General features: G+C 49.6%; 48 protein-coding genes and 1 tRNA gene (2 of these 49 running past the window's edge). 7 read left to right on the top strand and 42 right to left on the bottom strand.

The window, feature by feature from the left end; genetic code table 11:
- Together BLW68_RS10145 and BLW68_RS10140 are read right to left on the bottom strand one after the other, a co-directional pair.
- Window positions 1-333: the 5' portion of a 6-carboxytetrahydropterin synthase gene (locus BLW68_RS10145; RefSeq protein ID WP_092792936.1), read on the bottom strand. 525 nt of this gene lie to the left of the window's left edge; the window shows 333 of its 858 coding nt (coding positions 1-333); it begins with the start codon at window positions 331-333; the stop codon falls past the left edge of the window.
- 78 nt (window positions 334-411) lie between these two features.
- Window positions 412-669, bottom strand: a complete 258-nt coding sequence (locus tag BLW68_RS10140) for a hypothetical protein (protein WP_092792933.1) — start codon at window positions 667-669, stop codon at window positions 412-414.
- A 145-nt stretch (window positions 670-814) separates the two neighbouring features.
- Between BLW68_RS10140 and fabA the strand changes: the two genes are divergently transcribed.
- Complete coding sequence (gene fabA / locus BLW68_RS10135; RefSeq protein ID WP_092792931.1) at window positions 815-1,327, top strand: bifunctional 3-hydroxydecanoyl-ACP dehydratase/trans-2-decenoyl-ACP isomerase; 513 nt, start codon at window positions 815-817, stop codon at window positions 1,325-1,327.
- Window positions 1,328-1,406: 79 nt separating this feature from the next.
- Here fabA and rmf read toward each other — a convergent pair whose 3' ends face one another.
- The 5 genes from rmf to rlmKL all read right to left on the bottom strand — a co-directional run bounded on the left by rmf (window position 1,407) and on the right by rlmKL (window position 7,899).
- Window positions 1,407-1,589 (bottom strand): ribosome modulation factor, encoded by a 183-nt coding sequence (gene rmf, locus BLW68_RS10130; protein WP_068238104.1) that lies wholly within the window; start codon window positions 1,587-1,589, stop codon window positions 1,407-1,409.
- Between the two features lie 268 nt (window positions 1,590-1,857).
- The gene (locus BLW68_RS10125; RefSeq protein WP_092792929.1) at window positions 1,858-3,606 is read right to left on the bottom strand and encodes a DUF3466 family protein; all 1,749 of its coding nucleotides are present in this window, start codon (window positions 3,604-3,606) and stop codon (window positions 1,858-1,860) included.
- A 27-nt stretch (window positions 3,607-3,633) separates the two neighbouring features.
- Window positions 3,634-5,535: an ATP-binding cassette ATPase Uup gene (uup, locus tag BLW68_RS10120; protein ID WP_092792927.1), complete on the bottom strand. Its 1,902-nt coding sequence runs from the start codon at window positions 5,533-5,535 to the stop codon at window positions 3,634-3,636.
- Window positions 5,535-5,780 carry a glutaredoxin family protein gene (locus BLW68_RS10115; RefSeq protein WP_245728312.1) on the bottom strand — a complete coding sequence of 82 codons (246 nt, stop codon included), beginning with the start codon at window positions 5,778-5,780 and terminating at the stop codon, window positions 5,535-5,537. Before BLW68_RS10115 ends, uup begins: the two co-directional genes overlap by 1 nt.
- A gap of 4 nt (window positions 5,781-5,784) precedes the next feature.
- On the bottom strand, window positions 5,785-7,899 hold the full coding sequence (rlmKL, locus tag BLW68_RS10110) for a bifunctional 23S rRNA (guanine(2069)-N(7))-methyltransferase RlmK/23S rRNA (guanine(2445)-N(2))-methyltransferase RlmL (protein WP_092792925.1): 2,115 nt from the start codon (window positions 7,897-7,899) through the stop codon (window positions 5,785-5,787).
- Between the two features lie 205 nt (window positions 7,900-8,104).
- On the opposite strand from rlmKL, the gene BLW68_RS10105 reads away from it, so the two are divergent.
- Window positions 8,105-8,181, top strand: a tRNA-Met gene (locus BLW68_RS10105).
- Between the two features lie 170 nt (window positions 8,182-8,351).
- Here the strand turns inward: BLW68_RS10105 and BLW68_RS10100 are convergent.
- The 8 genes from BLW68_RS10100 to BLW68_RS10065 are packed head-to-tail and all read right to left on the bottom strand — an operon-like array spanning window position 8,352 to window position 15,158.
- A complete protein-coding gene (locus BLW68_RS10100; protein WP_092792924.1) occupies window positions 8,352-9,884 on the bottom strand; it encodes a complex I subunit 5 family protein in 1,533 nt (510 codons plus the stop codon).
- Window positions 9,877-11,385, bottom strand: coding sequence for a complex I subunit 5 family protein (locus tag BLW68_RS10095; protein ID WP_092792922.1), 1,509 nt, complete (start codon window positions 11,383-11,385; stop codon window positions 9,877-9,879). Before BLW68_RS10095 ends, BLW68_RS10100 begins: the two co-directional genes overlap by 8 nt.
- On the bottom strand, window positions 11,382-12,800 hold the full coding sequence (locus BLW68_RS10090) for a complex I subunit 5 family protein (protein ID WP_092792919.1): 1,419 nt from the start codon (window positions 12,798-12,800) through the stop codon (window positions 11,382-11,384). The genes BLW68_RS10095 and BLW68_RS10090 overlap by 4 nt, the downstream gene beginning before the upstream one ends.
- Window positions 12,797-13,123 carry an NADH-quinone oxidoreductase subunit K gene (locus tag BLW68_RS10085; protein ID WP_092792917.1) on the bottom strand — a complete coding sequence of 109 codons (327 nt, stop codon included), beginning with the start codon at window positions 13,121-13,123 and terminating at the stop codon, window positions 12,797-12,799. Before BLW68_RS10085 ends, BLW68_RS10090 begins: the two co-directional genes overlap by 4 nt.
- A complete protein-coding gene (locus BLW68_RS10080; protein ID WP_092792914.1) occupies window positions 13,116-14,066 on the bottom strand; it encodes an MnhB domain-containing protein in 951 nt (316 codons plus the stop codon). Before BLW68_RS10080 ends, BLW68_RS10085 begins: the two co-directional genes overlap by 8 nt.
- Complete coding sequence (locus BLW68_RS10075; protein ID WP_177172206.1) at window positions 14,063-14,374, bottom strand: cation:proton antiporter; 312 nt, start codon at window positions 14,372-14,374, stop codon at window positions 14,063-14,065. Before BLW68_RS10075 ends, BLW68_RS10080 begins: the two co-directional genes overlap by 4 nt.
- The gene (locus BLW68_RS10070) at window positions 14,371-14,649 is read right to left on the bottom strand and encodes an MrpF/PhaF family protein (protein WP_092792911.1); all 279 of its coding nucleotides are present in this window, start codon (window positions 14,647-14,649) and stop codon (window positions 14,371-14,373) included. Before BLW68_RS10070 ends, BLW68_RS10075 begins: the two co-directional genes overlap by 4 nt.
- Window positions 14,646-15,158: a Na+/H+ antiporter subunit E gene (locus tag BLW68_RS10065; RefSeq protein WP_092792909.1), complete on the bottom strand. Its 513-nt coding sequence runs from the start codon at window positions 15,156-15,158 to the stop codon at window positions 14,646-14,648. The genes BLW68_RS10070 and BLW68_RS10065 overlap by 4 nt, the downstream gene beginning before the upstream one ends.
- Window positions 15,159-15,301: 143 nt before the next feature.
- Between BLW68_RS10065 and BLW68_RS10060 the strand changes: the two genes are divergently transcribed.
- Together BLW68_RS10060 and BLW68_RS10055 are read left to right on the top strand one after the other, a co-directional pair.
- Window positions 15,302-16,771 (top strand): protein adenylyltransferase SelO, encoded by a 1,470-nt coding sequence (locus BLW68_RS10060; RefSeq protein WP_092792907.1) that lies wholly within the window; start codon window positions 15,302-15,304, stop codon window positions 16,769-16,771.
- Window positions 16,772-16,856: 85 nt separating this feature from the next.
- Window positions 16,857-17,381, top strand: coding sequence for a YgjV family protein (locus BLW68_RS10055; RefSeq protein WP_143039941.1), 525 nt, complete (start codon window positions 16,857-16,859; stop codon window positions 17,379-17,381).
- A 4-nt stretch (window positions 17,382-17,385) separates the two neighbouring features.
- Here BLW68_RS10055 and BLW68_RS10050 read toward each other — a convergent pair whose 3' ends face one another.
- Window positions 17,386-20,067 carry a M14 family metallopeptidase gene (locus BLW68_RS10050; protein ID WP_092792902.1) on the bottom strand — a complete coding sequence of 894 codons (2,682 nt, stop codon included), beginning with the start codon at window positions 20,065-20,067 and terminating at the stop codon, window positions 17,386-17,388.
- 164 nt (window positions 20,068-20,231) lie between these two features.
- Between BLW68_RS10050 and BLW68_RS10045 the strand changes: the two genes are divergently transcribed.
- A complete protein-coding gene (locus BLW68_RS10045; RefSeq protein WP_092792900.1) occupies window positions 20,232-21,053 on the top strand; it encodes a CLCA_X family protein in 822 nt (273 codons plus the stop codon).
- A gap of 87 nt (window positions 21,054-21,140) precedes the next feature.
- Here BLW68_RS10045 and BLW68_RS10040 read toward each other — a convergent pair whose 3' ends face one another.
- Entirely contained in the window at window positions 21,141-24,359 is a 3,219-nt protein-coding gene (locus BLW68_RS10040; protein ID WP_092792898.1) for a TonB-dependent receptor, read from the bottom strand.
- A gap of 270 nt (window positions 24,360-24,629) precedes the next feature.
- On the opposite strand from BLW68_RS10040, the gene BLW68_RS10035 reads away from it, so the two are divergent.
- Window positions 24,630-27,830, top strand: a complete 3,201-nt coding sequence (locus tag BLW68_RS10035) for a family 20 glycosylhydrolase (protein ID WP_177172205.1) — start codon at window positions 24,630-24,632, stop codon at window positions 27,828-27,830.
- 16 nt (window positions 27,831-27,846) lie between these two features.
- Here BLW68_RS10035 and BLW68_RS10030 read toward each other — a convergent pair whose 3' ends face one another.
- From BLW68_RS10030 to BLW68_RS10015, 4 genes are read right to left on the bottom strand one after another with little or no spacing between them, the layout of a single operon-like run.
- A complete protein-coding gene (locus tag BLW68_RS10030) occupies window positions 27,847-29,304 on the bottom strand; it encodes a M81 family metallopeptidase (protein WP_092792895.1) in 1,458 nt (485 codons plus the stop codon).
- Between the two features lie 14 nt (window positions 29,305-29,318).
- The gene (locus tag BLW68_RS10025) at window positions 29,319-30,806 is read right to left on the bottom strand and encodes a sodium:solute symporter family protein (protein ID WP_092792893.1); all 1,488 of its coding nucleotides are present in this window, start codon (window positions 30,804-30,806) and stop codon (window positions 29,319-29,321) included.
- A gap of 1 nt (window position 30,807) precedes the next feature.
- The gene (locus BLW68_RS10020; protein WP_092792891.1) at window positions 30,808-31,200 is read right to left on the bottom strand and encodes a RidA family protein; all 393 of its coding nucleotides are present in this window, start codon (window positions 31,198-31,200) and stop codon (window positions 30,808-30,810) included.
- Window positions 31,201-31,206: 6 nt separating this feature from the next.
- On the bottom strand, window positions 31,207-32,070 hold the full coding sequence (locus tag BLW68_RS10015; RefSeq protein WP_092792889.1) for a MurR/RpiR family transcriptional regulator: 864 nt from the start codon (window positions 32,068-32,070) through the stop codon (window positions 31,207-31,209).
- 177 nt (window positions 32,071-32,247) lie between these two features.
- Between BLW68_RS10015 and BLW68_RS10010 the strand changes: the two genes are divergently transcribed.
- Window positions 32,248-33,471, top strand: a complete 1,224-nt coding sequence (locus BLW68_RS10010; protein WP_092792887.1) for an amino acid deaminase — start codon at window positions 32,248-32,250, stop codon at window positions 33,469-33,471.
- A 3-nt stretch (window positions 33,472-33,474) separates the two neighbouring features.
- On the opposite strand, the gene BLW68_RS10005 is transcribed toward BLW68_RS10010, so the two are convergent.
- The 21 genes from BLW68_RS10005 to BLW68_RS09905 all read right to left on the bottom strand — a co-directional run.
- The gene (locus tag BLW68_RS10005; protein ID WP_092793039.1) at window positions 33,475-34,218 is read right to left on the bottom strand and encodes a tyrosine-protein phosphatase; all 744 of its coding nucleotides are present in this window, start codon (window positions 34,216-34,218) and stop codon (window positions 33,475-33,477) included.
- 26 nt (window positions 34,219-34,244) lie between these two features.
- On the bottom strand, window positions 34,245-36,407 hold the full coding sequence (locus BLW68_RS10000) for a GumC family protein (RefSeq protein WP_092792885.1): 2,163 nt from the start codon (window positions 36,405-36,407) through the stop codon (window positions 34,245-34,247).
- 2 nt (window positions 36,408-36,409) lie between these two features.
- Window positions 36,410-36,931, bottom strand: a complete 522-nt coding sequence (locus BLW68_RS09995; protein WP_092792884.1) for a polysaccharide biosynthesis/export family protein — start codon at window positions 36,929-36,931, stop codon at window positions 36,410-36,412.
- An 8-nt stretch (window positions 36,932-36,939) separates the two neighbouring features.
- Window positions 36,940-38,139 (bottom strand): outer membrane beta-barrel protein, encoded by a 1,200-nt coding sequence (locus BLW68_RS09990; RefSeq protein ID WP_092792882.1) that lies wholly within the window; start codon window positions 38,137-38,139, stop codon window positions 36,940-36,942.
- Window positions 38,140-38,150: 11 nt separating this feature from the next.
- Window positions 38,151-39,548: an undecaprenyl-phosphate glucose phosphotransferase gene (locus BLW68_RS09985; RefSeq protein WP_092792880.1), complete on the bottom strand. Its 1,398-nt coding sequence runs from the start codon at window positions 39,546-39,548 to the stop codon at window positions 38,151-38,153.
- Between the two features lie 211 nt (window positions 39,549-39,759).
- Window positions 39,760-41,025, bottom strand: coding sequence for a VpsF family polysaccharide biosynthesis protein (locus BLW68_RS09980; protein ID WP_092792879.1), 1,266 nt, complete (start codon window positions 41,023-41,025; stop codon window positions 39,760-39,762).
- A gap of 2 nt (window positions 41,026-41,027) precedes the next feature.
- Window positions 41,028-42,464 carry a lipopolysaccharide biosynthesis protein gene (locus BLW68_RS09975; RefSeq protein ID WP_092792877.1) on the bottom strand — a complete coding sequence of 479 codons (1,437 nt, stop codon included), beginning with the start codon at window positions 42,462-42,464 and terminating at the stop codon, window positions 41,028-41,030.
- Complete coding sequence (locus BLW68_RS09970) at window positions 42,464-43,513, bottom strand: acyltransferase family protein (protein WP_092792875.1); 1,050 nt, start codon at window positions 43,511-43,513, stop codon at window positions 42,464-42,466. The genes BLW68_RS09975 and BLW68_RS09970 overlap by 1 nt, the downstream gene beginning before the upstream one ends.
- Complete coding sequence (locus tag BLW68_RS09965; protein WP_092792873.1) at window positions 43,506-44,627, bottom strand: endo-1,4-beta-xylanase; 1,122 nt, start codon at window positions 44,625-44,627, stop codon at window positions 43,506-43,508. The genes BLW68_RS09970 and BLW68_RS09965 overlap by 8 nt, the downstream gene beginning before the upstream one ends.
- A gap of 39 nt (window positions 44,628-44,666) precedes the next feature.
- Complete coding sequence (locus BLW68_RS09960) at window positions 44,667-45,890, bottom strand: glycosyltransferase family 4 protein (protein ID WP_092792871.1); 1,224 nt, start codon at window positions 45,888-45,890, stop codon at window positions 44,667-44,669.
- A 14-nt stretch (window positions 45,891-45,904) separates the two neighbouring features.
- Window positions 45,905-47,029 (bottom strand): glycosyltransferase family 4 protein, encoded by a 1,125-nt coding sequence (locus BLW68_RS09955; RefSeq protein ID WP_092792868.1) that lies wholly within the window; start codon window positions 47,027-47,029, stop codon window positions 45,905-45,907.
- Window positions 47,026-48,393, bottom strand: coding sequence for a phosphohexomutase domain-containing protein (locus tag BLW68_RS09950; RefSeq protein WP_092792866.1), 1,368 nt, complete (start codon window positions 48,391-48,393; stop codon window positions 47,026-47,028). The genes BLW68_RS09955 and BLW68_RS09950 overlap by 4 nt, the downstream gene beginning before the upstream one ends.
- A gap of 4 nt (window positions 48,394-48,397) precedes the next feature.
- Window positions 48,398-49,804, bottom strand: a complete 1,407-nt coding sequence (locus tag BLW68_RS09945) for a mannose-1-phosphate guanylyltransferase/mannose-6-phosphate isomerase (protein ID WP_092792864.1) — start codon at window positions 49,802-49,804, stop codon at window positions 48,398-48,400.
- Between the two features lie 23 nt (window positions 49,805-49,827).
- Window positions 49,828-50,862 (bottom strand): acyltransferase family protein, encoded by a 1,035-nt coding sequence (locus tag BLW68_RS09940; protein WP_092792862.1) that lies wholly within the window; start codon window positions 50,860-50,862, stop codon window positions 49,828-49,830.
- Window positions 50,863-50,864: 2 nt separating this feature from the next.
- Window positions 50,865-51,920, bottom strand: a complete 1,056-nt coding sequence (locus tag BLW68_RS09935) for a glycosyltransferase (RefSeq protein ID WP_177172203.1) — start codon at window positions 51,918-51,920, stop codon at window positions 50,865-50,867.
- Window positions 51,920-52,708 carry a WecB/TagA/CpsF family glycosyltransferase gene (locus tag BLW68_RS09930; RefSeq protein WP_092792857.1) on the bottom strand — a complete coding sequence of 263 codons (789 nt, stop codon included), beginning with the start codon at window positions 52,706-52,708 and terminating at the stop codon, window positions 51,920-51,922. Before BLW68_RS09930 ends, BLW68_RS09935 begins: the two co-directional genes overlap by 1 nt.
- An 11-nt stretch (window positions 52,709-52,719) precedes the next feature.
- The gene (gene galU / locus BLW68_RS09925) at window positions 52,720-53,691 is read right to left on the bottom strand and encodes a UTP--glucose-1-phosphate uridylyltransferase GalU (RefSeq protein ID WP_092792856.1); all 972 of its coding nucleotides are present in this window, start codon (window positions 53,689-53,691) and stop codon (window positions 52,720-52,722) included.
- A 133-nt stretch (window positions 53,692-53,824) separates the two neighbouring features.
- Window positions 53,825-55,027: a class I SAM-dependent methyltransferase gene (locus tag BLW68_RS09920; RefSeq protein ID WP_092792854.1), complete on the bottom strand. Its 1,203-nt coding sequence runs from the start codon at window positions 55,025-55,027 to the stop codon at window positions 53,825-53,827.
- Window positions 55,028-55,102: 75 nt separating this feature from the next.
- Entirely contained in the window at window positions 55,103-55,618 is a 516-nt protein-coding gene (locus BLW68_RS09915) for a cell division protein ZapC domain-containing protein (protein ID WP_092792852.1), read from the bottom strand.
- A 117-nt stretch (window positions 55,619-55,735) separates the two neighbouring features.
- Window positions 55,736-56,746 carry a quinone-dependent dihydroorotate dehydrogenase gene (pyrD, locus tag BLW68_RS09910; RefSeq protein WP_092792849.1) on the bottom strand — a complete coding sequence of 337 codons (1,011 nt, stop codon included), beginning with the start codon at window positions 56,744-56,746 and terminating at the stop codon, window positions 55,736-55,738.
- A gap of 64 nt (window positions 56,747-56,810) precedes the next feature.
- Window positions 56,811-57,671, bottom strand: the end of a protein-coding gene (locus BLW68_RS09905) for an NAD-glutamate dehydrogenase (protein WP_092792847.1). The gene runs 3,978 nt beyond the window's last position; only the last 861 of its 4,839 coding nucleotides appear in the window; the start codon falls outside the window, past its right edge — the gene reads right to left on this strand; it ends in the stop codon at window positions 56,811-56,813.

Below are 57,671 nucleotides of genomic sequence, written 5' to 3'. Positions count from 1 at the left end.
TATGGCATCAGCCTTAATGGCAACAATAGCCTCGGCCGGCGCTGCCATCTGAATATGGCCACGGTTACTTTCAAAGCTCAGTTGCTGCAGCCCTTTGGCATTTCGCAGTTTTACGGCAGCCGATAATTCTGGCACAGCCAGCTTATGATCAATCAGCTGATCAATAGCATGCTTAATAACTTTTTTAACCTTGCCAAAATCCAGCACCATAGAGGTCTGGTCCAGGCCGCCATGCAGCTCTACATCAACAATATAACTCTCGCCCAACATGCCACGCTTTTGACACAGGTAAGAAAAATCAATAACGGTCAGATCCCTTACAAACAAAATCATCAGTGGCTCTCAATTACTAACTGGATTGCCGGCATTATACCGCTGAACGCAATGCAGCAACACCTCAGGCCGGGTATTTTAACGCTTATGCTCGGTGAGCCAGCTGTTTAAAATACCTACCTGGCCGCATTTATGCGCCGCATACATCAACCGTATAGCGTTGCTGAGTAAGACACTGTCGCTCCACTCGGTTTTTTGCTGAATTTCCTGATAGCAACTTAAGGCCTCCGGAGTGAGATACCCGCGTAGCTCTTTTTTACCGGATTGCTTTTGCCGTTCACGATACCGCAGTTGTTTTTCTGCATTGGTCAGCGCTTTTCCACTCGAATTTGTCATGATGTCACTCTTTGGCAATAACACTGTCATACACTCAGGCAGTTAACTGCTTGATGCGTAAAATTAAGACTTAATACAAATCGGACTTGTTTGGCGTACAAGTGTTCGCTAAAGTGGCCCGGTATTTTCAACGGATTAAACATACATGACTAAGAATAGCTTTACAAAAGAAGATTTGATCGCCTGTGGCAACGGCGAGCTGTTTGGTGAAGGCAATAGCCAGCTACCCTCTGACAATATGCTGATGATGGACCGTATTATCCACATTTCAGAAGAAGGTGGCCTGTATGGTAAAGGCCAGATCATTGCTGAGTTGGATATTACACCAGACCTGTGGTTTTTTGCCTGTCACTTTAAAGGCGATCCGGTAATGCCAGGTTGCCTGGGGCTTGATGCCATGTGGCAACTTGTCGGCTTCTTCTTAGGCTGGTGTGGCGGCCCGGGAAAAGGCCGTGCCCTGGGCGTAGGTGAAGTAAAATTTACCGGCCAGGTGCTGCCTACAGCCAAAAAAGTGACTTACACCATTAATATGAAGCGTGTAATCAAACGCAAACTCTATATGGGCATTGGCGACGGTGTGGTAAGTGTTGATGGCCGTGACATTTATGCAGCAACCGATCTTAAAGTCGGTTTGTTTCAGGATACATCCAGTTTTTAATATACATCATGCTTAATGCTAAAAGCCCCGCAAGTTATCCTGACGGGGCTTTTTTAATGCCTGGGCTTATCGGGAAAAATTACTGACCTTTATTAAACAGCCCAACATTGCGATCTTCGATGGCTTCGCGCCAGCCTCCTAACCATTGTGAGCGCGTATCTAAACCTTGATAAGGGCAAATTTCTTTTGACCGTCCGGTTACACCGGCACGATAACCTTGAGCATGAGCACGTTCCAGACGATCACGTTTTTGTCTTTTCATACGGCAGTCTTCCTCAACTTTTTATTTGATAAAAATAATCACAAATGAGTTTGCGATTACCCTTTAATTGATAGTCGACAGCGATAAAAGGTTCAATCTGAAATGGACAGATTAAAAGCTTGACAAGGACTAACAAGCTGAAGTTGTTTAAGATTTGATGACAGATTTATTTATATCGAATTACACTAAGCAGCTAGCTTTTATAACTATAAAGCTGCAACAACCCCACCGACATAAAAAAAGCTGCCGAAGCAGCTTTTTATTCACGTTAAACTTTACGCCGACGCCACCAAATGAACGCTGCACTTAATGTTAACCAGCCAAAACCAGCTGCACCGCCTTTACGCTCATATTTTGTTTGCTCTGATGCACAATCTTCCGGTTCGCCATTGGCTACTGGCTGCAGTTTAACTACCACCGCCAGCTCTTCCTTTAGAGGGTTGCCTTGCGCATCAACTACGACCTCACCCAGCAAATCTTTACGCTCTTTCATTGTCAGCGCTGTTGCCAGAATATCGCCATTGTTATTGATATCGGTTGCATCAACCACGGTGTAAGGCGAATTACAGCCAATTAATGTATTCAAATCAGTAAAGCTGTCAGCGGTAATATCGTAAATAAAACCATGCCGCCTGCGAGTGGTCGTACCACCTAAAATAACTTCAGCTTGCCCTACCACCTGATTACTGTCATTGATAGCTTTTGGCTGTGTTGTTGAACTGGAGAAAAAGCCATCAACAAAACGGGTTTGCCCTGCGTTGTAGTCGTGGTAAAACATTTTGTTGCGCGCAGCGCTGTTAATCACTTTTTGGCCATAACCAATAATAATGTTATTATTATTAACGGCCACAGCATCACTGATAGACCACTCAAGCGGGTCAACCAACGGTAATACCTGATCTTCAACATATAAACTGGCATGCTGTGCCCGGACAATCTGATCAACAACCTGGCCATTATTTAACCTTACCCGCTGCGTTCTATCTGAGTCACTATACAGAGAACGGCCTACCACAATGCCGTTATCATTTACATCGTTAGCAACGCTAAAATAAGTTATTGCATTGACGCCTTCACCATCGAAAGCAGTTCCCGTATTTTTATTACCTAAAAAACCTAATATCTCAGGCGCAGCCACACTGCCATCAGCTTGTAACTGCCATACCATGCCGCGTTGCAGATAACTTCCCGCAACAGCTCTGTTATATAAACAAGTAGCTACGGGCTGGCTTGCTCCGGTACAAGCCGTTTCAACTGCTTCTTTAGCCGCATCCGTCATGCCGCTGCTGCCAAAACCAGCGATTAAACCACTATCACTAATAGTCATAGCAACGGTATAACCGCCGCCTAATTCCTGATATGGTGCATCAATAGTTCTAACCTGACCATTTTGTACTACCACTCCCAATTGATAAGACGCTGCGGGAACCCAAAGATCTTGAACTTCCTCTTCCTCACCATCTTCTGAAGTCGGTGTAAAGCTTTCCAAGGTAAAAGTAGTCCCCGCAACACCCACTGCAATGCCGGCATTGTTAATATCGTACAAGTACTCACTGTTGCCCCGTGTCGGCTCTGTACTATCGCGCAGTAGTATATTTTCTGGCGCTAAGTTACCTGTTTTCAGGTAACTAATGGTATTACCTATTGGTTGGCCGGCAGGGTTGCGATTTAACAGGATATTCAGAATAGTATTGTTGATATTACCATTAGTAACATCGGCTAACTGCTCGTCAGTAAAAAACGCCTGAACATCTTCATCTTCAAAATCAATTGCATCTAAATTAATAGGGAAATTAAAATACTGATAATCATAGATTGGTAAACCCGAAGAGCTCGTACCGGTTTGCAGGCGAATAGCCCCATTAAATACTGCATGCCCGCTATCATTAATAGCCGCAGCATAGGTTGATTTGACTTCGCTTACTTCACCAATCTCAACGACGTTATAAACGGCCGCTTGTACAGAACACAGACTTAACAGCGGCAATATCGCCAGACTGATGCGTGATAACTTCATTCGGAGCCCCTAAATATACTTCAATTCTTATGCGTCTAATTCTTCCCAGCGTGCATACGCTTGCGCCAGCTTCGACTCGATCTGCTGCAGTTGGTTCAACGTGGTTTGCGTTTGCTCTGCACTTTGCTTAAAAAACTCAGCGTCATTTACTTTCTGCTGTAACGCTTCAAGCTCTGTTTCAAGCTGTTCCAGCAAGGCAGGCAGTTGTTCCAGTTCACGTTGCTCTTTGTATGATAACTTCTTAGCACTGCTAACAGAAGCCTGCGCTGGTATTTCTTCTGTTACGCTCTGTGATGGTTTTGTCACTTTTTGTGCTGTCGCAGCAGGCGTTTGCATACGTTGCTGGTAAGCAATAACGTCATCATAACCACCGGCAATTTCAATAATACGCCCCTCGCCGGCAAACAGCAGTGAGCTGGTAACGGTATTATTGACAAATTCCCGGTCATGGCTTACGAGTAAGACTGTACCTTGGTACTGCTGCAAAATATCTTCCAGCAGCTCTAATGTTTCTACATCCAGATCGTTGGTCGGTTCATCGAGGATCAGCAAGTTACTTGGCCTGGCAAACAATTTGGCCAGCAACAGGCGGTTTTTCTCACCGCCGGATAAGGCTTTCACCGGAGTTCGGGCCCGTGCCGGCGGGAATAAAAAGTCCTGCAGGTAGCTAAGCACATGGCGGCTTTTACCATTTTGAGTAATTTCCTGTTTACCCTCAGATACGTTGTCCTGCACTGTGGCTTCTAAATCCAGAGCAATGCGATGCTGATCAAAATAGGCTACCTCAATATTGGTACCGCGCTTAATCTCGCCACTGTCGTGTTTATAGTCACCCAATAACAGCTTAATCAGGGTTGATTTACCGACACCGTTTGGCCCAACCAACGCGATGCGATCACCGCGCATTACCAATAGATCAAGCTTGTCTATAACGGTTTTGCCATTAAAGCCACAGCTTATGGCTTTAGTTTCAAATACCAGCTTGCCGGAGCGATCGGCCTGCTCGATATTAAAATCGACCTTGCCTAAGGTTTCTACCCGCTCTGCCCGCTCACGTCGCAGCGCTTTAAGTGCTCTTACCCGGCCTTCGTTACGGGTACGTCGTGCTTTAATGCCCTGACGGATCCATACTTCTTCTTCTGCCAGCTTTTTATCAAACAATGCATTGTGCTGCTGCTCGTCTTCGAGCATTTTTTGTTTGCGATCCAGGTATTCCTGATAATTGCCCGGGTGTGAGGTTAACAAACCACGGTCCAGATCAATAATGCGGGTAGCCAGGGCACGGATAAAAGCCCTGTCGTGCGAGATAAAAATGATGGCACCGGAGAAATTTAGTAAAAACTGCTCCAGCCACTGGATAGCCGCGACATCCAAATGATTAGTTGGCTCATCCAGTAACAAAATATCCGGCCTGGCGGCCAAAGCCCGTGCCAGAGCCGCTTTACGCAACCAGCCACCGGATAACGTCGCTAAACTGGCATCCGGGTTCATGTCAAACTGCTGGCATAAATCAGCAACACGGGATTCCAGCCCCCAGCCGTCGCGGGTATCCATTTCGCTTTGTAATTTCTCAAACAGCCGATAGTCGGCATCTGAAGCGCCGTCTAAGTTTTCTGACAGAGTATAAAACTGCTGCGCTATTTGGGCTAAATCACCGGCACCTTCACGGATAAAATCGGCAATTTTCACATCCATTTTTGCCGGCGGATCTTGCTCTAACCGGCTTAATACTACTCCGGTATTCACCACTATCTGGCCATCATCCAGATTTTGCTGTCCGGTCAGCAATTTTAGCATTGACGATTTACCGGCGCCGTTGCGACCGACTAAACATACGCGCTCGCCGCTGAATAAGCTAAAGTCGACATGATCCAATATCGGGTTAGTGCCAAAGGCTAAACATGCCTGCTGAAAACGTAATAATTCCACTACTGTACATCCTTAAGCCATGTTGCCAGCTGGTCCGCATCAAAGGGCCAGCATAATTCGTTATCGCCCCGGCACAATACCGGGATCATCAAGCGGTAACGCGCAAAGGCCTGCTCGTCATCAACAATATCGGTAACCTTAAACCGGCCCGCAAGGCCTGCTTGCAGTAATAACTGCTCAGCTTCATCACATAGATGACAGCCCCAGGTACTGTATAAGGTTAATGCCGGGTGCATGCTATTCATACTATTAGCGCGTTAACTCAAAACAAACGTGAATATTCGGGTTACGCTTATAATCTTCCGGCAAAGTTGCCGCCGAGATATCTTTAACCTGCCAGCCGGCATCATTAAGTGCCTGGGTATCAATTTTAAAACGGCGCTTATTGTTAGAGAAAATCACTTTGCCGCCTGGTGTCAGCCGCGCCGTTAGCATATTAAGTAAATTAACGTGATCGCGCTGTACATCCCAGCTGTCCTGCATCCGCTTCGAGTTAGAAAAAGTTGGCGGGTCAACAAAAATTAAATCGAACTGAGCACGGCAGCGGCTTAGCCATTGTAAGCAATCGGCTTGCTCAAACTGGTACTGCTTACCGGTTAAACCGTTAATGGTAAAATTACGCTTAGCCCAGTCTAAATAAGTGTTCGACATATCTACCGTAGTTACACTGGCAGCGCCGCCAATAGCAGCATGCACCGAAGCACTGCCGGTATAGGCAAACAGGTTTAGTACGGTTTTGCCTTTGGCCTGCTGCTGGATCATCCGCCGTGTAATGCGATGATCTAAAAACAAACCGGTATCGAGATAATCTCGCAGATTCACTAAAAACTTAGCGCCGTATTCGCTCACCTCTTTATACTGTCCGGCTTTATTTAACGCCTGATACTGCGAGCTGCCCTTTTGTTTTTCACGTACCTTTAAAATCATTTTATCTGAGCTGATACCCAGTACTTGCGGTACCTGGTTTACCACATCGAATAAGCGTTTTTGCGATACCTGCTCATCAACCGTCGCCGGTGCGGCATATTCATGCACCACCACTTCGCCATCGTACCAATCTACCGCTACGTTATATTCCGGAATATCGGCATCATATAAACGGTAGCAGCTAAGGCCTTCTTTTTTCGCCCACTTTTGCAATTGCTTTAAGTTCTTCGCTAAGCGATTGCCAAAAGAGCTGCTTTCACTAAAAAACAGCGCCGGCGCATCAGAGCTTACTGCTACTTGCTTTTCGGTTAAATCAAACAGAGTGAAATCACAATCCAGCGGACCATTGGTAAATTTATAGCTTTTGCTTTTTGATAAGCGCAGCGCCCGCAGCAAATCGGTGTTGGAAGTAATAATGGCTAAGCGCCAGCCTTGATAATGCTGTTTTAACGCCAATGAAAATTTACTGTATAGCGGAATTAATGAGGGTAAATCACCCAACCGCTCGCCATAAGGCGGGTTGGTAACAATAACGCCCGGCACACTGGTTACCGGCGCTTTTAACGCTGTGGCATCGGCATAATCAAATTGCACGTATGCGGCAACACCGGCACGGGCTGCATTTTGCTTCGCTTTGGCTAAATTGCGTTCATCAAAGTCAGAACCCCAAAACTGCACGGTAGCCGGCATTGCCCGCTCTGCCGCTTTGGCGTCTTGCTTTAGCTGCTGCCAAACTGCATCGCGATGGCCCGGCCAGCCTTCAAAGGCAAATTTTTCGCGGCTTAAACCCGGCGCTTTATTCAGCGCAATTAATGCTGCTTCCAGCACTATAGTGCCGCTGCCGCAAAACGGGTCAAACAAAGGCTGTTCCACCTGCCAGCCGGAACGCTTTAACAGCGCCGCAGCTAAATGTTCTTTTAATGGCGCTTCGCCCTGACCGGCACGGTAACCGCGCTGGTGCAAAGATGGACCAGAGAAATCCTGTAAAAAGTGAAAATGCGCTTTATCTAACCGCACTTGAAAGCGTACATCGGGATCCATTCGGTCAACATCCGGGCGGTGGCCGGTTTCTTCACGGAACTGATCAACAATGGCGTCTTTTAAGCGGATAGCGCCAAACTGGGTATTGTCTATTTTCGGGTGTTTACCAACACAGTCAACTGCCAACGTATTACGCAGTGACATCTGCTGTGGCCAGTCAATTTTCTGCGCAATCTGGTAAATATCACTGTCAGCCGTAACCGGCTCAGACTGTATTAAACGCAAAATACGGGTAGCCAGGCGCGACCATAAACATAATTGATACCCGGTGCGCAGTTCTGCTTTAAAGCGTACCACGCCCATGCTAACTTTCAACACTTCGCCACCTTGCTGGCGAATTTCATCCGCCAACAACTCTTCTACCCCTTTAGACGTTAACGCCCAGAATTCCAGCATGCTACCCAAACCCCTATCAAAAATGGCCGTCAGTATAGCAGAATGTGCTATTTATCCGTTTGAGTTTTTGCAATAGCGCCAAATTGCCGCTTAAAACAGCGCTTTGTTTAACAAAGCAGCAGTTAAGCCACATCTTAAAAATAAAAGCAGATAAAGGCTTGCATGGCTTTGTTAAAAACACTAAGATGCGCCCCGCAATGACGGACGCGGGATGGAGCAGCCTGGTAGCTCGTCGGGCTCATAACCCGAAGGTCGTCGGTTCAAATCCGGCTCCCGCAACCAACACCTAAGCCTACTTAAACGTAGGTTTTTTTGTGCCTGTTATTCGCCCTTGGGCTCCTTTTTATAGCCGCGGGGTGAAGGTCTACAAATCCGGCGCCCGCAACTAACATCTACACCGACTGAATAGTACTTTTTATGCCTGAAATTGCTCGTCCCTTTCCCACTCTGTGTTACCAGGTTAAAAGCAGCACTCCAAATAATACGCAGCAAACCAATGCTGTAAATGGCACTACGGGTAATGCCAGAGCGCGGTTTATGCGCCGCTCCAGCGGGCGTAATGTAATAGTTGGCCAGTGCCGTTGCGGTTGGCTGACAGGTTGATATAACCGCTTTAACTTTAACGAGTAATACAGCGCCGGGGCGTTACGGTTGTACCAGTGTGCCGGCAGCTGCCTGCTGAATTTATACCATAACCACCGGAGTAGCAGTGCCAACAGTAAGGGCCATATCAACCCGGTGTGTTGGGCCAGTGTTGGCCAGGCCAGTTGCCACTGTTGCACAATAAACCATGGCAGTACCCAAAGTGCGCTGACTAATGCCATAAGCAATGCCCAGCGCCCGGCACTATTAGCAGCAGAAGCTTTAACAGTATGGTTGCTTTGCTTGTTATTAGCTGCGCGCAGCTGTGCCGCCAAATGCAATAACAGTAACGCCGTAAGCACAGCACCTGCTGTTAAAAGCAGGCTAAGCACGCCAATATCCAACCAGGCGGGTAAATTGGCCGCTGCCAATTGGGTTTTCAGGCCGGTTTTTACCAGAGCGCCGCTGCTGAGCGGCAGTGCCATCATAGATAGTGCAGCCAGCCAAAACAACGCCTGGCGCCAAATGCGCCCCGCGGCTTCGCCAGCCATACCGGCATATAAAAACAAACTACTTTTTGCCATGCCGTGGTGTACTACATAGGCCAGCAATACCGGCAATGCTGCTACGCCGGTTAAACTCAGCAGCGCAAACAGCAGCAATAAATAACCCATTTGGCTAACGGAAGAGTAAGCCAGAATGACTTTTGGCTGCGTGTACAGTAAGCCTGCCAATACGCCATAAAAAGCTGAGATCAGGCCGGTAACTAACAATACTGGCGCCCACTGCTGCATTAGGGCATCAGTGGCGGGTAAAAACATCAGCATACCGAGCAAGCCGGCTTTAATCATTACGCCGGATAACAGCGCGCTGGCCGGTGCCGGTGCCACAGGGTGGGCTTGTGGCAGCCACCAGTGCAGTGGACAAAAGCCAGCTTTTAAACCCAGCCCCAGCAGCAATAAGGTTAAGCTCAGCGGTTCCAGTGGCACAGCCTGCCAGCTATGCCAGTCAAACCGCCCACCGGCAGCAGAGGCACGTAGCAGTAAACCGCAGAACAGCAGAATTTCGCCCAGCACCGCCAGTTGCAAATACAGCCTGCCGGCGCGTCTGGCTTTTGCGGTACCGCTGTGGATCACCAGGCCATAGGCCGACAAACTGAGCAAGCTAAAGCCAAGGTAAAAACTGACCGCGTCCAGAGCGGCGATTAACAGCATATTGCCGGCAAAACACAACACAAAAAACAGCCAATAGCGCCCAGCGCGCGGATCATGCCGCTGCGACAACAGGCTAAACCCGCCAACCAGCAACCATAACAGTAAACTGAAATACCACCAGGGCCGGGTAAACTCATCACCTAAGCCCAACCCAGCGCCGGGCCACAGCCAGTTGCTTAGGTCAATCATGGCGAAACTCCCGCTCTACTATTAGTTCCGCCCAGCTTAGCGGGCTCAATTCAGTGCTGGCAAACAAACCCATCAGCAACAGTAGCACAGCGGTAAAAACGGCGGGTGTTAGTAACATCCAGTGTGTTTCAAACCGGTTTGATAACTGCTGTTCTTGCGGCCAGGGCATGCTTTGCGGTAAAAACCACATGCGGTACACCAGCGGTAAAAAATAAGCTGCGTTAAGCAAACCCGATAGCGCAAATACCAGAATAAGCCAGTTTTGCTCTACTTCTGCCGCCCCCAGCCCCAAATACCATTTGCTGATAAAACCAGCGGTGGGCGGTATGCCGATCATACCCAAGGCTCCCAGCGTAAAAGCCATAGCCGTTACTGGCATACGCCGCCCGACACCATTTAACTGACGAACTTTATGAATACCTAAGGTTTCGGCAAAGTTACCGGCACAAAAAAACAACGTGATTTTCATTACGCCCTGATGCACCAAATGCACCAGGCCACCTACCGCCGCCAACGGCCCCAGCATTGCCACACCCAGCGTAATGTAAGACACCTGACTAATAGTAGAGTACGCCAGCCGCCGCTTAATATCCTGCTGCGAGAGCGCGCGCCAGGAGCCATACAATATTGTAGCGGCTGCCAACAGCATTAACGGCTGCGCCAGTTGCAGTGCGTGCATGCTCTCTACGCCAAAAACATCGTACACCAGCCGGATAATGCCAAAAGCACCGGCTTTAACTACTGCTACTGCATGCAATAAGGCGCTGACCGGCGCAGGTGCTACCATTGCCTGTGGCAGCCAGCCATGTAGTGGCAATAAGGCTGCTTTTACCCCCAACCCCGCTATCATTAACGCAAAGGCCAGTTTTAACAGCCCCTCATTACCACTGACAACGGCTGTAACATAGCCGCCAGGGGTGAATAGCGGGCTTTGCACCAGTGAATGCAGCAGTGCCACACCCAGCATCAGTATTACGCCACCGCCAAGGGTATACGCCAGATACTTGCGCCCGGCTGCCAGTGACTGTGCCGTACCGCGATGCACCACCAGCGGAAAAGTCGCCAGCGTCAGCAGTTCATAAAACAATAAAAAAGTAACCAGATTACCGGCCAGCGCCAGACCAACCGTAGCGCTGACACAGAGGCTGAAATAACCAAAAAAGCGCGAACGCAGTGGCGAGTGCTCGAGGTAACCAATGGCATAAATGGTGGTAGCCAGCCAAAGCACGGAAGACAGCACCACAAACAGCAGTGACAAGGCATCGCCCTGTAGCACTAAATCGGCGCCTGGTAAAAATGGCAAACTAAAATAAAACTGCTGGCCGGCTTTTACTGCCTGCCACATTAACAATACCAGCAACAGCTTTACGCCTACGCCAAACAGGTTCAGGCTAATACGCAACTTCACCTGAGTTTCTTTCAGGGTAAAAATAATCAGCCCGGGTAATAACGAACTCAGAATAATGGCAAGTGGTAAATATTGTTGCCAAAACGGGCTCATAACCCCTCCTGTTTTAACAACCGCAGCAGTGGCTCGCTGTACAGTGCCATAGCCCACACAGCCAGCGCCGGCAATAAGGCTAACCATTGTGGCAAAATACGCGGCGCAAAATCCGGCGCCACCGGATCGGCCCGATCAAATGCCAGCACCACTACCCGAAATACATAAGCGGCAGAGAGTAAGGTTGCCAATACTATCGCCAGCAACCAGAGCAGCTGATCGCCTTGTAACCATAACCCTTGCAACAACGCCCACTTAGCCAGAAAACCGCCGCTGGGCGGCAAGCCGATTAAACTGCCACCGGCTACGGCAAAAGCAAACATGGCCAACGGCATTGTCTGGCTGGCACCTTTTAATGTGTTTAGCCGTTTCCCACCTAAGGTTGCAGTTATCTCACCTATTGCCAAAAAGCAGGCCGCTTTGGCCAGCGCATGCGCCAGCACAAATAACCACAGTGCTGCAGCAAATAACGGCTGGTTAAAACGCAGTAATAAGCCAAGCGCCAGCATGGCATAACCCAGCTGTGCTACGGTGGAATAGGCCACCATATTTTTGGCAAAAGGCGTACGCAGCGCCGACACACCGCCAAGCAGCAAGGCCGCTAAACCACAACCGGTAAACAACGGCGCTATTGCCACAGCTTGTGGTGCACTTGCCAATTGCAGCCATAACAAACACAGGATAAACAACGGGCCTTTTACTACCAAGGCCGATAACAAGGCACTTACCGGTGCCGGTGCCGCACCATGCGCCGCCGGTAGCCAGCCATGCAATGGCCAAAGTGCAGCTTTTAACATTAAACCCAATGTCATCAGCAGCAGTGCTGCAGTACTGAGTATATTAGTCTGCCACTGCAGCGCCAAAGCGCTGATATCCAGCACACCATAAGCGCCATACAGCATTGCCACACCCAGCAAATAACACAGCGAACCGAACAAAGATAACAACAGATAATTCAGCGCCGGTTTAATAGCTTTATCGCCCGACAAGCTGACCAGCGCTACCGCTACCAGGCCAAGCAACTCCAGACAAACATAGAGGTTAAATAAATCCCGCGACAACCAAAGCGAGGTTAAGCCCAGTTGCAACAGGCTGCTAAGCGGCCAAAAACCGGTACCGAGTTTATCGCGCCGGTAAGTTGCAAAGGCATATAAAGCCACCAGCAACTGCAACACCGTGGTCAGTAAAATAAGTAAGCAGCTTAAGCTGTTAGCCTCAAGGCTAATAGCCAACCCCGACGGCCAGCCTGCCAGCAATATCTGCTGGCTGCCCTGCTCACTTACCTGCAACAATAACTGCAACGCAGCCAGGCTGCAGATAGTAGCTGTGAGCAGTGTCAGTAACGGCGCAATCTTTGGCCAAAGCAGCATTAATAAGGCGCCAACTAACGGCAGCACCAGCAACAATACCATCATGGCCCTGGCTCCTGCTCAGGCCTGTACTGACCCGGCCTGGCCTGCTTTAATCGCGCCAACAGCGCCAGTGCAAAAGCCGTTGCACTAACGGCGACTACCAGGCCGGTTAAGATCAGCGCCTGTAATACCGGATCGGCCGCGCCATCAGCCAGCCCGCGATACGCCAGCACAACCATCAGCATAAAAATACCGGCGCCGATAATATTCAGCGCTAAAATACGCCGCAGTGTTTGCGGCCCGACGATAAAACCATATAAGCCTATGGCGAACAGACCGGCAGCAGTGCCGATATACAACAGCAGTTGCGGGCTCAGATCAGTCATGCGCTTCCCCGCCGCTATTTTGCTGCGCCTGTTCGGCTGCAGCGGGTTCTCCCACCACCAGTAAGGTGAGTGTTAGCGCTATGGCCAGGGTAGCAAACAATTCAACCAGCAAAATAAAGCCTCCGGCCAGTTGTGGCGGCCAACGTAGCCAGATTACGTCTGTATTGTCCGTCGTTAACAACATAGCCAGTAACGCCGCCAGCACAAAAGCCGATACCCCCGAGACAATCAGCAGCCTGATCCAAAAGTTGCTCCAGCGTAACCAGTTAAGCTGGTGATTAAGCCGCAGCACCACAGCACCGGCAGCCAGTAAGGCACCGGCCTGAAATGCGCCCCCAGGTTGGCTGGCGCCGGCCCACAGCAGATAACCGGCCAGTAAAATCACCATAGGTGCCAGTAACCGGCTCCAACTAAGGCTAAGCGGCCAACTGGTTGTTGCTTTAGCAGCAGGGGCGACCTGCAAAGCCCCTAACAATGCCAGCAGCAATACAACTAACTCCAGTAAGGTATCCCAACTGCGAAAGTTCAGCAGCACTGCTGTAACCGGGTGGCTGACACCACTGTTGATAAGCTCGGCCTGCGCTACATCAACCAGCGGGCTGGCTGTGGGCGGCAACTGCAACAACGCCGCCAGTACGCCACCGAGCATCAGTAGCACAAATACTGCCGGCCACAGCCGTTGTGGCCAGCTAAGGACAACTGGAAGGTGCAGCTGTTGGCGGGCCAATGCAGAAAAACACAAAGCACCGGTCAGGCCGGCACCAATAGCCGCTTCGGCCAGCGCTAAGTCGGGTGTGGCCAGTCTGGCCCAGGCCAGCGCCATCATCAGACCAAAAGCAATATACAGTATTACCCCGTGAACTAATTGACGACTTAATATACTGGCCAGCGCCAGTACCAACAGCAACAGGCATAAGGTGGCATCAAATAACAACAGGCTCATGTTTTATCCTGCTGGGTTTTAGCAAAGCGGGCTAATAGCTGACACGATACCGAGCCCGACGCCAGCACCAGTAACCAGATCAGCAACAACAGCAGGTTTTGCCACAGCTCACCATAAAACATCAGCCCGGCAACGATTGATCCCAGGCCTAACGAGTCAGCTTTGGTAACGGCATGCAAACGGCTGAAGCTATCGGGAAAGCGCAGCATGCCGATACTACCGGCAATAAAGAAAAATAAGCCCACCATTAACAACAGGCTACTAAGTACCATACTCAGAGTGGATAACTGCCCTGTGCTATCGATCATGGATTATCCTCAGAAGATGGCGGTTGTGCTATTTTTTGCTGCTTTAAGCGTTGCACCAATGCCGCCGGTGCTGCGGCAGCCAACACGGCCAGTACCAGCGCCACATCACGCAGTGCACTGACGCCAAGTGCCTGTGCCAATACTAAACACAAGGCTACGCCGGTAGTACCGAATAATTGCACTGACAATAGCCGGTCTAACAAAGCCGGTCCCTTTATTACCCGCCATAGACCCAGCACCATGGTAAGTAATAATGCTACTGCCAAGGCGATCATGGCACCTGTCCGTGCACAGGTTCATCACACAGCAGCAAAGTCAGTTGTTGCTCCAGCGCAGCGACACCACTGCGCCAGTTGGCATCGCCATCCAGCACATGCAACAGCAAAACATCCGGCTGACCTGTTTCGATATTTACCGCGCAGGTACCAGGCAACAGGCTTACCATACTGGCCAGCAAACGCTGGCTGGCAGGTTGGGCCAGACTTATGGCATAAGGTTGCCACTGCGGTGCTAACCTTGGTGACGGTGCCAGTGCGCGCCACGCAACATCCCAGGCACCCAGTATTAGCTGCCTGCTAAAAAACAGTAAAAAACCCGGCACGGCCTTAAACCGAACCGGCGGCAGGCTTAATTTAGCCCAATAGCACCACAGCAGTAGCAGTAAACACAGCGGCAGAAAAAACCACCAGCCACGCCCTCCGGTCAACGCCGCCCAGCACAGCGCAAATACGCCACTTAGAGCGCTATAACGGATAAAAATTGACCCGCCCTGCTGCAATATCATGCAAACTCCCGAATAAAATTACTGAGGTAATAGTATTGAATAGTATAGAAAAGTTCAAAAAAACGGCCATGACTGGCGCTGTAGTGCGTTATCAACTTCGTGTACACTGTAGCGACAATCGTCGTTAAAGCGAAGTATTTGCTATGAACAGTTTTAATACTCAGCACAGCCTGGCAGCCCTTGGTGCGCCGTTTTCGCTGCCCTGCACACCTACACCGGTTTCTGCCCCACAATGGCTGGCGTTTAATGCTGAACTGGCAACACAGCTGCGTTTACCTAAACAATATTGGCACTCTGACGACGGTCTTGCCGTATTTAGCGGCAACATAGTGCCAGATTGGGCCAGCCCGCTGGCACATGCTTATGCCGGCCATCAGTTTGGCCATTTTGTACCACAATTGGGCGATGGCCGGGCTTTACTACTGGCAGAAGTTATCAACGCGGATAATCAGCGCTTTGACATACAACTTAAAGGCGCCGGCCAAACACCGTTTTCACGCCGTGGCGATGGCCGCTCACCACTGGGGCCGGTACTACGGGAATATTTAGTCAGTGAGGCAATGTATGCGCTGGGTGTGCCCACTACCCGCGCACTGGCTGCAGTATTAACCGGTGACTTTGTGCAGCGCGAAACCGCAGAGCCCGGTGCAATACTTACCCGGGTGGCCAGCAGCCATATCCGTATTGGCAGTTTTCAGTATCTGGCTGCCAGAGGCGATCATGGCCAGCTGAAAACCTTTGCCGACTATGTGATTAACCGCCACTACCCGGCCTGCGCCAGCGAGGCAAACCCTTATCTGGCTTTACTTGCTGCGGTGGTTGCAGCTCAGGCAAAACTGGTTGCCAGATGGATGAGCCTGGGGTTTATTCATGGTGTAATGAATACCGACAATATGAGCATTGCCGGCGAAACCATCGATTACGGCCCCTGTGCTTTTATGGACAGCTTTAATCCGGCGCAGGTATATAGCTTTATTGATACGCAAGGCCGTTACGCCTGGGGCAACCAGCCACGCATTGCCAGCTGGAACCTGGCACGTTTTGCTGAAACCCTGCTGCCGCTGCTAACTGAACAACCAGAGCACGCGGTAGAGCTGGCCACAGAGGTATTGCAAGGTTTTAACGGCCAAAACGAAACCGAATTTCTGCGCCTGATGGCGGCGAAAATTGGTATTGTCACTGCAACCGACACTGACGAAGTGTTAATCCGTGATTTGCTTAACCTGATGAGCGCAAATAACGCCGATTTCAGCCAGAGCTTTCGTTTGCTCAGCCGCTCGGTAAGCAACGCAGCTGCCGGTGCCGCAGCGTTATTTGCAGACAAACAAGGTTGGGCCGATTGGACAGCAAAATGGCAACAACGCCTTGCTGCACAGGGTATTGATCCGCTGCAGGTAAGCCAGCAAATGGATAATACCAATCCGGCGCTTATAGCGCGCAACCACTTAGTTGCTGCCGCTATTACACAGGCGACAGAGCAAGCCGATTTAACGCTGTTTAACCGCCTACACAAAGCACTGGCTACGCCCTACACCTTGTCAGACGATAATGCTGACTTTGCCTTGCCACCGCAGCCACAACAGCTTATTAAGAATACTTTTTGCGGCACCTGATTATAACTTATGCCATCTGCGACAGGCAGATGGCGGTTAAATTCGGTACTATAGCCACCTTGTTCGGAAACACAGAGTCACCTCTTTGCCAGACATAACCCTCAGTTTTGCTTTGTCTCAATGTTTAGCCGCTATGGCCTTTATCAGTGGCATTGTGGCGTTTCAGCGCTATGACAGGGCCAGTATGCTGAAATTCTGGTTTGTCTCTGCCCTGCTTAATGCCAGCCATTTTGCCGTGCTGGGCCAGTACGAAGCGGCATTGTTTGTTGGTTTAACCGCGGTGCGCTTTCTGGTAGCGGCAATAAGCCCGCGCCAGCGCTGGATGTACTGTTTTCTGGCACTCTCCACCTTGCTGATTGTGCTTAGCTATAGCAACCCGGTTAATCTGCTGCCTTATCTGGCGGCAGTAGTAGGTACTGTTGGCAGTTTTCAGAAAAATGTGTTGCTGGTACGGGCACTGATGGCGGTGGGCGCCACAGCCTGGATTATCCATAACCTGCTGGTGGGCTCGCCGGTAGCCGTGTTAATGGAACTGGCATTTTTAAGCAGTAATCTGGTGGGTTATATCAGAAGCCGCAGGCAAAGCTTACCTGCGGCAGATAATAAATAACGTTTTAACGCACAGCGCCGCTATGTGCCGGCGCCAGCAATACCGCATTAGCCAGCGCAATATGCAAGCCATTCACATAAGCACGATAGTTGGGCTCCTGGGTAAAACTTATCACCATACCGTCACCTTGTGGTGCCCACATTAATAAGGGTTTGTGCGCTATCTGCTGCTGGTTATCCTGCCAGACAAAACCACTGGCTTTAACTTCATCGGCGCCAGCAAATTTCAGCAAGTTGCGGCCGTGGTTTATTGCCAGCGGCTGATAAATTTCATTACCGACATACACTGTATTAACGCTGGCCGGTAAGCCTGCCGTTAACCAGTGCGACTGATCCACCTCTGCTTTTGCCAGAAAACCCGGCACCCAGTCCGGCCTTGCCTGCTTTGCTTTAACCATTTGCTGGTATTGCTCGGTATTTAGCACTGTGCCGGCAACCTGCTCTTTATCCTTTCCGTCGGTTGCTGGCTCTTCACCGGCTTTGTATTCCCGCTTACTGGCCAGCATTGGCGCTTCACCGCTTAAGACAAAGTTAGTGGCGTTACCCAGGGTGATCAGTACCCCACCGCGCTCTGTCCAGTGGCGGATATTGTTATAACCGGCTTCCCCCAGCGCCTGCTGGTAACTGCCACCGGCAGTGGCCGGTAATACCAATACCTGGTACCGGCTTAAATCAGCCTGTTTTAATTGCGCCGGCCGGATAGCCGTTACCGGTTGCCCAAGCTCGCGCTCCAGCACAAAACGGGCACTGCCAGCACTTAAACTGCTGGCGGGTTCATCCCATAACATGGCGACTTTTACCGGTTGCAGCCGTACCATATTGGCAGAGCCGGCATTAGGCCCATCGGTATGCCAACTGCTGTCTACACCTTGCAGTACAGCACCACTTTTTGCAGAAAGTTTTTCAAGCGTTTGATTAAGCTCAGTATTATTATCCGCCCTGGCAATAATTAAACTGCCGGATGGGTAACGCGTACCGTTTTGATGAGTAAAAGGCAAGTCACTGCTACGCATAACCACACCGGCTTTTAACGCAGCGGCGGCAAAACGGGCGGCGTCCATACCATCCCAGGGCACAATAAAGCCGTATGTCGCATCTGGCCGGGCCAGGCTGCCGGGCAAGATACGCTGCTCAGTTACCCTAACGCCTTCTACTTTTACGCTGGCGCGGCATTCATTCATGTCCAGATTAAACATCAGCGGCAATGACCAGGCCGTTACATCGTATATCTGATCCGGTAAGTTATTTGCCCGCAGCGCCTCCTGCTGCTTAATAAATGGCTGGTCCATCGGTACATCGGCATCAAGCAAGGTACGCAGTAAATGATAAGTGCTCTGAGCGCTGTCGATAACATAAGCGCCGCTTTGGTAATCCTTACCACAGGCACTGAATGCTTTTGTGGCCTGCGTTACGGCTATGCCCTGTTCTGTCAGTAATGCCGTTAAACGCTGATGCCCGGCTTTATCGCGGCTGGCCGGAAAAATATAGCTGCGGGTTTTGGCTTTGCTACCTTGTGCCACGGCATCTTTACGGTACTGATAAAACCGCTGCAGCAAGGGTTTGGCCCGTTGGCTGGCGGTTTCCAGCGTGGCCATAAAAGCAACAAAGTTACGCTGAATACCATCGGCAAAAGTAACTACTGTGCCATCACTGCGGCGATAGTGATGGCCACGGGCAGAAGCCATTTCATAGGTCATGGCAATACTGCCCTGATACAACGGCCAGCTGGCGCCGTAACCCGGATAAAATGCATCAAAAATCTCGCGGGTAAAATAATGGTAGCCAAAGCGGTCAAACCATTTGGCATTGTTTTGCCCCACCCAATTTAATACTTCACGCTGAGCCTGCTGAATATGCGGGTTATAAGGCTCGGCTTCCGGGCTGAAGTAGTACGTCATGTCGCCGCCCATTTCGTGCGAATCAACGTATAACAGCGGATAGGTGTTTTGCAGCGCCCTAACCCGGCCACGGTTTTCCGGCTGGGTTAAGCTGATCCAATCGCGGTTCATATCAAACAAATAATGATTACTGCGGCCATTGGGCCAGGGCTCGTTTTGCTCAGCAGATAAACGATCGTCAGAATGCTCCATACCGGCAGTAGCGTAATAGCGGCTGACAAAACGATGATGGCCATCCGGGTTTTGCAGCGGATCAATATATACCAGGGTGTTAGCGAGAATATTGCGGGTAAACTCACTTTGGTCGGCCAGTAAATGCCAGGCCAGCGCCATTGACGATTCTGCCGGGCTTAATTCATTACCGTGCAAGGTATTGGCAATCCACACCGATGCCGGTTGTTGTTCAATCAGGGCTTTGGCGTCCGCTTCGCTGGTATTAACCGGATCTGCCAGTTTGCGCATATTTTGTTCCAGCTGGTCTAAACGGGCAATATTCTGCTCAGAGCCTATAACTACATAAAACAGCTGCCGCCCCTGCCAGCTTTCACCATATGGCACCAGCTTTAGCTGCTGCGGATATTGCGCGGCCAGGGTAGTAAAATATTGCCTTATGGCCGCCGGCTCTGAGATACGGCTACCCAGTTTATAGCCCAGCACCTGTTGTATGTCGGGCACGCTGTGGTTGTACTGGCTGCCAGGAAACTCCGGCAATGCCGAAGCGGCAAAGCTACTGCCCAAAGCCGCAACAATAGTACTGAAAATAAATGTCCGATGGATGTTACTGCGCATGTTGCTCCCATGATTTTTATATATTGTTATAGCGGCAAACTACCTTGGCTCTGCCTGCTTGGCAATGTACTGACAACACTGCTGCGACTAAACACCAGTTTTTACCGCCGGTTTGAACAACACCCAGTATTTCGCCAACAGCGAATTGTCGCTATCATCAGCACATGACTCATTCCGTGCCCCGTATTCAGCGTCAGTACTACCGTAATGGCCCGCCACATCGCGGTGGTGCCGACGTTAGCTTTGCCGATCTGCTGAAGATTTTTGGTTTTAACAGCATTCATATTGGCCGCTGGGTAACAGCTGATGAACTGCAACTGGCGGCAAATTTATTTTTCGATGCCTTTTGCGATTTACAACAATTGTTGCAGGTACCGCCAGAGGTAATATCGCTAAATGGCAGCTTAGCGCTGACTTTTGGCATTGGCGGCCAGCCGGGAGTATGTGCGCATTACCAACCGCAGGGGCGTATTCTGGCACTTGCCAAAAACGCTGGTGGCGGCAGCCTGGCACATGAATGGTTTCATGCCTTTGATCACTATATTGCCAGTAAAATGTTTGGCCATAGCGCTACGCGTAACCAATTTTCCAGCCGCTGCTGGCTACAGCATAAAACGATAATTCCGCATTATTTCAATTCGTTACTGGATGCAGCCTATAAAAAACTGTTCTTATCCGCTGATGACAACAGTAGCAGCGATTTTTTTAATCATTGCCGTACTTTAGACGCAGCGCAAAACCGTTTATACCTGGCTATGCCGGAGGAAATGGCGGCCAGAGCCTTTGAAAAGGTGCTGCAAATGCAAAGCCTGAAGAACAGTTTTCTGGTGGCGGGTACGCTAAAAAGTAAAGCCGCCGAAATGGGGGTATATCCGGACGATGCGCTTAGCACTGAACTTGCCGGCTTATGGCTGCAATACTTTCGGCTGTTGGGGCAAGGGCTGCAGTATAAAACCCGCAGTAAAAATACGCTGGTGGACGGGTGATTATTATCTTAGCCCTGCAGCAGGCTAAGGCCGGGAGAAGCAGTAATAATCACCCGTGGTTAACTTAGTCAATAAAACCGTTGGCCATTAAAAAACAGCCCGCACGCTTAGCGCATAACGACGATCAGTGGTAAAGCTCAGTGCATCTGTTCTATCCCCCGCCTGATTCATTTGATACTGGGTTTTAGTTTCAGTTTTCAGCAAGTTACTGCCTTCAATACCAATTTTCCAGTTCTCGTTAATGCTGTAGTACAAGCTGGCGTCCATCATGCCGGATGCTTTGGCATAGGCTGGCACATACTCTTCAGATTCACGCAGCGTCAGCAGGTACTCAGAGCGCCAGGTATAAGCCAGCCGGAATGAAATGTCGTTATATTCGTACATACCAACGATGTTCATATTCTGATCGGAATAGCCTTGCAGCGGCAAACCACCAAATACACGGAAGGTATTACGGTTGTCTGCTATGCGGTTACCATTTTCATCAAAGCCCAACGTTCCCTCTGACACAGAGTTAGGATCTTCCAGGCCACTCTGGTCGATATAGGTGTAGTTAAACTGTAAACCCAAACCGCTCCATGCGCCTGGCAACATGTCATAGAACTGCGAGTACGAAAATTCAACGCCGCGGATAGAGCCTGAGCCGGTGTTAGCCGGGCCATAAGCCGATACATCGTAACTTTGGCCGTTGTAGGCAATATCAAGATCAAATTGCCGGTTGCGGATAATGTTATCCAGCTTTTTGTGGAAGACGCCCAGATTCAAAAATCCGGCCGGTGCAAAATACCATTCTGCCGTTAAATCCAGATTAATTGACTCTTCCGGCTCCAGATACGGGTTGCCCGCCAATGCTGTTACTTCGATATCATCCAGCCCCACCACCGGGTTATTAACTTCATCCTGATCTTGTCCCGGGGTTTGCAGGCGACGGGTGTAGTCTAAATCGAGCAGGCTGATATTACGGGCATCTACCAGGCTTGGGTAATACAAACCTTTTGACGCACCAAAGCGCACGACTACGTCATCGGTTATACCAAAGTTCAGGTTTAAGCTCGGTAATACGGTGTCGTAATCGGTGCCTTTTACCGTACTCAACTGCGATTCACCGGACGCAAGATCATAATAGCGCCGGTACTCTGCTTGCTGCATTACATTGTTAAGCGATGTGCCGGGCTCACCCCGTTTACTGGTTAACGGCTGTACAAAGGCGCCGGTAGATTCCAACTCGTAACTAACGTAGCGCAAACCAATGTTACCCTTTACCGGAATATCCAGCTCCGCAAACTCGAAATCACCGCGCAGATAAAACTCGGTACGCTTTTCATTCGATGAACTGATGTTATGCGCAGCAAATGGCCCTTCAACGCGGTTAGGTTTGTCGGTATAAGGCACATAGGTACCGGTGCAAACGCCGTTATTAGCCGCACTTAGCGTAGCGTTGTGCCAGCCCTCCTGGCAACCCTGGCGTAATGAGTTAGCATAGTTTCTCACCAGATCCATCCGCGGGAACAAAAAGTTATTAACATTACCTATCAGCACATTACCATTGTAGTAATCTGAAAAATCCACCCGCTCAAACAACTCGGGCCGGTTCACGGCAGCCGCGGCATTACGATCATTCATATCCCAGGGAGTACCAATAGCAGACCAGCCTTCATAAGCTGTATCGCGCACGGTTAAGTCTTTATCGGTGTAATAAGCCCCGGTTTTAATAACCGTAAAAACACCATCCAGCTCATAACTGAGGTCAAACTTAAAGCTGTTCGCTTTGGCGGTATTGTGCTCTTCCTGCTCCATACCACTGCCCAGAAATAAATTCGGCACCGGCCCGTTCCAATCCTGATTCGGCGACCAGCCCGGGGTCAGAATATTATCGCTGAGAAACTCAACAGTTGGGCGGGAACCGCGCATGTCCAGGAAATAGGGTGATACCACATGCACATGATTACCGCGCGTCTGGCCTGACATACTGTAGTTGTGTACCACTTTCTCAGAGTCTATGCGCTGATAATCAAAACTCAGTGCTAAGCGGTCTGTCGGTTTTAACTTCAGGTTAAATGAGGTGTCTTCAACGGTATTTTCATTGTAGTTCCAGCGGCTGCGATAGAAAAACGGCGTTTCAGGGCTAACACCAAGCGCAACACCTGAAGTGACATAACCGTTTTCTACTGTTAACGGATGGCCGTTGGCTGCATCGTCCCGCCAGTTTTGCGACGAACCCATAAAACCTCTGAAACCTTGCGCAGCCTGGCCAATTTGCCGCTCATTCCACTCTAACGAGGCTTTAGAATTAATGTGCTCTAAGGTGGCCACTATGGTGTTATCGGTATTCGCCCACTGCAAAGAGGTGGTAAAGCCGGTGCGCTTGCGATCATTTTCGGCCGTACTCATGTGAATAGCTACCGGTACGTGCCAGACACTGCCAGCAGGTTGCCCAGGCAGTGCCGGGCCATCAACCGGTGAATCAGGATCAACACCGGTAATACCGCCCCACTCATCAGTGGTTGGGATAAAAGAGTCACCGCGGGAATGGAAATTACCTAAACCAATACCATCACCACGTGATTTATATTCCGATTTAGAACCGGCAATCAGAAAACCAAATTTACCGGCTTTGGTTTCCCAGCTATCAGAAAACAGCGCAGAGAACGACGGCGTAACCTCTTCGCGAAAATCGCCATAGTTCGCTTTGGCATTAACAGATAATAACTGTTTATCAGAATCAAACGGCTTGCGGGTGATCAGATTAACCGTACCGGCAATACCACCGGAGATCAGATCTGCAGTCTGGTTTTTTACCACTTCTACTGAGCCGAGCAATTCTGCCGGGAAGTCTTCATAGCTCAGCCCCCCCCATGGGTTGGCACTAAAAGCACCACGGCCGTTGACTTCAGAGCGCACACGATCCAGGCCACGCACCAGCACGCCGGTACCTTCATCGGCATAGTGCTTTGGATCGTCAGAAGAAGCAAAGCGCTCAATAGTCACACCGGGCACACGTTGTAAGGCTTCAGTAACTGATTTATCCGGTAGTGCACCTATATCAGTGGCAGTGATAACGTCTTTAACGGTATCTGCATAACGCTTCAGGTTCTGGGCGTTATTAAGGCTGCTGCGCATGCCTTTTACTTCAATAACCTCTACCGGCTCAGTTGCCTGTGCAGCAATGACACCGCTGTCATTTTCAGGCAAAGCCTGCGCAGCAAGCCAGCATGGGCTTATACCCAGCAAAGCGGCAGTAATAGCCAGGCTTAACCGGTTTTGTTTGCTACTATACTTGTAATTATCGCTCAGTAATTCAGACATAGTTTAAGTCTCTTCTGTTCTTGTTGTAATCCATGCAACCTGTCAATCGCGTTAGCGCCGACTAAGCCGTGATGCACTTACCTTGCTCTTCCTGTTTAAAGCCGTCATTACTACCAAATATGCCAGGCTCTGATGTTACTTTGTACCACGAAGATTAAAAAGTAAACATAATTTGATGAAAAAACTACCTTATATAGCATTGAATTCTAGACAAGCACTTCTTTATTGCTTATTAATATGTTACCAAGTAACAATAAAGTGATCTGTGTTATGCGTTTAATCTGTTGCTATGCCCTGTTGTTGTTAAGCAGTATGCCGTTGTGTGCTAAAAATAGCCTTGCTGCGGTGGCATTATTGCCCTATCCCGCCGAGATTGAGCAAGCTGAAGGGTACTTTGATCTCAGGCTGGGGCTAACAATAGAAGTGCCACCAGATAACCCGATGCTACAGGCAGCAGCTGAACGTTTTACTGCCCGTTTAAGCCAAACAGCCGGTTTTGCCATTCCGCCTTTGCCCGCTGCAAATTTGCAACTACAACTTACCGGCCTACCTGCGGCAACTGGCGCCGTCCCTCAGCCGGATATGGCAGAGCAGTATTATCTGCGTGTCACTAAAACAGAGATTATGCTCAGTGCGGCAACAGAAACCGGTATTGTGCGTGGCTTGGAAACGCTGCTGCAGCTGGCTGATAACGGCAAAATTGCCGCAGTTAGTATTAAAGATCAGCCGCGTTTTAGCTGGCGTGGTTTGTTGCTGGACCCGGCGCGGCGCTTTTTACCGCTGGCGGTGTTAAAACGACAGATAGATATTATGGCGACAGCCAAACTTAATGTTTTACACCTGCATTTAACCGACGATCAGGGCTGGCGCTTTGAATCAAAGCACTTCCCTAAACTGCAACAAATTGGCGGCGCTGACGGCTTTTATACTCAGACAGAGCTAAAACAACTGGTAACTTATGCAGCAGAGCGCGGTATCAGGGTGGTACCCGAAATTGACTTACCCGGCCATACTACTGCACTTGGAGCAGCCTACCCTGAGTTTATGAGCCAGCCCGGCGCCACGGAGCCAGAGCAGCATTGGGGCGTGCATCCGGCAGTGCTGGACCCGACAAATGAGCAACTTTATCCGTTTTTGCGCCAGTTGCTGGCTGAAGTCGCCGATGTATTTCCCGATCCTTATCTGCATATTGGTGGTGATGAGGTGCTAAGCGAGCACTGGCTGGCTACGCCGCATATTGTGGCCTTTATGCAGCAACAACAGCTTGATGGTGCGCCGGCACTGCAGGCTTATTTCAACCGCCGTTTACAGCAGATTTTGCAGCAACTGGGCCGCAATATGATTGGCTGGGATGAAGTGCTGGACAGCAATGTACCAAACTCCGTGCTGATTCAGTCCTGGCGTGGCACCGAATCTTTGTATCAAGCTGCAGCCGCCGGGCATAAAGCGATATTATCAACCGGCTATTATCTTGATCAGCCTCAGTTTGCCGGTTATCACTATCGCAATGATCCGCTACCGCAAGCAACAGCAGCACCAGATCTGACCAAGCTACAACAATGGTCTGCCTGGCAGTTTAGCTTCGACCGCCTGCGCGGCAATGCTATTTCCGGTAAGTTACTGCTGCTTAGCTTTAATGATGGCGCTGTTAAAGGGGCAATTGAATTTAGTGGGCGCAAAGCAGTAATGCTCAATGATCTTGTTCTGAATGCCAACACACTCACCTTTACTGTTGACAGCTGGATGGGGCCGCTAAGTGCTCAGCTGCAGTTAGGCGCAACGCTGTCGGGGCAGCTTGTCACGGGTAATGCGCCCTATCTGGTTAACGGCCAGGCATTGGCATTACAGCAAAGCGCGGCAACCGCTCTGCCCTTTAGCCTGCAACCGATCCATGTTAACGACGCTATGCGCGCAAACATTCTGGGTGGTGAAATTACCTTATGGGCCGAGCTGGTGACACCGGATAATATTGATATCCGGCTCTGGCCCAATGGCTTTGCTGTAGCTGAACGTTTATGGTCAAGCGCAGTAATCCGCGATGAAGCCAGCCTGCACCAGCGCATGCAACGTATTAGCCAGCAGTTAACAGCAGAAGGCAGCCTGCAGCATATACAGCAACAGCGCGCGGGCTTTACTTTTTTAGCCGCTGATTATGCCGGCAGCCTTGAGCATCTGGCACAGATATTGGAACCCGCACATTATTACCACCGGTTGCACCAGAAATCAGCTGCCGGCCTTTACCATAAAGCGGCTGCGCTAAATCAGTTAGTAGATTTTTTGCCCGCCGAAAACCCACAGCTGCATCAGTTTTCGCAGGTATTACAACGCTGGCTGAAACAACAGCAAGCTTTAGATACAACCTGGCTCATTCAGCAATTACAACAATGGCAGGCTGCGGCCGCTACTGTTATAACAGCTGCCGCGGCGCCACAGTATACAAAGCTAAAGCCTTATATACCTGAGCTGCAGCAGATCAGTGCACTGTGTCAGTCGGGGCTGTTGCTGCTTAACAGTATTAGCTCACAAACACCGCTAGAGAATGTTGTGCGACAGCAAATAGCCCGACAACTACAACAGGCTGGTACTATTTCGCAGGAAATGATTATTGCGCTGCACCGCCCATTGCAGCAGTTGTTTGACTATGCCCCGCACAGCCAGGTCTGGGTACCGGCGAACACCTTTAGCGCCGCGGCTGAGGGCCCTGCAGTTGACAGCCTCGGTAACCTTTATGCAGTTAACTTTGGCCACGACAGCGCTATTAACAGCACCGCTACTGATGGCGGAACCATTGGCAAAGTGACACCGGACGGCCAAGCCAGTTTATATCTAACCCTGCCACAGGGCAGCACAGGTAACGGTATCGTGTTTGGCCCAAGTGGTAGCTTATATAGCGGAGCCATGTTTATTGCCGATTACACCGGCCATAATATTCTGCGTTACGCACAAGGTAAGCTTGAGGTATACGCGCACAATAAAGCCATGCATCAGCCTAATGATCTGGCCATTATGCAAAGCGGCGTTATCTTTGCCAGCGATCCTGACTGGGCCAATAGCAGCGGGCAGCTTTGGCGCATAGATACTGACGGCTCCAGCCAGTTGCTATATAGCAATATGGGCACAACCAACGGTATTGCCGTAAGCCCCGATCAGCAATTTTTATACATTAATGAAAGTATCCAGCGCAAAGTATGGCGTTTTCGCATCAATGCCGATAACTCGCTGAGCGATAAACACCTGTTTGCCCAATTCAGTGATTTTGGCCTTGATGGTATGCGTTTTGATAGTAAAGGCAGTTTGTATATTGCCCGCTACGGTAAAGGTACAGTGGTAAAGCTGGATAACGAAGGCCGTATCCGGCAGGAATACCGCCTGAACCATGCTCTGCCAACTAATGTCAGCCTGAGCCCGGATAACAGCACACTCTATGTCACGATACAGCAGTGCGGCTGTATTGAGCGGATACAGCTATAGCTTAGTAAATATAAGCCTAGTCAAACGGCAGCTCTGTAATGGGCCACAGTGGCCGGCACAGTTTGCGATAGCCATTACGCTTAGGATCGCTGGGGTATGGGGCGCCAGCATCCACATACAAAATTTGCGCGGCCAGCGGCGCAAAGCCCTGGTAAAAATGATTGGTGGATTTTACCAGTAACAACCTGCACTGCTGCGGCGCTATACCCAGGGCTTGGAATAAACTCGGGTCAAATGACTGGCAACGGTTGCTGTTTAAAATGACCTCAATATCGTCAAAGGCAATCAAGGCGCAATCACCCATAGGCACATTGCTATCAGCAAACTGCTGCTGTGCATTTGCCTTTAGCCTGACAACCTTAACTTCTTTGTCTATTGGCGCCCCGGCTGTGGCACAGCTTTTACCACCAAAACGCAGGGTTATTACCGCGCCCTCTCCTGCGGCAAAACACAGCTTTACGGCCATAGGATCCCAAATGGTGCCTACCGCAACCCCTGTTAGCCCGCGTGCAATGATCTGCTGCAATATCAGGGTGCCGTCTCCGGCAACACCACCGCCCGGGTTGTCCCAGACATCTGCCAGCACTGTAGTACCCTCGCTGCATTGCTGGGCTAAATCCAGTGCTGCATCAATACTATGAAACTCCGGCAAGGTTTTGCCACGAAATGAAAACAGCTCCAGACCAAGCTGTCGTGCCAATTGCTGGCCAAGTTGTGGCTGGTTATCGGTGATCACCAGTAAGCGCGACCCCATATCCGGCACATCGCCCGCCATAAAGCCGTGGATCACCGAAACAGACAACACGCCAGGCTGTTGCTCCACCTGCCGCACCTTAGCAATAAACGACTTCATCGGTTCATGGCTGGTAGGCAACACATCTATCATCCGGCAGTCAAAACTGCTCATGCAGGGTGTTATCTGCCGCTGCTCTGCGGCGACAGCAAGTTGTACCAGCTCACGCGCGCACTGCATAAAATCAAGATGTGGAAACTCTTTGAATGCAATTAACAAATTAGCTGCCTGCAGCCGCTCTGGCGTTAAATGGCTATGCGGATCCAATGTAGCGCCTATAATCACCTCCGGCCCGGCAATAGCACGGACACGTTGTAGTAAATCTCCTTCGCAATCGTCATATCCCTGTGCCACCATAGCACCATGCAAACCCAGCACCACCGCCTGCACCGGCATCGCCTCGCGCAGTTGCAGCAATATTTCATCCCGCAGTAGCTCGTACGACTGGCGGTTAAGTAAACCACCAGGCTCTGCCCAGGCACAGCTACCCTCTATTATTTCAGTACCGGCATGTGCCTGAGCATATTCACGACACGCAATTAACGGTGCACTGCACAGCGTAGGTGTGGCCGGATGCTGGCCTGGCGCCGCATAAAAACTTTGATAAAAGCTGTGTACATCAGTATACATTGGAGAGAAAGTATTGGTTTCAGTGGCCAGAGACGCCGTAAAAATACGCATAGTTCCTCGATGATTTATTGCCGCTCAGGCAGCGATCCCTGCGGGAATGTTTCAGTGACAGTTTGATATTCTTCACGTTGCGCACTGATAAGTTTCAGCGCCTCAGCCCGGCTGATACGGCACCGGGGAGTTAGCAGGCTTACAGCTATAGCTGCCGACATGGCACAGGCGACGGCCGGTAAACAGGGGTTGCCCCAGTAAGCCTGCCATTCTGACTGGCTGATCAACAGCAATGACGTGATAACAGCTCCCAGCATAGCGGCTAAGGCCCCCTGCCAGTTAAGCCGCGGCCAGAACCGGCCCAGTATTGCCACCACAAACATGCCGGACATCAGTGTCGCAATCATATTGCTGATATAGCGGATCAAATCATCTGATAACAACGCCAGTAGCAAGGCCACACCAGACACCAGCAGCACCGATAAACGGGCATATAAAATGGCTTTATCCGGCGGCGGCATAGCACCGGTGATTGCCTGATAAAAATCACGGATCAGCACCGATACTGCCGCAATAGCATCAGAGCTGGCCGACGACAGCGTGGCAGAAAGCCCGGCGAGCAGCACCAGCATCGCCAGAGACGCGGGTAATACCAGCACGGCTACAGTAGTAAAAGCAAACTGGTGATTCTCAAGTTGTGGTGCCAGTGAAAATGCCGCTATACCAATCACCGCCGGCAGTGCGGCAAAAACCAGATACAGTGCACCGGAGAAAATAAAAGATCGCCGCACAGTGCTAATACTGCGGGCAGCATAGATGCGCTGACGAAACGAAGGTGTTGCCAGCACCCCCACAGTAACAACAGCGGCCAGTGAAATTGCCGGCAACAGCGGCAACTGCTGCATCATTCCCTGTTGCCTGGCCGAGGCAACAGCTGTACCCAGCGCCATAACACCACCTGCAGCCTGCACAGCGGCATAGCTCATCAGCAAAAAGCCGGCAAATAATATCAATGCCATCAGGCTGTCTGTCCACACCACAGCGCGGTAACCGCCTATCATCACATACAAGGTAAATGCCATAGCAATTAATAGCTTGCTATAAAAAAGTTCCAGCCCTGTTGCCCAGGACAAATACAGCGCACCACCAATAATATGTGCGCCCATCCAGCCCAGTGACGCCAGAAAAATCATTACCGCACTGCAGTGTTTAACCCCAAAGTTGGCCCCGGCGTAATAACTCAGCTCTTCACTCATGGTCATAAAACGCATACGCCTGAGCGGAGCAAATAACCAGGCTGTTAATAAAATGCCAACTGCACCACCGACTCCATACAACATACCGCCCCAGCCATGCTGATAGGCATAGCCTACTGCCCCCATACTGGTGCCGGTACCAATCATAGTGGCGACAGTGGTGCCAAATGTCAGACCACCAGACACATTGCGCCCTGCCAGCAAAAAGTCTTCGCTGCTATGCTGTTTGCGTGAAACCAGATAACTTATAGTTATCATCAGCAACAGATACAGGCCAAACCCCAGCAAAAACAGGCTGCTATTCATCTCAGGCTCTGTTAGCGCGATAGCATGTCAGGTCAACTTCTACTTTGCAGTCAACCACCAAATCGGCCACCGCACAGATCCGTGCCGGTGGCGCCTCGCTGAACACCCGGCGAAACACCTGATTAAAACTGCTGAAATACCGTGCATCAGTAAGGTACACCTTTACATGCACCACATCACAAAGGCTGTAGCCCGCCTGCTGCATAATATCCAGGCAATTTTGCAGCGCCAGCTCAGATTGCTCGACAATGCCGCCCTCCACTACCTCGCCATTACGCATCGGTGTCTGGCCCGACACATACAACCAGCCTGCTGCCTCCACCGCTTTGGCAAACGGCAGTTTCTGCCCGCCGGTGCCGGTACTTTCATCCACACCATAACGCTTTATAGTCATTGCTAATTAATCTCCCAGGGGCTGACGGTCATCACCGCCGCGATGGCTGTCGAGCGATAGTTTTACCCGGCGCAATTTGTCACGCGATTTGCGTTTATTCAGCTTGGCCACTTCGGTTGCCAGCACATCAATAATGGCCAGCATGGCATAACGGGATGCGGAAGGTTTGTAGATAAAATCGGTTTCCGGCGCCTGCAAACCCAGCACAATGTCGGCATTGGCGGCAAGTTGTGAACCAGGCTTGGTAATAGCAATGACTCTGGCACCATACTGACGGGCAATAGCGGCTGAGTCGATAATCTCACCGGTGTTACCGGTTAACGAAATAGCCACAACAACATCTTGCGGTTCAACCGCCGCCGCTACCATACGTGTTAATAAACCATCCTGATAACTGCATACCGGCATGCCAAAGCGGAACAAGCGGTATTGCAGTTCCTGTGAACCAATAGACGAGCCCCCACCCATACCAATACAGAAAATCATCCGCGCATTTTGTAAATAGCTGACCGCCAGTTTTATATCAGCCTCTACCAATAACTTGCGGCTTAAGTCCAGCGTATTTTTAATGGCTTCGTACACACCCTGAATACCATCCAGATCGGGCGTTTCTTCCACAAAGCGTTGCCCTACCGCTAAGGATTGCGCCAGTTTAACCTTAAGCTGACGCACATCTTTACAATCTACCGTGCGGGCAAAACGGGTGACCGTTGCCTGGCTAACACCAGCACTTTCAGATAGCCTGGCAATGCTCATTTCACTGGCAGCTTTCACATTATCCAGTATGACCTGAGCCACTCTTTGTTCAGATTCACTCATTTCGACAAAGCGCTCTGAGATACGTGACAGAACATCTATTTCATAACTCATCGTTTTATCCATTTGCTTATGGTGTTACTCAGTAACCTTTGCTAAAGTAATATTTAAACCTAACTTAAAGGTACTTTGTACCAAAGCAACATAAAAGTAAATATCAATATGGCTTTATTACAGTAATTTACCAACATTAAAGCGATATAAATATTAACAAGCCAAGAGCACAATGTTATGAAGTACCAAAATATACCGCAAAAGTCTGCCAGCCCACTGGCTGACCAACAGCATTTAAACTTGTTGCAACAGGATATCTGCCTGCCGGCTGTTATTCTCAAACACAGTGCGCTGCTGCATAACCTGCAGTGGATGCAAAACTTTGCCGATACCAGCGGAGTGCTATTGGCTCCTCATGGTAAAACCAGCATGACGCCCTGGCTATTTCAGCAGCAACTGGCTGCAGGGGCCTGGGGTATTACCGTGGCAACGTCTTATCAGGCGCAGGTAGCCGTGCAAGCCGGTGGCAGGCGGCTGATCCTGGCCAATCAACTGGTGGGTAAAGCGAATATGGCGGTTATTGCCGCACTGCTTGCCAGCGGCAACGAAATTTATGTCTGTATCGACAATATTGATAACGCCAGCGCACTGTCAGACTTTTTCAGCGCCGAAAACCTATGCTTACCAGTGTTAATAGAGTTAGGCGTACCTGGCGGAAGATGCGGTTGTCGCACTAACCAGCAGGCTGTTGAACTGGCACAACAGCTGGCAACGTTGCCGGGGCTGAGCCTGGCAGGCATAGAGTTTTACGAAGGAGTCATTAAAAGCACGGACACCGCACGCACTGTGCGCCAGTTTGTGCAACAGGCGGCGGCGCTGGCTAAAGCCCTGTTCAGACAACAACTGCTGCAATACCCCAGAGCGCTGATCAGCGGCGCCGGCTCGGTTTGGTATGACATAGTGGCTGCAGAGCTGAAAAAAGCCACCTTACCCGATACCATGCAGATAGTGCTGCGTCCGGGTTGCTATATCAGCCATGATCTCGGTATTTACCAGCAGGCACAACAACAGGTTTTGGCCCGCAGTAATACGGCCTGCCGCTTAGACGGAAACTTACAAAACGCGCTTGAGCTGGCGGCTTATGTGCAATCCCTGCCAGAGCCGGGGCTGGCAGTGCTGGGGTTTGGTAAACGCGATGCTGCCTTTGACGCCGGCCTGCCCCAGGCCATTGCTATCTACCGTAATGGGCAATTGCTCAGCGACAAACTCAGCCAGTGTGAAACCAGTAAAGTCATGGATCAGCATGCTTTCTGGCGCTACGACAATACCGTGCAGCCTCAGGTAGGCGACATAGTATTGCTTGGTACTTCACACCCCTGCCTGACATTTGATAAATGGCGCAGCCTGTGGCTGGCAGACGATAACTACAACCTGCTGCAAAGCCTGGAAACGTGTTTTTGATTTTTAATTAAGCAGCATACCGGCGCTAAACACCGGCCCGGCCAATTGCGCCGGGTTAAGCATACATAATTGCCGGGCTTGTTCTTCACCAACCATTTGGCAACTGTGCTGGTATGCCTGCTGTAATTTAGGCGGGCGGCGTTTAACAGAGTGAGCATCGCTGGCAATAACATGATAAAGCCCCTGCTTTAACCACTGCCCGGCCAGGGCTTTAACATCAGCGCCCATATCACCGTCAAGCGCCGCGGCGGTTAACTGAAACAGGCAACCGGCTTTAATAAATGGCTTAATTTTGTCTGGTGCTGCCAGCAAATCGCGGTTTCGTTCAGGGTGCGCCAGCATCACTGTAATATCGTGCCGTGCCAGCCATGCCAAAAGTTTATCGCTACCTGCCGGAATATGACTGTGCGGCAACTCCAGTAATAACACCTTATTACCCTGATAACGGCCAATAAAAGGCATTTGTTGCTGTTCTATCAGGGGCAATATTTCCGCACCGATCCTTACCTCGGCAGCTGCTGCCAGTGTTATGTTAATACCTGCAGCACTTGCTGCCTGTTGCAGCGCTGTTATGGCTTCAGTTATCGAGGCTGCACTGTTGTTATAACGTCCGGCATGCAGGTGCGGGGTAGCCAGCATATGGCTTATGCCCTGCTGCTGTGCCAGTTGCAGCAAAGCCAGCGCTTCGGCCATATCTTTGGCGCCATCATCAACGCCGGGCAATATATGGTTATGCAGATCAAACATAATCATACCGCCTGCCGGTAACGGGTTTACACACCATAGTTAGCATAATAAGGCTCGGCTTTATTCATTTTCATCTGATTAAGCACAACGCCATACACCCGGGCATGTGCCTGATGTAATTGCCCCAGCGTATGCTGTACCAGCGGAATGCGGGTGTGATCTGCTTTTACCACCAGCACCACGGCATCGGCGTGCGGTGCTACCAGCAATGGATCGCTAACCGCCTGCACCGGCGCAGTATCAATAATAATTTTGTCGTAGCGCCCTTTTAGCTCAGTCAGCAAGCTTTGCAAGCCGTGACCGGCCAGCAACTCCATTGGGTTTAATGGTATGGCGCCAGCAGGCATTATATCAACCCCTTCCTGCACGTCTTTAACAATACATTCGTCCAGTGTTGCGGTGCGGGATAATATATTGGCTAAACCACTTTGGTACAGTGGCAAATTAAACCGTGATCCCACTGAAGGTTTGCGCAAATCGGCATCAATTAACAACACCCGCTCCAGCGCAGCAAAAGCAAACGCCAGATTGATACTCACGGTGGTTTTACCTTCCTGTGGCTGGGATGAGGTAATTTCAATGACCTGGAGTGGTTTATCCAGCGCCATTAATGATAAGGCCGTACGGATATTACGCACCGACTCACTGTAACGGCGCTGTTTCGGATCAAAATACGCCAGACTGCGCTGTTGATCGTTTTTCTTTTTAAGGCCTTTAGGCAAATAACCAAGCGCGCATTGGGCCAGTGCCTGCTCTATATCAGCAGTATTTTTAACGGTATCGTTCAGCATATCCTGTAGCAAGGCGATGATGGCGCCAAGCAACAAGGTCGAGATAAAGGTCAGCATAACAATCAGCTTTTTATTCGGCTTAACCGGCTCTGACGGTAATACAGCCCGATCAGTAAAACGGGCGATCGGGGCGTCAAAGTCGCCGGTCACTTCGGTTTCTTTTTGCCGGGCAAAAAAGCTGTCAAACAATAGCTGATTGGTTTCTACTTCGCGCTGTAAACGGCGGTAATCTGATTCAACCGAACCCAGGCTGGAAAACGCTGTTTTGGTGCGGCTAAATTGCTGCTCCAGCGAAGACAAACGTCTTTCAGCGCTTTGCGCTTCTTTTTCGATACCTTCAATAAGGCGGTTTATTTGCTGGCGCAGGCTGTTATTTACCGTTAGCAGTTCTGCTTGTACGGCAATCATTTTCGGGTGTTTAGGCCCGTACACCTTATTAAGTTCAGAATACTTACGCTCTACCGCCATAACCTCACGCTTAACGTTTTGTACCGACGGGTGCGAGGTGATTTCAGGCAGGCTTTCCAGGCCCGATACATCGTGCTGATCAAACTGACGCACCAATGCTAAAAAACCTTCGGCTTTAGCTTTTTTCGAGCGCGCATCTGTCAGCTCTTCGTTCAGCCGTTCCAGCTCACGGGCATCCAGCGCTGTTACGCCTTCTACATCAACCAGATTATGTTGTGCACGAAAGGCTTCAAGCCGGGTTTCTGATTGCTCTAAGCGCTCACGCAGCTCACCAATACGGCCACCCAGCCAACTGCTGGCTTTTTGCGTTATACCTAATCTGGCATCAAGCTGGCTGGAAATATATGCCTCGCCAATAGCATTGGCCACAGCCTGTGCCAGGCGTGGATCAGACGACTGATAGCTCAGGTTTACCAGTTGGGTTTTCCGTACCGGGTCAATTTGAATACCGCTACTAAATTTGTCCAGCCGGCGCTTATGCGTTAAAGCGCTGCTTAGTTCAGTGTCAACCGATGCCGATGCCGGCGGGCTCAACAGTGATTTAATATAGGCCTTAGCTTTATTGCTAAATGAGGGTTTGCCCTGCAGTGCCGGGTGCCCTGCCAGCGACAGCTCATTAAACACCCGTTCTGCAATAGAGCGTGATTTCAAAATTTCAAACTGCGTCAGGTAATATTCCTGCTGAGCCGAATTAAAACCATAAACCTCTTCAATTTTAATTGCTCTGGCCTGCTGCGCTTCAATCAGCAAGGTGGCAGTAGAGCGGTATATTGGTGTCATGTGTTGCGCGATACTGGCAGCTAAAATCGCACTGCTAATAGCCAGTATTAATATGCGCCATTTAAAACGGCCAATTACGCCAAACAGCTTACTGACATCAACTAATTGTTCACCGGATGCCAGCGGTTTTTCACTCGAATATACAGCCATAATCAGAAAAATCTCTGTTCGATAGTAATAGTATCACCTGCCAGAATACGGCTGCTCAGGCTGCCGCTTTCATTCTGGTTTTTGTCACCTTCACGTGAAATGCGGATTTTCTCTCTGGATGCCCGCTCAGTCATGCCACCGGCCAACGCAATAGCCTGGTTTACCGTCATACCCGGTTGATATGGGTAAGCACCCGGCTGTTTTACTTCACCGTGAATATAAAACGGCCGGTATTCCACCATGCCAACAAAGACGTTAGGTTCAACCAGATAGTCGCCTTTAAGGCCCTGATAAATTAATGCTTCAACCTGTTTGATGCTTCTGCCACTCAGCTGTAATTTACCCAGAAACGGATAGTTTATTGTGCCGCTATCGGTCAGCCGGGTTTGCAACTCCAGATCTTCCTGCCCATACACCTTAATCACGATAAGATCACCAGGCCCCAGCACATACTGTTCTTGTGCACTTAATGGCCAGCCAATAAACAAACAGAATAATACGGCGGCAATAACACGATTTGACATCTTGATCCTCATAACGCGAGCTGCACAGCAAAAAACACTTCATTTTTGTCAAATTCAATGTTTGCCTGCGAAGAATTGTTACGGTGTAGCCGGATACCGGCATTAAGCAACAACTGCGGTAACAGCGAGTATTTACCACTTAATTGGTAACTGGTTAGCCTGTCACGCCGGTCAAAGCCGGTGTAATCATCGTTTGTCCGTCGTACGCCAAGGCTGCTGCTGAACAACGGCTGCCACTGGTGATTCCAGAACAGGCTGTAATGGGTTTCTTTAACAAAATCACCCTGTGTATCAGGCTCTTTTGATTGTCGGCCAGTACTGAGATTAAAACGTGAGTAGCTCAGTGGCGCCCACTGCACCGCCATCTCCCATGCGAGACCAGAGAAATCCTGCCGCTGCGGGTTATCAAACTGCCGGTTCTGGTAGCCTAACCGCAGCTCTGCTGAGGTCAGCTCACTGGGTTGCCAGCGGGCGCCTAAACGGTAATTCATGGTGTCGCTATCCCGGCTGCCGCTGATATCGGTATTATCATACCGGGTGTGTAAACGGCTGATTTCAGTGATAAGGCGGGTATTGGCACCAGTGTTGTAATACAGCTCGGTGCCCAGTTTGATACTGTGGTAAGTACGAAACTGTGTCAGCGCTTCGTAGTTGCGGTAATCTTTATCGTAGTACGCAGTGAGTAAACGCAACCGGGTACGGCTGCTTTTGGCACCATATTCATAGGCGCCTTGTACACTCAACAGGCGCAAATCAGCCGGTTCTGTAAGGTTGTTACCCTGCCCTTCAGTAATGCCGGTACCTCTGGCTTCGTGTGCGGCAGCGTAACGGCCTTTAACGTCAAACCGGTGCCGGTCCGACAATTCCACTAACGCTGCTGTGCTGAAATTCCAATCCAGGTAGCTATCATCACTGCTGCTAAGATAGCTACCCGATGCCAGCTCCAGTGCAGCCTGATACTCATTGGGGCCCGATAACAACTGCGCAGTCAGCTTAGGCGTTAACAACGAAATCCAGCTGCTGCGCTCAGCCTCGGGTGCATTGGCAATATTGTCATCATGGCGCAGCTCAAAACGCAGCTCCGGAATAAAATCAATGCCAGACTCAGTTCTGATGGCATTGCGTACCAGCTCCTGTGCAGATACATCTATACTGCCAAACAACATCACCGCCAGCACTGATCGACACAAGATCACATTACAGTACATCTGTCTTCCTGTTAGTACGCATTTTTATCAACAAAGCCTTTAAATACCGTCTTAAACACAATCCGCACATCAAAAAACAATGACCAGTTGCGAATGTAATCCAGATCGTATTTTACCCGCATTTCCATTTTTTCCAGTGTGTCGGTTTCGCCGCGCCAGCCGTTGATCTGTGCCCAACCGGTAATACCAGGACGCACTTTGTGGCGTAACATGTAATAAGCTACCTGCTTGCGGTACTCTTCATTGTGCGCCACCGCATGAGGTCTTGGCCCGACAACCGACATTTCTCCCAGCAGTACGTTGAAAAACTGCGGTAGCTCATCCAGCGAAGTACGACGTAAAAAGGCACCTACAGCAGTCACACGGCTATCATTGCGTTTGGCCTGCGTTACTGCGCCGCCATTTTCCATCACTTTCATCGAGCGGAATTTATATACACCAATTCTCTTACCGTCCAGGCCATAACGATCCTGACGAAACAATACCGGCCCTTTGGACGTGAGCTTAATGGCTGCGGCAATCATCAGCAGCAGCGGCGAAATAAGTAACAGCACAGTGCCGCTGAACAGTATATCGAAACTACGCTTGTAAAAGCTCTGAAAACCAAACATAGGTGACTCAAACACACTGATAGTATCAATGCTGCCGACATTACCAATACGGGCATGCATCAGGTTTTTAAACAAGAAATCCGGTACTATCAACACATCAGAAGTGGTGTCTCCCAAACGGCTGATAATGTCTGCAATGCGTTTTTCGGCCATCATAGGTAAACAGATATAAATTTTTACCAGTTTGCCGGCGCGGGCCATTTCTACTGCATCTTCCACGCTGCCCAGCAGCGACTCTGTTGGCAGGTCATCCACACGCTCTGGCGGACGATCATCAAAAAAGCCGATACAGTTAAAACCCAGTTCAAAGTGTTGTTCGATTTCGTTATGCAGTGCTAACCCAGACGGGGTTAACCCTATAATGGCCACCTGCTGCAGGCTTAAACCACGTTTACGGCGCCAGGTTTTTATTGCCCGGGCCGATACCCGCCATAACACCAGCACCATTAAGCCACCGAGGTACCAGCTCACTAAGGCCAGACGCGAAAAGCTCTCGGCTTCTTTTAACAAAAACAAACCGGCGACAATTAATAAGAATGACACAGTGTGAATAGTGGCAACATGCATCAGCATGTGGGAAAACCTGCCCGCCCGCCACGAGCGGTAAAGCTGCACTGATTCGGCCAGGTAGGAATATATTGCCAGCGAAACGCTGAGCAATATCAAATAGTCTTTATCAAGAGGTACACCGTACAGATGCATACTGGCGAGAAACACGCCGCACAAAATCATCAGATCAATAAAACGGTATACCACTGATGAGCCTGGTTGCTCATAACGTAAGATTGAATTAGTCATCTCTGGTGCTCCGCATTCGCTGTTGTAGAAAGCAAAAGTCACAAGCCGGTACGGCTGGCTATTCACTTTGCTATTCTTACTAAACTACTGCGTCTGTGTTGCCTGTTACAAACGAACATTTATAACCCGTTAAGTTAGAAAAATTCACCCGTAATTAATACTTTATTAATAGATTGGTTCACTTTTCATTCAGTCACGGCATGCTATTAGTTCAACTTTTGGCAGGTGTTTTGCTGCTCAGATCACAAAATAGCAACACTGTCATGATCAGGGCAGCACTGAGCATAATGGTTTTGCCTGATATACCGGTGCCAGAGCTCCAGGCGATAAAAGCATATAGCCATGGAAACAGTAATAACGGCGACAAGCGCTGATATAACTGCTGCAGGCAATAATATACTGCATACAGTAACAACGCCGATAGCACTGCGCCATAAGTAAGCAGTAACGCAATCCAGCCTATTTCAATGCCATAGCGCGAGCCAAACAGCAGCACTTTACCCGACAAACTGCGATCAATATCCCCCAGCAGCAGGTTCAGCCAGGACGTATCCAGCATTAACTCAATCGCAATCAACCGGGTGGATGCACTGCCCTGATCATCTTCGAGCCGGCTAAGCACCGGTTCAAGTAAACCAATGCTGTACGCCAGATAAAACAGTAACGGCAGTAACAATAACGATGACAACAAATACAACAACGCCCGCTGGGTCAGCATGCGCCGCTGCATACTTTGCACAGCTTTGAGGATGAGCAATAGCAAAATAACTATTACCGCCGCCAGAATAGAGCCACGCCCGCCAAATAACGGCAACGCAGTTAATAACAGCAAAGCCGTTGCACTCTCAGCTAAACTCACTCTGGCAAACAGTGCTCTGGTAACATAACACACCAGATAAAAGCCACTTAACATAGTGCTGATTAACGGATGACCAAGCAAGCCGGCGGAGCGGATTTGCCCCCACTCTGAGGTGTCAATCACCTCACCGCTGGCAGCATCAGTCAGCACCAGAGGTGCAATTAAACCACCACCGGCATATTCATACATGCCTACCAGGGCATTGGCCGACAACAACAGCAATAACCACGATCTCAGTTGCAGCAGCCGGCCCGGGCTAAGCGCCTTTAGCAGTAAAACAAATAACGCAGCGCTGACATAACTTACAATAGCCGACGATAGGGGCCGTCCCAGCAACACATCGTGCAGTAATAAACACAATGCCGCGCCAAAAAGCAGAAAGTGGCTGCGTACAGTAAACAAATAATACAGTTGCGCCACCCCGCCCTGATACAGCGTCCAGCTGGCCAGCGACAATAACAGCAGATAAAACGACGGGTGAATTTTGTGCAACGGATTGCCACCCGGCGAATCATAAAAGATACCGGCCTGATACAATACATTGCCCGACAAACTAAACAGCGCCACTATTGCAAGCAACAGCAGCATAAAACTCAGTGCCGGCATTTGCCTTTGCATAGTTAACCGGCTCCTGACTGACGCTGGCGGATAAACCCGGCCACGTCAGCACGAAACAACAACAACATCACGGCAATATAGGATAAAGCTCCGACGCCAATTTTCAGCAATAGTGACGTTAAAGGCTGCGCTGCATCCACTTTTTGTACCAGCAGATACATCACGCCTACCGCCAGCAGCATTTTTATAATACTCAGGTAAGGCAGCGTTACACGTTTAGTGAGCAGCAGCCACAAGCCAATAACAGTAATACCCAGTGCTAACGCCATTGTACTGGCCATAGCGCCGCCTTTAATACCCATAGCGCTGACCAGAAAGTAACTTAGCACTACAGCGGTCAACGCCATAGCCGCATCGTAGCCCAAAATGGCACCGGTGCGTTTGCGAATAAAAAAGTAATGGTTTAAATAACCGTTTTTAATCGCCTCAATACCCCCGGCCAGCAATGCCCATGGCATAACCAGTAAGGCTGCATCAACAAACCGCTGTTCCACCAACAGCGGAATAAGCACCGGCATTACTGCATATAAGCCCACTAAGCCCGGTAACAACACCAACAGCAACAACAGCAGGTTTTGCTGCAGCTGCGCCACAGCTGCCGGCTCTCCTTTTTCATGTACCAGTTTAAACAATAAGGGTAACGCAGCGGGAGTCACCATCATGGTGATCAACGAAGCAATACGCAGGCCAAGACCAACGCCGACCGCATACAGGCCGGCTTGTTCCAGGCTCATGCTGCTGGCAATAAAATAACGTGGGTATTGCAGAATAAGCCAGGCAAACAAGGCCGAACCTATCATCGGAAAACCATAGTGCAACGCCTGCAGCACAGTGCTGCGGTTAACAGACCAATGCCGCCAGCTCGCACTGCTGCGCCGGTATGCCAGAATACTGGCCAGCATTTCGCCCAGCACATAACCCAGCAGCGGATAAATTGGATCAGCACCAAATTGCTGCAACAAAGCTACACCAATAAAAAGCCCGACAAAAGGCCCCACAGTGGTAAGAATGGAATAGCGCACTATTTGCTGCTCCAGCGACGCAATAGCAGCGTTAAAATTATTGCTGGCCCTGAACATGGCATAAAGCGCCACTAATATACAGGTTGTTAAACTGGCAGCCTGGTCAATAAATAGCAGCAGATTTATCAGCGCGGCAATAACCATCAGTACAGACGAAATAGCGATAACACTGCGCGAACTTTGCCAGAATGCCGGCAGATTATTCTGTTGTTTAAAAGTGCCGTACTCGCGCATGGCGTAGTGCATCCACCAATTGACAAACATCGCCATCGCCAGCTCCTGAAACGCTGTGATTAACGTGATATAACCAATTAGCTTTTCATCACCAAAGTACGTCCACAAAATAATGGACAGAAATTGCGACAGCGGCGCCAGCACCTGGGAGGGTAAATATTTAAGCGTATTAGACAACAACATTATCTGGCAGCCTTAACACGAACGACACCGGGTTCAAAACAGTAGCGCAATAACACTACCCGACGGATAAACCAGCCCGCAGCAATCGACAACACTATGCTGCCGAGCAAAATTGCCAGCTGTAATAATACCCCGCCCGAACCTGCCAGACGTTGCAACACTTGCTGCAAAAACACATGAAAGATCAGAATATACAGGCTGTAACGGCCGCACAGAATAAAAGCATCGCTTAGCAGTGGCAGCTTGCTAAACAGTAAAGACCACTGCAGCAACATAAAGCAGCCGGTAACTATAATAAATGGCAACCAAAGCGGCGGCGTATATAAACGCAAATTAAAATCGACAGCTGCGCTGAAGGCAAATACCAATACTGCAAATAACCCCGTCAGCATTAGCAGCAGTAACGGGCTAAAACGAGCCTGGGTAAACTGCTGTTTCAGCAAATACCCCAGCGTAAAATAGCCCAGCGACAGCGGTAAAAAATCCGCGCCCCACGGCAGGCCACTGCGTAACAGCAACGATGTTGATTGCGAAAACTGCGGCTGAAAGTAGCCCAGCACCACGCCTGAGAGTACCAGCCACACCAAAACAAGACTAAACTGCTGAGTGCGTTTTAACGCAGTAAAGCCGCCGGGGCGCAACAACAGTGCCGCCGAGGTATAGAGTAAAAACAAATGCGGTAAAAACCATAGCGGTGTCCAGGCAATGGTTTGGCCGTTGCCGTACAGTACACCGGCCATATAGGCAGCAAAATCGCCTCCCGACAGCCACTGCTTAATACCTATAGCCGTTAAAACAAAAAAATACGGCGTTAAAAGCGCAATACTTTTTTGTCTGCTGTAGTGCAAGATATTAGGCTGCGAGCTGAAAAACAGCCCGGCCAGCAAAAAGAAAAACGGCATTCTGACCACACCCAACGCATCTGTTGCGGCATGCATATCTGCCAGTGCACTGTGGCCAAAGGCAACCAGCACTATACTAAGCCCCCTGGCCAGGGCGATATGTGGATAATGCGGCTTTGGCAAAGGTTTAGCGAGCATTTCAGCCATGGCGCGGTATAGCCAGCGTTGTTGCCAGCGCCTGATACGCCGGTTTGGCACGCATATCGCGGTCAAAAGGTAATACTCTTACCAACCGTTCCTGCCGGCCCTGATAAAACGAGTATTTGTCACTTAATTGCCAGGTTTGTACCATTTCTATTATTGGGTTTTGCAGGACTTCCTGTAAAAAATCCCGGTATGTACTGGCAACCTGCTGATCCCTTTGGGTTTCATCATCGACAAAGCTCTGATCATTCACATCAAGCTCAGTAATATAAACCGGCAACTGGCGTTGCTTTAACTGTTCAACTAACTGCAAAAATGCGTCCATGTCCAGGTTGCCCGGTGCCAGATGGCACTGCAGGCCAATAGCGTCAATAGGTGTCCCTTGATCAAGCAGCTTATCCAGCAATGGCAAAAAGGCAGAGCGCAGGCCGCGGCCCCAATGATCGGCGCGATCCAGCCAGGCTTCATTTAGCACCCGCTTTGCCGCAGGATCGGTACGCGCAGTAACATCAAAAGCGCGCTTTATGTAATCTGGCCCCATTGCGCGTAACCAGGGCCCTGCGCGTAAACCAGATTCGCGGTTATGGCCCGGCCACATCGGCTCGTTTATCACATCCCAGGAATGAAATTGTCCGGCATAGCGGCCAACCACCTCTTCAATATGCCGATCGAGCCAATATGCTACCCGGCTGTCGGATGCCTGCTTCAGCCAGTCCGGGTTCCACTCGTTCCAAATCAATGTATGGCCCCGTACCGGTATGCCTGCTGCACGGGCAAAGGCCATTAACTGATCTGTTTTGCTGTAACTGATCTCACTTTCGCGCCACCTTAAGGTGCCAAATTTAAACTGATAATCTGTGGTCAATATACCGCAATGATGTTTAAGCAAACTGCCGTACTGCGGATCGTTAATTGATGCCATATCAAAGGCGCTACCAAATAAGCGCCCTGCGGCACTGGCAATCTGGTTGAGCGATGTCACCTCTGTACCTGGCAGTAACGCTGCTGTTGTGCTGTTGCCTGGCAGTGTTGTTGCAGGCTTTGCCAGGCAGGCTGGCATTGCTGCCACCACACCAAGCCCAAGCAGGCTCTGTACAAACTGTCTGCGCGATAACATAACAATATTCCTGTAACGGTTTATTTAGCGGATTTGTGCTTAGCTTTGAGCAACCAGCCCTGCTGAGCGGCTTTGCAACTGAGCATGTTTATCAAACAACACTCTCATCTGATTACTGGCCTTATAAGGTGCAACCTTTTGATTAACCTGCTCTGGCTGTATCTGGCCATTACGCATACGTTGCCAGGTAGCAAGCATCTGCTGCGCCAGTTGTTGTACCAGTTCGGCTGAGTCGTTGTTTTGCTCCAGCAGCACACCATTAATATTGTTGTCTATTACCAGTGATAACTGCGGCAGGTTAACCGAGCAAACCGGGCGCCCTGCACACAATGCTTCAAGCACATAAACTGGCATACCTTCAAATACCGAGGTAACAATGCCCATATGCCAGCCCTGCCAAAGCTGCGCCACCTTCGCTGAAGTTTTAAAGCCGTGGCAGACTGTCAGCGGTGCTATGGCGGCAAACTCGGCAAAGCTCTGTGGCTTAGCGGCACCCACGTAATGAAATTCAACCTGGTTATCAGTGCGCTTTGCCAGCTCAGCAATAACGTTAAACATCATGCCCGGGCGTTTAAAGGTGTCGAGCCGGCCCACAAAAGCAATTTTTAACGGCCCTTGCAAATCCGGGTAAACGGTGGGTTTAAACAACTGATCATCCACGCTTACTGTCATAAAATCGGTTTTTGTGGCCACTTCCGGATAGTCGCGGCGGATGCGGTCAGTTTGCTGCTGATTGACTGAATACACATGGCGGGCACTGCGTACAGCATGTTTTTCATTAAACTTGTGCAAAAACCAGTAACGGCTGAGTAAAGAATCCATTGGCTGATCCGGATTTGCATCGCCATGAGTAGTTAACACATAGTCAAAACCATATAAACGGCACAACCAGGCGAACTCATAACGCTGGATATCGAAGCTGCTTGGCATCTCTTTTGCCAGCGCCTTAATCCGCGAGCTATAACGGATAAAATTAACGAAGAATCTTAATGTCGTAGACTGAAATAGTGATTTGGCTGCTGCATTTACTTCACCCTGATGACAATGCATTATTGGCATAAACAGAAAACGGCCACCAAACATTTCTACTTCGATCAGCTCACCCAGTTTACGTTTACCACTGTCGTCTACACCAATCAAAATCAGCCGCATACCGGCCGGGCAGTATTTCAATAGTTGCCGTACATGGGTTTCAATACCCCCTACTTTGCTGCCAAAAGGGTCAATAGGGTGCACGGAAAAAAAAGTGGTTTTGTAAGTCATAATTGCACCTTAAATTAGTTTAACTGGCTTTGCGCTGCCAGACTGTCGCAACCGAGCTGCTCAAATACCTGTTCGGTTTGGCGGGCAGCTTTAGGCCAGTTAAAACGCTGCTGATTTTGCAGGGCTTTAACTGACAGCGCACTGAATAGCGCATCATCATGCAACAATGCATACATATGCTCGGCCAGAGCCGCACCATCTTCGGGGGCAAAAAACAGCGCACCATCTCCGGCCACCTCACGCAGTACCGGAATATCTGCCGCAATCACTGGCGTGCCGTGGGCCTGGGCTTCAACAACAGGTAAACCAAAGCCTTCGTAACGTGACGGAAACGCCAGAAACCGCGCCCGGCTATATAGCTCACTAAGCTGGCCATCACTTAGGTAACCCAGTGAAACCGGTGCCGCCCCATGTGGTATTGCAGCAACAAAGCGGGCAAAATTGCCCTGAGTGTCGGCGCCCACATGTTTAACCTCAATACTGCGCCCGCTATGGCGCAGCAGCCCCAGCGCCCTTACCAGAGTATCGGCGCCTTTATTTGGCGAGACATTGGCCACAAAAAGGCCAAAACTCTGACGTTTTTGGACATCACTGTCGATATTTTCCGGTATTGGCAGGCAAGGCCCTTCACCAATAACGACCGTTTTATCGGCAAATTGCGGATAGTAACGCGCCACATCATTACAGGTATTTTGCGATACACAGATAATCTTGCTGGCGCTGCGGCACGTCAGCGGATAAAACAACTGCCACCATAAACGATGATGCCGCTTGTAAGATGCCGGTGATACATTGAAATACAGATCATGCGTTACGGTAACCCTGGGCCAGCTGCCGATAAAACCACCTAAGGGGTTGCAGTTAAATTCGGCATCGGCCTGATGTTGTTTCATCTGCTGCGGTACTAACCAAAGCTGGCGTAACAGGTTGCGTGGCGTAGACTCAATATAGGGTACCGATACCACAGTTAACCCCGGATTGCGCAGCGCTACCGGCAAACATTCCTCCGACCAGGAGGTAAGCAGCACATACTGGTGCTGCTCGGATTTCAGCAATTCGGCCAGTAACGAGAATAAATACTTGCTGATGCCGGAAATACGGTTTGCCGGCTCCAACAAATGATTTATCAGGATCTTCATGATGCCACCAGCAAATTACTTATTTGCTCTGTGTAATAGCTCATCAATGCCACATCGGCACGGCTTTCCACGTTTAGCCGCACTACCGGCTCGGTATTCGAGCTGCGCAGGTTAAAACGCCAGTCGGCAAATTCAAGGCTGATACCGTCGGTGCGGTCAACCACCAGCGCCCCGGCAATATAATGTTGCAGTACCCGCTCAATAGCAGCTTTAGGATCATTAAGCGTAAAGTTAATTTCGCCTGACGACGGAAATGCGGCAATACGTTCATTCACTAGTTGGGATAACGGCTGTGCTTTGAGGCAAATTAGCTCTGCTACCAACAACCAGGGGATCATACCGCTGTCACAATAAGCGAAATCACGGAAATAATGGTGCGCACTCATTTCGCCGCCATATACAGCATCTTCCAGACGCATCCGCTCTTTTATAAAGGCGTGGCCGGTTTTTGACTGTATGGGTTTACCGCCGGCCTGAATAGCCAAGTCAATGGTATTCCAGGTTAACCGCGGGTCGTGGATCACACTGGCGCCGGCATGCTTTTGTAAAAAAGCCTCGGCCAGTAAACCAACAATATAGTAGCCCTCGATAAACTGGCCACGCTCGTCAAACAGGAAGCAGCGGTCAAAATCGCCGTCCCAGGCAATACCAAAGTCGGCTTTATGCTCCAGCACCGCAGCACGGGTATCGGCACGGTTTTCTACCAGCAGCGGGTTAGGGATACCATTTGGAAAAGTCGCATCCGGCTGATGATGCACCTTAATAAAGCTAACCGGTACCTTTAGCCGGGCAAAAGCTTGTTCCAACGCATCGATCACATGGCCGGCAGCCCCGTTACCAGAGTTGGCAACAATACGCAGCGGTTTAATATTGGCCAAATCGATATAACCAAGCAAATGTTCAATGTAGGCATCCAATACCGATTGTTTGGTGTAAGTGCCCTTTTTTTCCACTTGCTGAAATTCACCCTGCTCGGCCAGTTGCTGAATAGCAAACAAACCACTGTCGCCACTAATTGGCCGGGCGCCACTTTGCACCAGCTTCATGCCGTTATAATCAATAGGATTATGGCTGGCGGTCACTTCAATGCCACCATCTACCTGCAGATGAAAAGTGGCAAAATACACTTCTTCTGTGCCGGTCATACCGATATCGATAACATCACAGCCTGCATCCATCAGGCCTTCAGCCAGTGCCAGTTTTAATTCTTCTGACGTAGCACGTACATCTGCACCCAATACCACCTGGCGCGGTTTAAGGTAGTCGCCAAAAGCGCGGCCGATACGGTAAGCCACATCGTTATTGAGTTGTTCACCCAACTTGCCGCGAATATCATACGCTTTAAAACAGGTTATTTTTTGCATTGCCTTAAGCCCTCCCATAGCGATCAGCAAAGCGCACAATATCATCTTCACCAAGATAAGAGCCAGACTGCACTTCAATCAGTTCCAGTGGCACTTTGCCGGGGTTTTCCAGCGCGTGCACTGCCGTGATGGGGATATAAACCGACTGATTTTCTGTGACAAATTGCTCTTTATCGTCAATGGTAACTCTGGCCGTGCCCGATACCACTATCCAGTGCTCAGCGCGGTGATGGTGCATTTGAACCGACAGTTTGGCACCGGGTTTTACCGTAATACGTTTCACCTGAAAACGCTCACCGTTATCGACAGAGTCATACTTACCCCAGGGCCGGTAAACCTCACGGTGAAATACCGCCTCACTGCGGCCGGCTTCAGCCAGTTGGCTAACAATCTGTTTTACCTGCTGCGCTTTATCTTTGTGTGCCACCAACACCGCATCTTTAGTGCTGATCACGATCAAATCTTCAACACCTACTGCCGCCACCAGCTTGTCATCACTGTGGATGTAAGTGCCATGGCTATCCAGTGCCAGTACATCACCGCTTAGCACATTGTCCTGGGCATCTTTTGCAGACACCTGCCACAACGCAGCAAAACCACCGACATCATTCCAGCCGGCATCCAGTGGCAGCACGACGGCATGCTCTGTACGCTCCATCACGGCATAATCAATCGAATCTGCCGGGCAAGCTGCAAAGGCGGCTTTATCCACACGCACAAATTCTAAATCGGGTGTTTGCTCTGCCATTGCGGCTTCACAGGCGGTGTAAATATCCGGGCGGAACTGTTGCAGCTGCTGCAGGTACACATCAGCCCGGAACATAAACATACCGCTGTTCCAGTAATATTCGCCGCTTTGCAGGTATTGCTCCGCAGTTGGCAGATCAGGTTTTTCAACAAAACGTTGTACCCTGTACGCATCACCCACCTGCTCGCCACGCTTTATATAACCATAACCGGTTTCTGCATTGGCCGGCACTATACCGAAAGTAACCAGTTTACCAGCCTGTGCCAGCGGCAATGCCTGCTCTGTTGCCTGCTGAAATGCTTTAGTGTCAGTAATGACATGATCTGCTGCCAGTACCAATAGCACCGTATCAGCATTGTTTTGCTGACGGGCGCGCATCGCTGCCAGCGCAATAGCCGGTGCTGTATTGCGGCCAACCGGCTCCAGCATAATATCGGCTTTTTTCAGCCCGAGCTGGCGCACCTGCTCAGCGGCGATAAAGCGATGATCTTCATTACAGATAAACAGCGGCGCGGCATGTTCCAGCCCGTTTAAGCGCAATACCGTTTGCTGCAACATGGTGTGTTTGCCGGTAAGTGGCAGAAACTGCTTGGGAAAATTACCACGGGACAACGGCCACAAACGGGTTCCGGAGCCTCCGGCCATAATTACAGGTGTAAACATAACAACTCCTTTAACATAATACGTTACCAACCAATAACCTGCCTGCTGTATGAGCCCAGCGCTTTTTTAATGCTCCAGGCCAGCAGTAAGGTGGCGGAAAATACCGCCAGGGTAAGAATGTGCCAGTACAAAAAACCAGAAAATGTATTATTTAACAATCTCTTAAAAACAGCTATCACAATTGGGTGTAAAAAAAAGATGGCAAAGCTGGCTGATGCAACCATATCTACCAGCCGGTGGCGCTGTTGCCAGTGCCGCTCAAACAATAACAATATGGCTACCGCCTGCATGATTTTCTCAATCACTTTTAAATCGATGCCGGCATAAGTAAAAAAGTATTTATGTGCATTGTGAGCAATACCCAGATAAGCACTCTGATACACCGACAACAGGATAGAAGCCAGCAGCAAGCACCAGGGCAACCATAAATAGCGTTCACGCAGCAAATCAAAATGGCGGTTAAACACCATACCAAACATAAACACCGGCAAAAAATAGACAAAGCTTTGCAACGGATTAAGGTTATCCTCAGCCCGGTGTACAAACATTGCCAGCAGCAATAACGCCGTAACCATCATCAGTTGCACCCTGCTGCTCAGGTAATAAAACCTTACCAGCAACGGCGAAACAGCAAACACCAGCAAAATAAACGGTATATACCAATAACCGGTAAATACGCGGCCGGTTAGCAAATACTTAAAAAACGGCAACAGGTACTGATAATAAAAGCCATCGTTGCTATCAACAAAGTACCCGGGATACTGCACTACTACCGCAAAGCAGATCACCGGAACCGATATCCATAAATAAGGTGATGCAATATTGCGCCACTTTCTGGCGATAAAATCTGCATACCGAAATGTGCTAACATTAAGATGTGCAAACAAAAAACCACTGATAAAGGCAAAAAAGAACGTGCCGCCGGGTATCATATACAAGTAAACGTTTTGCCAGGTTTGCTCCGGGTACCAGTTTGAGATCCAGAAGCAATGGCCAAACACGATCAGAAAAATAGATAACGCCCGAAAATTATTAATACCGTGATAAAACACTGCCACTCCTACTCTCTGAAAAGCACACTGGCTGCTTGTTTATCTGCAGCGGCTAAGGCATTCCAGCGTTGAATATTTTGCCGGGCAAGCTCACTTTGTTGCTGTATCTGCGCAGTATCGCTGCAAAAATCAATAATTTGCGTCGCAGCTTGTTCAGCATCACTAACATCGACCAGCAGCCCCGACTCGCCAAGCACTTCAGCAAACACCGGGATTTTTGCCGCTACCACGGCAATACCACTGTACTGCAACTCCAGCAATGGCAAGCCCAGCCCTTCGTCATGGGAGGTAGACAGGTAAAATGTCGCGCTGTCGAGCAGTGTTTTTATCTCATCAGCTGACAAATAGCCGCGGCAAAATACACCGGCAGTGTTTTGTAGCAAGCGGGCATCCGGGCCCCAACCAAGCCGGCCAACAATATGTAGCTCAATGCCGTCGCCAAGACGCTGTTTAAGCGCGTTAAAAATAGCGACCGCAGCAGTGTAATTTTTACGTGGCTCTACCGTGCCCAGCATGACAATCTTGAGCTTACTCAAATCAACAGTGCTATAACGCCCGCTGTTATGCGGCAGCGCAAAAACGTTACGCACCTGTGGCCGTAACATAATAATGCGCGCATCGCTCTGGCAGAACTGCTGCAAGTCCTGTTTGGTTTTTAGTGAATTGACAAAAAAGCTGTTAAGCCGCTTTACCGCAAAACCAAATGAAGGCCGCATATAGTATCGGGCCCGCGGGTTAAGCTCCTGCTCACGGGTTAGCAAAAACACGTCGTGAATATAAGGCACCAGGCGTTTTTTCAATAACAGTGTAGCCAGAATAGACGGCGGGAAACCGGGTGTAATAATCAAACTTTTCGGGTACTTAAGCGCGGCATACAAAATACCGAACCATTGCTGAAACAACATGCCGCCAATACTGCTGGCTTTTAACCGCACAACCTGACAACCGCCCAACGCTTCATCAGAAAACAGCTCTTCGGTAATACGCTCAATGCCCGTGGTTTTACGCCCCAGATGAGAGCAGTCAATAATTGCATCTGGTAGCGACATCTCAGGTGCAGACATCAGCGGCTCTCCTTCACAGTAAGGCGGTACTCTGTTAAAGCAATACGTACAAAGGCCCATGAATCAATTAAATAGCGTTTGGCTAAACGACGCGGATCTGACAATAACCGCCACAACCACTCCAGGCTGACACGTTGCACCCACTGCGGTGCCCGTTTTGCTGTACCGGCAAAAAAATCCAGCCCGGCGCCAAAACCAAAGCCGTACATACCTGACAGCTGCTCGCGGTGGCGCTGCATCCACAACTCCGACTTAGGCGCTCCTACGCCAAAAAACAGGTGCGTAGTGCCCATGGCCGTTATTTTCTGCAGCATCTCGTTGCTGTAAACACTGTCTTTTTCAAAACCAAATTCCGGTACCAACACGCGTTGCTCAGGTGTACTGTAGCCTTGCTTTGCTAGCCAGTGCCGTAAATACGCGGCAGTGGCTTCATTTGCGCAGACAAAAAATGGTGCATGCTGGCCCGGTGTTAACGCCGCTAAAATCGCCGGAAACAAATCAGCCCCGGTAATACGCCCAGGCGTGGCAATGCCAAGAGACTTAAGCAAGCGCACAACCGGAAAGCCATCTGCAGTTACCAGCCAGGCGTTGGTACAGGCGTGTTTAAATTCATGATGCCGGCGCATGGTTACCATATGATCAACATTCGTTGTCACAACCAGACGCAGTGGTTCCTGTGCAGGCGTCACTTGCTTGAGGCTTTGTACAATCTCGTTTTGCGCTAGCAGGCAAAAACGCAGCCCGGCTACCGGCTGGCTTTTTTTAATCTGGGTGGGTTGTTGCATCATATTTGTCACCTTTACACCGTCTTCAACAAATGCAGGTGCTTTTTATCTTTGTTCAGATCAGCAAAGATACGTTCGATAGTGGCACGCAAAGGCTTAGCGTATAAGTCATGTTGCAGAGCATATTCAAGATTGGCCTGAATTAAACCCAGCTTGGTGCCGCAATCATGGCTTTTGCCAACGATATGATAGGCTTCTATCGTTTCACGCAGACACAACTGATAAATCGCATCGGTCAGTTGAATTTCATCACCGGCTCCGGGTGTAATATGTGCCAGTAAATCCCAGATGTGTTCCGACAATACATAACGGCCGGTAATAGCAAAGTTGCTTGGCGCTTCATCCACAGCGGGCTTTTCTACCATATCGCTGATCACTGCACTGGTACCGGCGCGTAAATTAACGTCTTGCAGATCTACCACACCGTATTGATCGACCATATTGCGCGGCACCGGCTCTACCATAATCTGGCTGGCTCCGGTTTCGCTATAGCGCGCCATCATTGCCGCCAGGTTATCGACTTTCAGATCACTCTGATGCTGATCAATCAGCACATCCGGCAGCAAAATAGCAAAAGGGTTGTGCCCTACTACCGGATACGCGCACATAATGGCGTTGCCCAGCCCCAGCGCAACCGGCTGACGCACTGAAATCAGCGTTACGTTCTTTGGCACTATGCTGCGCACTTCGTCCAGCAACTGGCGTTTAACCCGCTTCTCCAGCGTGGCCTCAAGCTCAAAGCTGGTATCAAAATGATTTTCAATACTGTTTTTTGAAGAATGGGTTACCAGCACTATTTCTGTCATGCCGGCGGCAATCGCTTCCTGTACCACATGCTGGATTAAAGGTTTGTCCAGCACCGGTAACATTTCTTTCGGAATAGCCTTGGTTGCAGGCAGCATCCGCGTTCCTAAACCGGCCACGGGGATCACCGCTTTAGTGATTTTAGCGCGACGAAGATCAGTGGGTGGTGTGACAGTTTTCATAGCCTGAGCGTCCTGTTTCTGACAGTAACAATTTACTGATTAATGCTTAACAGGGTTAAGCGTTCAGGGCAGACTACAGGCTAGCGAAGTTCGAAGTCAATTTTGTATAGGTGAAGTTTTTGTGATTAACGCGTTATGAAATTTCATCCGTAATATTCAGCAAGCGTTCAAGATAGTGCTGCTCTATACCATAAAACTGTTTTATTTCAGCAACTTGCTTTAACAATATTTCACGGTTACATTTTTGTTTGTTTTTTGTTGCCAGTATCATCTTATTTTTACTGGTATGTTCCAGCGATACAAACTCAAATACCTTAGTATTATAGCCGGATGCCTCAAGTAACAAGGCACGCAGGCTGTCTGTTACCATTTCAGCTTCCTGGCCTAAATGGATACCATGTATTAACATGGGTGCCAGTACCGCTGGCGTTTTCATTTGTGGCCGGATCTGTTTATGACAGCATGGCGAGCACATAATAATATCTGCGCCAGTAGCGATGCCCATATGAATGGCGTAATCCGTAGCAATATCGCAGGCATGTAACGCTATCATCACGTTAATACCCCGGGCTTTAAAATGCTTCACATCGCCCTGCTCAAACGCTATACCGTTAAGGCTCAGCTTCGCTGCTGTAGTATTGCACAGATCAACCAGGTTTTGTCTTAACTCTACTCCGGTAACTTTAGCATCAAGCCCCAGGGTACCGGTAAGATAATCGTGCATGGCGAAGGTTAAATAGGCTTTGCCAGAACCAAAATCAGCCACATGCAGCTGTTTTTGTTTACTAAGGCCGGTGTCTTGTACAGCACCGGAGAAAATCTCAATAAATTTATTAATTTGCTTCCACTTACGCGACATTGCCGGTATGAGTTGCTGCCGGGCATCGGTAACGCCCAACTCCTGCAAAAACGGCCTGTCCAGTGTCAGGTAACGATGTTTTTCACGGTTATGGCTGGCCTGCTGTACAGTTACCGGCTGGCTTAAACGCTTGTGCTGATACAATACTTTGCCTTTTTTACTGATACTAAGCTGCGCTTCGGCCTCAGCGCTAAATAAATTAGCCGCATAAAACTGCACGCCTAACAGCGCCTTAATTTCGCTTATTGCCTGCTCAGCCGTATAGTTATGCGTTACATCGTTGGTTTGGTATTTATAGGTAAAACTAAGCTGCCAGTGTTGTTTCAACGCTACCGGCCTTACCTGTAACTGCTTTAACGGCTCTGCGCCCTGGTACTTACTCAGCACCAGCTTATGCAGCTGTTTTGCCGCAATAGCACTGCTAAGCTGAGCTAAAAAAGGCTCAAGTTCAGTTGAAGGAGGTTCAATGGCAGGCATATAAGTGTTCCGCTACAACAAAATTGCCGCTAGTGTAGTCGGATCTGTCCTGAAGAGAAAGAATGCCGGTAAAAATCAGGCGCTATGGCGATAAGGCAACACCACATCCAGTGCACTGACTCGATTGCGCAGCACACGTATCACCTGCAAACGCGGTAGCGTCTTACCGGCCAGCGTATTTATTTCACCCAACAATAAACAGGTTACACAATCAGGTTCAGTAGCCAGCACCAACGCATATTGGTTAGTTAGCCCACGTAGTATTACCACATCCGACTGAACCGCATTGCACTGGCTACCCTGCTGAAAATACCAGCTTTTATGCGCCAATTGCTGTAAAAACGGCGCGCACAGTGCACTAAGGCACAATTCCAACCGCACGGCTGCTGGCATATCCAGTTGCTGTAAACTCTCATCAATAGCCCAGAAAGTCTCAGCCTCTGCCATAGACAACGGCTGATACTGAGGTTGCTGTACCAGCTGACTTGCAGTAAAAGGCGAACAAAACTGTGCCTCATCGCTGATATCCAGCAATAAGCGGTCTTTGGATGGACAGTAAGTCCAGAACCAGCGTTCTGATGGCCTGAGCATAGGTTTACCTGCGGTTTATTAAGTAGGTTATTTATCAAACAGTTATAGAAATACACTAAGCTGATCAAGATGTTAAAGACTGTTTTGTTCTAACATTGCAAGATCAGCTACTGATCCTTATAAGCTGGTTACGATCTGTTTCAACAGTTGTGGGCCTTTATAAATAAAACCGGTATAAACCTGCAGCAAATTCGCCCCGGCATTCAGTTTATCCTGCGCTGACCGGGCATCGCTAATACCACCCACGCCAATAATCGGCATAGCTGTGCCTACAGCGGCACGCAGTTGGCGCAGTACTTCGGTGCTTTTATCTCTTACCGGTAACCCGCTTAAACCGCCGGCTTCATCGGCATAACGCTGCCCCTGCACCAGGCTTCTGTCCAGTGTGGTATTGGTAGCAATAACACCGTCCATTTTGCTTTTCAGCAGGGTTTCGGCAACCTGATTTACCGCCACCAGATCCATATCCGGCGCAATTTTTACGAACACCGGCACATATTTATCCTGCTGCGCCTGCAAATCCAGCTGTTCATTTTTCACACTTTGCAATAAATCGTACAATGCATCGCCAAATTGCAGATCGCGTAAACCCGGCGTGTTGGGTGACGAAATATTCACAGTAATGTAGCTGGCATGGGCATACACTTTACGCATACAGTGCACATAATCATCTTTGCCCTGCTCGTTCGGTGTATCTTTGTTTTTGCCGATATTAATACCCAGCACGCCCTTATAGCTGGCTTTTTTTACGTTTTCTACCAGATAATCGACGCCTTTGTTATTAAAGCCCATGCGGTTAATAATGGCCTGAGACTGTGGCAAACGGAAAATACGCGGTTTGTCATTTCCCAGCTGTGGTTTTGGCGTTACGGTACCCACTTCAATAAAACCAAAGCCCATCTGGCCAAAAGCATCAATGCATTCGGCATTTTTATCCAGCCCGGCAGCTAAACCCAGCGGGTTATCAAAATGGATACCGGCCACGGTAACCGGCTTTAATGGCAATGTTTGGCGCCATAAACCAGCCAGAGGCGTATGAGCCAAATGCTTTAAGCTGCCAAGGGCAAAATTATGTGACCATTCGGCGTCACAGGCGAACATCAATTTCTGTGCTATTGGATAAAACATAAACGGCCTTATAAAAACAAAAAAATACCCCGGACAAGCCGGGGTATTGTAGCCAGTAAGGTTGTTATTTTACAGGGTCACAGTGGTGACTTAACAACATTAATTCACGTAATGCTACTGAGAACTTAGCAAACTCGTGGTTTTTCGTGGTTTTAAACTCAGCCAGCATCAGGCGCCAACGTTCCAGTATCGCTTCATGCTCGGTCAGCCAGCTGTTAATCACCTCATCTGCGGCACAAGATTTACCACAACTACGCACTACTACGGCAGATAGAGCACGTTGCTGCCAGTCCAGCTCTTCACGGTAGGAAGCCCGTGCCAATGCCTGCCAGTGGTTCGCCACCGGCTGATTGGTTATTTGCTCCAGGAACCAGTGCAGATCCAGTTTATCGCCCAGCTTAAAGTATATTTCTGCTGCCATAGCCAGTGGTACTTTTTCGGCATCCACTACCTGAGCAATATCCATTACCGAGAATACCGTGCTCAGTTGCGCCAGGTATTGCGCGATTTCTTCCGGTACGCCTTGCTCTGTCAGTACAGCTTGCTTTTGCTGTAACTGCTCAACTTCAGTTTGTGCCAGATAATTACCCAGTTCTTTATTCAATTGCTGATAAGCAGGTTTAAAGAAGTCCAGTGTCTGCTGAATATCCAACGCCTTATTGCGATGGCGCAGGAACCAGCGGGTGGCGCGTCGCATAGTGCGGCGCAGCTGATGGAATAGCTTGCTTTGCAGTGAAGCCGCAATAATGTTGTCCAGCTGTTCAATCTTGCGCCACATGGCAGATACATCAAACAGATCACGGGCGATGGCGTAGCACAATGTTACTTCACCGACACCGGCGCCGGTTTCCTCCAGCATACGCTGAGCAAAATTAGGCCCCATTTCATTTACCATCATATTGGCCAGTTTAGTGGCAATAATTTC

Source organism: Rheinheimera pacifica (genome assembly GCF_900108485.1).
GTDB lineage: Bacteria > Pseudomonadota > Gammaproteobacteria > Enterobacterales > Alteromonadaceae > Alishewanella > Alishewanella pacifica.
The sequence above is the reverse complement of the archived record's forward strand: the minus strand, read 5'-3'. Positions and strand labels throughout refer to the sequence as shown.

Coding starts and splice junctions, on each gene's coding strand:
- BLW68_RS09970 (WP_092792875.1), bottom strand. CDS start 43,513: ATGGCTGAAATGCTCGCTAAACCTTTGCCAAAGCCGCATTATCCACAT.
- BLW68_RS09915 (WP_092792852.1), bottom strand. CDS start 55,618: ATGCTCAGGCCATCAGAACGCTGGTTCTGGACTTACTGTCCATCCAAA.
- BLW68_RS09950 (WP_092792866.1), bottom strand. CDS start 48,393: ATGCAAAAAATAACCTGTTTTAAAGCGTATGATATTCGCGGCAAGTTG.
- pyrD (WP_092792849.1), bottom strand. CDS start 56,746: ATGTTTTATCCAATAGCACAGAAATTGATGTTCGCCTGTGACGCCGAA.
- rlmKL (WP_092792925.1), bottom strand. CDS start 7,899: ATGCTGGAATTCTGGGCGTTAACGTCTAAAGGGGTAGAAGAGTTGTTG.
- BLW68_RS09995 (WP_092792884.1), bottom strand. CDS start 36,931: ATGTCAAATCGTGTTATTGCCGCCGTATTATTCTGTTTGTTTATTGGC.
- BLW68_RS09985 (WP_092792880.1), bottom strand. CDS start 39,548: ATGACTAATTCAATCTTACGTTATGAGCAACCAGGCTCATCAGTGGTA.
- BLW68_RS10115 (WP_245728312.1), bottom strand. CDS start 5,780: ATGAATAGCATGCACCCGGCATTAACCTTATACAGTACCTGGGGCTGT.
- BLW68_RS10080 (WP_092792914.1), bottom strand. CDS start 14,066: ATGAGCCTGTTGTTATTTGATGCCACCTTATGCCTGTTGCTGTTGGTA.
- fabA (WP_092792931.1), top strand. CDS start 815: ATGACTAAGAATAGCTTTACAAAAGAAGATTTGATCGCCTGTGGCAAC.
- BLW68_RS09990 (WP_092792882.1), bottom strand. CDS start 38,139: ATGTACTGTAATGTGATCTTGTGTCGATCAGTGCTGGCGGTGATGTTG.
- BLW68_RS10085 (WP_092792917.1), bottom strand. CDS start 13,123: ATGACTGATCTGAGCCCGCAACTGCTGTTGTATATCGGCACTGCTGCC.
- BLW68_RS09920 (WP_092792854.1), bottom strand. CDS start 55,027: ATGCCTGCCATTGAACCTCCTTCAACTGAACTTGAGCCTTTTTTAGCT.
- BLW68_RS09955 (WP_092792868.1), bottom strand. CDS start 47,029: ATGAAGATCCTGATAAATCATTTGTTGGAGCCGGCAAACCGTATTTCC.
- BLW68_RS09930 (WP_092792857.1), bottom strand. CDS start 52,708: ATGATGCAACAACCCACCCAGATTAAAAAAAGCCAGCCGGTAGCCGGG.
- BLW68_RS10030 (WP_092792895.1), bottom strand. CDS start 29,304: ATGCGTATTTTTACGGCGTCTCTGGCCACTGAAACCAATACTTTCTCT.
- BLW68_RS10000 (WP_092792885.1), bottom strand. CDS start 36,407: ATGGCTGTATATTCGAGTGAAAAACCGCTGGCATCCGGTGAACAATTA.
- BLW68_RS10140 (WP_092792933.1), bottom strand. CDS start 669: ATGACAAATTCGAGTGGAAAAGCGCTGACCAATGCAGAAAAACAACTG.
- rmf (WP_068238104.1), bottom strand. CDS start 1,589: ATGAAAAGACAAAAACGTGATCGTCTGGAACGTGCTCATGCTCAAGGT.
- BLW68_RS09945 (WP_092792864.1), bottom strand. CDS start 49,804: ATGTTTACACCTGTAATTATGGCCGGAGGCTCCGGAACCCGTTTGTGG.
- BLW68_RS10045 (WP_092792900.1), top strand. CDS start 20,232: ATGACTCATTCCGTGCCCCGTATTCAGCGTCAGTACTACCGTAATGGC.
- BLW68_RS10005 (WP_092793039.1), bottom strand. CDS start 34,218: ATGTTTGATCTGCATAACCATATATTGCCCGGCGTTGATGATGGCGCC.
- BLW68_RS10125 (WP_092792929.1), bottom strand. CDS start 3,606: ATGAAGTTATCACGCATCAGTCTGGCGATATTGCCGCTGTTAAGTCTG.
- BLW68_RS10025 (WP_092792893.1), bottom strand. CDS start 30,806: ATGAATAGCAGCCTGTTTTTGCTGGGGTTTGGCCTGTATCTGTTGCTG.
- BLW68_RS10075 (WP_177172206.1), bottom strand. CDS start 14,374: ATGATCGATAGCACAGGGCAGTTATCCACTCTGAGTATGGTACTTAGT.
- BLW68_RS10035 (WP_177172205.1), top strand. CDS start 24,630: ATGCGTTTAATCTGTTGCTATGCCCTGTTGTTGTTAAGCAGTATGCCG.
- BLW68_RS10060 (WP_092792907.1), top strand. CDS start 15,302: ATGAACAGTTTTAATACTCAGCACAGCCTGGCAGCCCTTGGTGCGCCG.
- galU (WP_092792856.1), bottom strand. CDS start 53,691: ATGAAAACTGTCACACCACCCACTGATCTTCGTCGCGCTAAAATCACT.
- BLW68_RS10090 (WP_092792919.1), bottom strand. CDS start 12,800: ATGATGGTATTGTTGCTGGTGCTGCCGTTAGTTGGCGCCTTATTAATG.
- BLW68_RS09980 (WP_092792879.1), bottom strand. CDS start 41,025: ATGCAAAGGCAAATGCCGGCACTGAGTTTTATGCTGCTGTTGCTTGCA.
- BLW68_RS10010 (WP_092792887.1), top strand. CDS start 32,248: ATGAAGTACCAAAATATACCGCAAAAGTCTGCCAGCCCACTGGCTGAC.
- BLW68_RS10040 (WP_092792898.1), bottom strand. CDS start 24,359: ATGTCTGAATTACTGAGCGATAATTACAAGTATAGTAGCAAACAAAAC.
- BLW68_RS10070 (WP_092792911.1), bottom strand. CDS start 14,649: ATGATCGCCTTGGCAGTAGCATTATTACTTACCATGGTGCTGGGTCTA.
- BLW68_RS10020 (WP_092792891.1), bottom strand. CDS start 31,200: ATGACTATAAAGCGTTATGGTGTGGATGAAAGTACCGGCACCGGCGGG.
- BLW68_RS10095 (WP_092792922.1), bottom strand. CDS start 11,385: ATGAGCCCGTTTTGGCAACAATATTTACCACTTGCCATTATTCTGAGT.
- BLW68_RS09960 (WP_092792871.1), bottom strand. CDS start 45,890: ATGACTTACAAAACCACTTTTTTTTCCGTGCACCCTATTGACCCTTTT.
- BLW68_RS09935 (WP_177172203.1), bottom strand. CDS start 51,920: ATGTCTGCACCTGAGATGTCGCTACCAGATGCAATTATTGACTGCTCT.
- BLW68_RS10050 (WP_092792902.1), bottom strand. CDS start 20,067: ATGCGCAGTAACATCCATCGGACATTTATTTTCAGTACTATTGTTGCG.
- BLW68_RS09975 (WP_092792877.1), bottom strand. CDS start 42,464: ATGTTGTTGTCTAATACGCTTAAATATTTACCCTCCCAGGTGCTGGCG.
- BLW68_RS09965 (WP_092792873.1), bottom strand. CDS start 44,627: ATGTTATCGCGCAGACAGTTTGTACAGAGCCTGCTTGGGCTTGGTGTG.
- BLW68_RS10065 (WP_092792909.1), bottom strand. CDS start 15,158: ATGATATTGCAGCAGGGCGGGTCAATTTTTATCCGTTATAGCGCTCTA.
- BLW68_RS10100 (WP_092792924.1), bottom strand. CDS start 9,884: ATGATTGACCTAAGCAACTGGCTGTGGCCCGGCGCTGGGTTGGGCTTA.
- BLW68_RS10015 (WP_092792889.1), bottom strand. CDS start 32,070: ATGAGTTATGAAATAGATGTTCTGTCACGTATCTCAGAGCGCTTTGTC.